The sequence below is a fragment of the Streptomyces sp. Y309 genome (assembly GCF_056712025.1).
Window position 1 is genome coordinate 1,494,310 of sequence record NZ_CM160048.1, and the last position, 57,671, is coordinate 1,551,980.

A 57,671-nucleotide genomic window follows, 5' to 3' on the forward strand; every position below is an offset into this window, starting at 1 on the left:
CGAAGGACCCCGAGCACACGGGCGTACGCATGGTCGAGGGCGTACACGCCGAGACCGAGCTGGACGGGCTCGGGCCCTGGGCGGCGCGGGTGCCGGGGCTGCGCGCGGCGACCGGCGCCGAGTACGCGGGGGCCGGGCTGTGGGCGCGGCTGCCGCTGCTCGACATGCCGGCGCATCTGGCGTGGCTGCGGGAGCGGCTGCTCGCGGCGGGCGGGGCGGTCGAGCAGCGGACGGCGCGGAGCTTGGACGAGGCGCTCAACGAGGCGGCGGGCGTCGTGAACTGCGCGGGCCTCGGCGCCCGGGATCTCGTGCCGGACGACACGGTGCGTCCCGTGCGGGGGCAGCTCGTGCTCGTGGAGAACCCGGGGATCCGTACGTGGTTCACGGCCGCGGACCCCGCGTCGACGGCGACGACGTACTTCCTGCCGCAGCCCGGGCGGCTCGTCCTCGGCGGCACGGCCGACGACGGCGACTGGTCCCTGGAGCCGGATCCGGCGGTGGCGGCGGAGATCGTCGAGCGGTGCGCGCGGGTGCGTCCGGAGATCGGGGCGGCGCGGGTCCTCGGGCACCGGGTGGGGCTGCGGCCCGCCCGCCCGGCGGTGCGCCTGGAACGCGAACTGCGGGACGGCGGCCGGACGCTGGTGCACAACTACGGTCACGGCGGGGCCGGGGTGACCGTGGCGTGGGGCTGCGCGCGGGCGGCGGCGCGGCTCGTGGAGGAGCCCGCCGCCGCCTGACGCGCACGCGTGCGGGACGGCCGGAGCACGGTACCGGTCACGGCGCGGGAGCCGTGGCCGGTACCGGACTTCAGCGGGCCGGGTCGGGGCGCGGCTCGGCGTCCGTGTCCGTCTCCGTGCCCGGGTCGTCGCTCTCGGCCGGGCCGATCTGGAGCTCGAACTCGCCGACGCCGTACTGTTCGTGACCGGCGATGACGGCCTTCTCCACGGCCTCCGTGCCGTGTTCGCCGCGCACGATCAGCGGGTCGTGGCGCAGGTCCCGCATCAGCGACACACACATCCCGATCATCACGAGGGTGAAGGGCGCGGCCACGAGAATCGTCAGATTCTGCAAGCCCGTGAGGGCGTTGGCCTTCCCCTCGCCGATGAGCAGCATGATCGCGGCGACGGCTCCCGTGACACAGCCCCAGAAGATCACGACGAGGCGTCCGGGTTCGAGCGTGCCCTTCTGGGAGAGCGAGCCCATGACGATCGACGCGGCGTCCGCGCCGGACACGAAGAAGATGCCGACGAGGATCATCACGAGCAGGCTGGTGGCCGTCGCGATCGGGTACTCGTGCAGCAGGCCGAACAGCTGCGCCTCCTGGGTGGTGTCGCCCTTGAGGCCGCCGCCCTCCTTGATCTTCATCGCGCTGCCGCCGAAGACGGCGAACCAGATCAGGCTGACCGAGCTCGGCACCAGGATCACGCCGCCGACGAACTGCCGGATCGTGCGCCCGCGGCTGATGCGGGCGATGAACATGCCGACGAACGGCGTCCAGGAGATCCACCAGGCCCAGTAGAAGACCGTCCAGCCGCTCAGCCAGTCCGCGACGCCCTTACCGCTGGAGGCATCCGTACGCCCGATGAGCTGCGGCAGGTCGTCGAGGTACGCGCCGACCGAGGTGGGCATCAGGTCGAGGATGATGACGGTCGGGCCCGCGATGAACACGAACACGACCAGCAGCAGCGCGAGCACCATGTTGATGTTCGACAGCCACTGGATGCCCTTCTCCACACCGGAGACCGCGGAGGCCACGAACGCCACGGTCAGCACGGCGATGATGAGGACGAGCAGCCCCGTGCTCGCCTTGTCCAGCCAGTCGAGCTCCTCGAAACCGCTGCCGATCTGCAGCGCTCCGAGGCCCAGCGAGGCGGCGGAGCCGAAGAGCGTGGCGAAGATCGCGATGATGTCGATGACCCTGCCCCACGCGCCGTGGGCGCGCTTCTCGCCGATGAGCGGCACGAATACGGAGCTGATGGTCTGCCGCCGGTTGCGCCGGAACGTGCTGTAGGCGATGGCGAGGCCCACGACCGCGTAGATCGCCCAGGGGTGCAGCGTCCAGTGGAAGAGCGTCGTCGCCATGGAGGTCTCCATGGCGGCGGCGCTGTCCGCGGGATCGGTGCCGGGCGGCGGCGCGGTGTAGTGCGAGATCGGCTCGTACACCCCGTAGAACATCAGGCCGATGCCCATGCCCGCGCTGAACATCATCGCGACCCAGGACACGGTGCGGAACTCGGGCTCCTCCCCCTCCTTGCCGAGCGTGATCTTGCCGTACCTGCTGACCGCGAGCCACAGAGCGAAGACCACGAAGCCGGACGCCGCCAGCATGAAGGCCCAACCACCGTTGTGGATCAGGCCGTCGAGCATGTCCGACGAGATGTCTTCGAGGCTGTCCGTGGCGGTGGCGCCCCAGACCACGAAGGCCAGGGTGAGCACGGCGGTGACGCCGAACACCACCCGGTCCGTCTGAGCGCCCCGGCCGGCAGAGGGGCCCACCGAGAGCGGCGGGCCTCCTCCGGAGTCCGATTTCTGGGATTCCTGGGTCACAAGTGCACCTTTCGCGGAGTGTTTGATCGACGTGGTGTTTCTCCGCTACCCCCTACCACAAGTGACGTGCGCTCCGATGTCTCAACAGTTGATGTCGGGCTGTCCCGTGACGAGGTGATAGGGCGCGCGTTCGTCCAGGAGCAGCGGTACGAGCGCGCGTGCGGGCTGCCGCAACGGCACGAGCACTCCCCCGTCGTCCCGCTTCACGGTAACGCCGTGGAGGCCGAGTTCATCCTTGACGTCAGCGAACTGTTGAGGTGTCAGCCGGTAGCCGCAGGCCGGGTCCTGGATGATTTCGCCGGGTTCGGCGGGGTCGTTGTCGGCGCCGCCCAGGTAGACGGGTCCGCGGTCGCGCAGCCCGGCGAGACGGGACGCGGTGCTCGCCGCCTCCAGCCGCCACCGGTGCTCGTCGGCGTACGAGAACAGGCCGTCGAGCGCGGAGAGTTGGGAGTGCACGCGGCGCCGGTTGTTCAGGGCCTCGTCGTTCTTCTCGGCGTCGGTGAGGGGATCGACGCGGCTCTCTATCAGCAGCCCGGCGGCGTGCTTGAGGCCGGAGGCGTTGCGCAGGATGCGTTCCTGTCCGTCGCCCGCGACCTGTTTGACGGGCTCGCCGGTGACGGGGTCGGTCCAGATGCCGTACGTGCCCGTGGTGTAGCCGTCGGCCTCGGCGGCGGGCCGGACGTAGTCGCGCGAGAGCGACTTGGCCTCCTCGTGCACCGCGCCGTGGGTGTTCAGGTTGCGCGGCCAGAGGTCGAACAGGTCCTTGTCGTAGTACTTGGGTGTGGCGCCGTACTCGTGCAGGTCGTAGATGGCGTCGGGTTTGCGGTCGCGGATGACGGCGGCCAGCGCGCGGCCCTCGGCGGTCTTGAGGGCGATGTGGTCGCGGTTGATGTCGACGCCGTCGGAGTTGCCGCGGGTGTTCGCGGCGCGCCCGTCGGGGTTGGCGGTGGGCACGACGAGGAGCGTGGTGCGGGACAGGAACCGCCTGGTCTCCTTGTCCTTGGCGTACGCCAGGTCGCGGACGGTGGTCAGGCAGGCCTCGCGGCCCGACGGCTCGTCACCGTGCTGGCTGCACACGAGCAGCACCGTGCTGGCGGTGCGGCGCTCCCCGATCCGTACGAGCTGTACGGGCCGGTCCTGTCCGGTCGTGCCGATGCGGGACACGGACACCCGGTCGGTGGCCTTGTCGACGGTCTTCAGGAGCCGCTGTTCCTCGGGCCCGCTGGTCCAGCGCGCCCCGTTGCTCTCCTCGAAGCCGGTGCGCGGTGGAGCCGGTGACGCCTGTGCGGGTGCCGTGAGCAGGGGCGCGGCGAGGACGGCACAGGCGCCGGCCAGGGCCAGGGCGCGTATTCGGGGTGTCATGAAGTGCGGCCTCCAGGAACGGGGTCGATCGGACGCGGCGGTGCGACACCGTCGAGCCGGGACTCGCGCGGTGCGGTGGAACGCGGGGTGGTGGTGAGGGCCTTGGCGCCGCCGACGAGCGGGACCCGCGCGACGGTGCGGGCGAGGTCGACGGTGAGGCTCGGGGTGTCGGCCGGGGGCCGGATGAGGATCCGGTCGGTGCCGCCGACGATCAGCGCGAGCCGGTGGCCCTTCGGTACGACGTGGTCGCTCGCGGCGAGGTCGAGGGTGATGGTGTAGGGCTTGCCGGGGGTCAGCGGCCGCCCGTGGTGGTCGGAGGCGTGGTTGCCGAGGTCGGCCCAGCCGCGGCTGAAGATGGTGTAGTCGACGCTGGCGGTCCTGGCCTCGGTGTTCTTGAAGCAGGAGCTGTCGCCGGACGTGCTCGCGCCCCAGCAGGAGCGCTCGGGGAGCGTGTTGATGCCCTCGTCGTCGTGGGTGTAGTCGCGGATGGTGTCGGGCCCGAGGTCGACGAGGACGGCGCTCAGGTGGGCCGTGCGGGTCGTGGGCGTCACCGTGACGGTCACCCGCGAGGAGCCGGAGACCCGCAGGTCGCGGGCGAGCGGCTTGGTGGTGAACCCGGCCTTGGCGGGCGTGGACGTGTCGATGGCCGCGGCCCAGTCGGTCTCGCCGAGCCGCCGGTCGTCGGTGAACGTCTCGGTGCCCTTGCCGGGGCGCGGGCCGAGGGTGCCGACGCCGGGCGCGCTGCCCTTGGCGGGGTGCAGCGCCGTGGTGCGGGTGCCGCGGGGCGGCCAGGTGCGGTCGGTGCTCCACCGGTCGGGGGCGCGCTCGATGTCGGCCATCGGTTCGCGGTCGATGCCGTTGCGATATCCGAGGAGTTCGTGGTCGAACCAGCGGTGCAGGGTGCGCACCCAGTCGGCGCGCCGGAAGTCGAAGGGGTCGACGTGTCCGGCCTGGCTCAGCCAGATCTTCCGCTGCACGCCCGCGTCGGCGAGCGCGTCCCACCACTGCCCGAAGTGCTTGGCGCGCACGTTCAGGTCCTGCATGCCGTGCACCACGAAGACGCTCGCCTTCACCTTGCGGGCGTCGGGGACGTGGTCGCGCTCGGTCCACAGCGGGGTCCAGTCGCCGCTGCGGGGCGCCCCGTCGATCAGGCGCTGCTGTACGTGGCCGCAGCGGGCGCGGGCCTCGGGGCTCTCCACGGCGTTGGAGAGGCCGTCGGGGCCGCTGTTGAACAGCGGGGCGCCCTTGGCGAAGTAGTAGTCGTACCAGGACGAGATGGCGCCGATCGGCACGATCGTCTCCAGGCCCTCGACGCCCGTCGCGGCGACGCCGTTGGCGATGGTGCCGTCGTAGCTCTTGCCGATCACGCCGGTGCGGCCGTTGGTCCAGTCGGCGTCGGCACGCTGGTGGCCGGTGCGCGAGGTGTAGCCACGGGCGCGCCCGTTCAGCCAGTCGACGACGGCCTTGGCGGACTTGACGTCGGACCGCCCGCCGACGTCGACGCACCCGGCGGACCGGCTGGTGCCCGCGAGGTCCACGGCGACGAAGGCGTAGCCGCGGGGCACGAAGTAGTTGTCGTAATAGAGCGGGAACTGCACGGGGTTACCGCTCGCGTCGTACGTCTTCTTCTGGCTCTCGTTGCCGCGCCCGCAGCAGGCGTAGTACGGGCTGGCGTCCATGATCACGGGGATCTTCCGGCCCTGCTGTGCGGGTTCGCGGGGGCGGACTATGTCGACGGCGACGCGGTCGGGGGTGCCGTCCGCGTCGCCGTCGAGCCGGATGTCGACCCACACGGACTCGCGTATCGCGTCCGCGTAGGAGTAGACGGGTCTGCTCTCCCCGGCCCGGTCCGCCGTCCCTTGGGCCGCCGGGGCGCGGGGCGCGGAGTGCGCGGCGCCGCCCGGGGACAGGAGCGTGGCCAGCAGGGCGGCCAGGGCCGCCACCAGGAGCGTTCTCCACGTCGTGGTCGTCAGGCGCGTGCGTCGCGCGCGAATCGGCATGGCGCGGAAGGTACACGCGTCAACAGCCGCCGGAAAGAGGGCCGTAGCAGTAACCGAAAGGTCCGTGGGGCGTGTTCGCACATGTCGGCCGAATGGCGATCGTGTGACATATGCGGCCATGGACATGGCCAGGGACGGCGGTACTCAATAGGGTCGACCGCAGCGTGAGATTCAACCCCCCGCACTGCTCGTCGACTTGATGACTTGGAGAATCCCGTGCACCGCAGACTCTTCGCCCCGGGCGCGCTCGCGGCTTCGCTCGTCCTGCTGGCGATCCCGGCATCAGCCGCGGACTTCTCGCCCGGGGCGCCCGGCGCCGGCGACCCCTACTACCCGGACGCCGGCAACGGCGGCTACGACGTCTCGCACTACGACCTGCGCCTGAAGTACCAGCCGAAGACGGACCTGTTGGAGGGCACGGCGACCATACAGGCCACCGCGACGCAGGACCTGTCGCGCTTCAACCTCGACTTCGGCCTGAAGGTCAGCGAGGTCCGCGTGAACGGCAAGAAGGCGGCGTTCGCCAGGACCGGCGAGCAGGAGCTGGAGGTCACGCCGAAGGCGGGCCTGCCCAAGGGCAGTTCGCTGTCCGTCGTCGTGCGGTACGCGGGCAAGCCGTCCGAGGTGAAGATCCACGGCTTCACCGCGTGGCAACGCACCCCCGACGGCGGAGTGGCGGCCCAGGAGCCGGAGTCGTCGGCCTGGTGGTTCCCGGGCAACGACCACCCGCGCGACAAGGCGACGTACGACGTGTCGGTGTCCGTGCCCGACGGCACCCAGGCCATCTCCAACGGCGTGCTCCAGTCGCAGTCGTCCAGGCTCGGCTGGACGCGCTTCAACTGGCGCTCCAACAAGCCGCAGGCCACGTATCTCGCGACGCTCGCCGTCGGCAGGTTCGACATCACGACGGACAAGACCGAGAACGGGCTGCCCGTCCTCAACGCCTACAGCAAGGACCTCGGCGACAACGCGGGCGCCGCACGCGCCAGCATCGAGCGGACCACCGAGGTCGCCGAGTGGCTGGAGTCGGTCTTCGGCACCTACCCCTTCAACGCGCTCGGCGGATACGTCCCGAACGTCCCCGCCAGCTACGCCCTGGAGACCCAGACCCGGCCCTTCTACGGCCCGAAGGCCTTCGCCAACGGCTCGAACGTCTCCATCGTCGTGCACGAACTGGCCCACCAGTGGTACGGCGACAGCGTCTCCGTGGACGGCTGGAAGGACATCTGGGTCAACGAGGGCTTCGCCCGGTACAGCCAGTGGCTGTGGTCCGAGAAGGAGGGCGAGGGCACGGCGCAGGAGCTCGCCGACTACGTGTACGCGAAGAACCCGGCGGACTCCGCCTTCTGGCAGGTCAAGCCCGGTGACCCGGGTCCTGACAACCAGTTCCACCTCGCCGTGTACGACCGCGGGGCGCTGGCCCTGCAGGCGCTGCGCAACGAGATCGGCGACAAGGCGTTCTTCCGGATCCTGAAGGGCTGGCCGAAGGAGCGCGCGTACGGCAACGCCACGGTGCGGGACTTCGTGAGCTACGCCGAGAAGGTCAGCGGCAAGCCGCTCTCCGCCCTCTTCGACACCTGGCTCTACCAGACCGGCAAGCCGGGCACCCCCGCCGCGCGGGACGCCGGGGTCGCCCGGTCCGCGGGCGCGGACGCACCGGCGAAGCCGAAGTCCTGGAAGAAGATCGCGGCGACGAACTCGGTGCACGACCACGAGCACGGGGCCGGACCCGCGAGCAAGCGGGCCGACGGCCACGACGGGCACGACGGCCACTGACGCGTTCCCCCACCCACCCGTTCAGGCGGGTGGGTGGGACCGCCGGGACCGCTGCGCCCGGTGGGGCCGCCGCGCCCGGTAGGCCAGCGGGGCGTAGCGGAGGCGTTCGGGGAGGCGTGGGGCCACCCAGCGGACCACGCGGCCGAAGCGGCGGAGACGGCGCTCCTGCGCGGGCGTCCACGCGAGGCCGATGGCGGCCCGGGCGTCGGCCGGCATCAGCCCCACGGTGAGGAACCGCCGGAACCGGGCGAGGCCGGGCAGCAGCACGGGCCACAGCAGCCGCAGGACGACCCGGAGGGCCCGCGGCCCGCGGTCGGGCGGCGGCACCCACCGGTCGACGGCGACGAGGTCACGTACGACCTCCGTCTCCTCCAGCTCCTCGGCCAGCATCCGCCGGTAGTACGGCCAGAACTCCTCCACGGACTGCGGCATGTCCCGGTCGCGGAGCCCGAGCACGCGGCCCACCTGGAGCCACTCCGCGTACAGCTGCCGCTCCTGCGCGGGCGTGAACGGCCGCCCCACATAGGCCCGGGCGTGCCGGTAGACGGGGAAACCGGTGGCGTGCACCCACGCGTAGTTCGCGGGCGTGAGCGCGTGATAGCGGCGCCCGCGGGTGTCGGTGCCCCGGATGTCCCGGTGCAGGGCGCGCAGCCTGCGCCCCTCCTCGGCGGCGGCCTCGCCCCCGTACACCCAGAGCTGCAGGGACCTGATCGAGCGCTCGCCCCGGCCCCACGGATCCGTGCGGAACACCGAGTGCTCGTCGACGCCCGCCCCGACCGCCGGATGCGCCACCTGCAGGCACATGGCGGCGGGCAGCGCGAGGAGCGTGCGGTACTCACCGGCGATGTCCCACAGGATCCCGCCGGGCGGAGGCGGCGCGGGGTCGGGCGCAGGATCAGGCACAACACCAGTATGCGACGGTATGTCCATCCTGTAACCGGCGCTCGGGCGCACCGCACGGACACCGCGGCGGACACCGCACCGCACGGACACGGCAGCGGGCGGCGCCCCGAAGGGCACCGCCCGCTGCAACCGCCCGCTGCGAAAGCTCCCGCCCCGCGGGAACTACTTGCTGAGCTCCGCCGCCTCCCGCTCGGTGTCGCGGTCGGCCTTGCGGCGGATCGCGTACCAGCCGACGGTGAGCCCGGCCGCCACGATCGGGATGAGGAAGAGCGTCTTGCGGCCCACCTCGGCGTCCTTCCACATCAGGCCGAGCACGGCGAGCAGGAAGGCGATCGTGACGTACTGCGTGACCCCGCTGCCGGGCAGGCGGAAGTTCGGCCTGGTCAGGTGGCCTTCCTTGGCTCGGCGCACAAAGGCGAGGTGGCACACCATGATGCTGATCCAGGTGCCGATGATGCCGAGCGACGCCACGTTCAGGACGATCTCGAACGCCTGGTCCGGCACCACGCGGTTCAGGGCGACGCCGAGCACACCCACCGAGGCGGTGAGCAGGATGCCGCCGTAGGGCACCTGGTTGCGGTTCATCTTCGCCGTGAACTTCGGCGCCGAGCCCGCCATCGCCATGGAGCGCAGGATACGGCCGGTGGAGTACAGACCCGAGTTCAGCGAGGACATGGCCGCGGTGAGGACGACGAAGTTCATCACGTCACCGGCGCCCGAGACACCGATCTTGGAGAGCACGGTGACGAAGGGGCTCTCGTCGGCCGAGTAGACCGAGCCGGGAAGCAGCAGGGCGAGCAGCACGACCGAGCCGACGTAGAACACACCCACGCGCCACATGATCGAGTTCACCGCGCGCGGCACGACCTTCTGCGGGTCCTTGGTCTCACCCGCGGCGACACCGACCAGCTCCAGGGACGCGTACGCGAAGACGACGCCCTGGAGGACGATCACGACCGGCATCAGGCCGTTCGGCAGGAAGCCGCCGTGGTCGGTGATCATGTTCAGGCCGGGCGTCTCGCCGCCCACCTTGTGCTGGGTGGAGACGAGGAAGATGCCGATGAACATGAAGGCCACGAGCGCCGCGACCTTGATGATCGCGAACCAGAACTCCATCTCGCCGAACCACTTCACGGAGATCAGGTTCACGGCGAGGACCACCGCGAGCGCGGCGAGCGCGAGCAGCCACTGCGGGATGTCGGTGAAGAAGCTCCAGTAGTGCGTGTAGAGCGCGATGGCCGTGATGTCGGCGATGCACGTCGTCGACCAGTTGAGGAAGTACATCCAGCCGGCGACGTACGCGCCCTTCTCACCCAGGAACTCACGGGCGTAACTGACGAAGGAGCCGGACGAGGGCCGGTAGAGGACCATCTCGCCGAGGGCACGGACCACGAAGAAGGCGATGATGCCGCACACGAGGTACGCGACGGCGAGGGCGGGGCCCGCCGAGTGGAGGCGGCCGCCCGCCCCGAGGAACAGGCCGGTGCCGATCGCGCCACCGATCGCGATCATGTTGACGTGGCGGCCCTTGAGGTCCTTGCTGTAACCGGCGTCGCCCGCGTCCGCGGGGGCGGCCTGGGACGCAGTGCGGGCGTCCGCGGCCGTGTCTACGGCGTCGTTGCTCACGTGGAAGATCCACTCTGTGGTGCCCGGAAGAGGTTCCGGGGTCCGGATGTGCTGCGGTCCCGCCACACCCCTGACGTGGGCGGACCAACGCGACACCTTCCCTCAGAGGCCCCTCCGGATGCGGTGGCACAGATCACATAGCGGCACTTCTCACATGCTGGGCGCCGCCTGTACACGCCCGCGTCACGCCGTGTACAGGCCCTCGATGACGTCCGCGTACCTGTCCCTGATGACCCTGCGGCGCAGCTTCAGGGACGGCGTCAGCTCCCCGGACTCCGGGCTCCACTCCTGGGTGAGCAGCCGGTACTTCTTGATCTGCTCGGTGCGGTTGAGGCGCGCGTTGGCCGCCTCGACGGCGCGGGCGATCTCGTCCCGCACGGCGGGGTGGCCGGCCAGTCCTGCGGCGGACTCGGCACTGGCCGTGTCGATGCCGTGGGCGGCGGCCCAGGCGGGCGCCATCTCCGGGTCGAGGACGAGCAGCGCCACCAGGTAGGAGCGACCGTCGCCGTGGACCAGGGCCTGGCCGATCAGCGGGTGCTCCTTGAGGGCGTTCTCGACGAGCGCGGGCGCCACGTTCTTGCCCGTGGACGTCACGATGATCTCTTTCTTGCGGTCGGTGATCCACAGATAGCCGTCGTCGTCGAGCCGCCCGATGTCCCCGGTCGCGAACCAGCCGTCGGCGTCGCGTACGCCGTCCACGCCGCCGTCGGCCCGTACATAGCCGTCGCACACGAAGGGGCCGCGCACCAGGATCTCGCCGTCGTCGGCGACGCGTATCTCCATGCCGTCCAGCGGCTTGCCCACGGAGCCGAGCCGGAAGGCGCCGGGGCCGTTGGTGGTGACCACGCCCGTCGTCTCGGTCAGCCCCCACGCGTCCATGACCACCAGGCCGAAGCCCGCCCAGAACCGGGCCACGTCCACCGGCATCGGCGCGGCCGCGCTCGCCGTCCACAGCAGCTGGTCGAATCCGGCGAGCGCGAGCAGCGGGTCGAGGACCTTCTCCTTGGCCTCGCGGTACGCCGCCTCCAGAGCGGCGGGCGGCTCCTCGCCGCGCTCGCGGCAGTCGACGTGGGCGCGTGCCGTCTCGTTCGCGGCCTCGACGGCGCGCCGCCGCTCCTCGGGCAGCCCGGCGAGCGCCGCCTTCACGGCCGCGGCGAGCTTCTCCCACACGCGCGGCACGCCGAAGAACTGGCGGGGGTGCAACTCGCGTGCGGTGGCGGCCACTTGGGTCGGCTCGGCGCACAGGTAGACGTGCGAGGCGCGGAGCAGCGGCAGATAGATCCCGAGCATGCGCTCGGCGATGTGCGCGAACGGCAGGTAAGAGATGTGGCCCACGTGCTGGGGGAAGTCGATCACGGTGTCCAGGGCGATGCCGTTGCCCACGACGCCGCGGTGGGACAGGCGCACGCCCTTCGGTTCGCCGGTGGTGCCCGAGGTGTAGACGACGGTCAGCGGCTCCGTGGCCCGGATCTCGCGCCAGGCCTTCTCGAAGGCGTCGGGGTCGAACAGCCGGGCGCCGCTCGCGTGCAGCGAGCCGTACGTGCGGTGCGGTCCGGCGGCGGCCGGGTCGACGACCACCAGGCGCTCCAGGGGAGCCGTCGCGTCGTCCAGGAGGGGCTCCCAGCGCGGGAGTTCCCGCTCGCCCTCGATGATCGCGAAGCGGGCGCGGCTGTGCCGGACGATGTGCGCGATCTGCTCGGGCGCGGAGCTGCCGTACACGGTGACGGGGACGGCGCCCAGGTGCGTCAGGGCGAGATCGCTCAGCCAGTGCTCGGGGCTGTTGCCCATCATCATCAGGACGTGCTCGCCGCGGCGCACACCGAGCGCCGCGTACCCCGTGGCGAGGACGGCGGTCTTGCGGCGCACCTCGCCCCAGGTGAGCGTGGTCCAGCCGGGGCCCTCGCGCCAGGAGAGCGCGGGCAGTTCGGGGTGGTCCTCGGCGTTGCGCAGCAGCAGGGCGGGGAAGGTGATGTCGGCCGGGTCTGCGGGAAGACGCAGGATCGTGCTCATGAAACCGCCTCCTGGCACCGTCGGTTCGGCTTCGGCTACGTGGTGTGACTGGGCCGGAGGCTTTCACAACAGTGGTGGCACAGCAATACTGTTGCACCGCACAGATGCACAGCCGGGGAGGTGACGCGCCGCCATGACGACGGACACGGAGCAGCGGTCGACGGACACGGACGACGGCTCGACGTTCACGGTCGACGAGCTGGCCGCGCAGGCGGGCGTCACGGTCCGCACGATCCGCTTCTACAGCACCAAGGGCCTGCTGCCGCCGCCGGTGATCGGCCCGCGCCGCGTGGGCCACTACGGCCAGGAGCATCTGTCCCGGCTCGCCCTCATCGAGGAGTTGCAGCACCAGGGCATGACGCTCGCCGCGATCGAGCGGTATCTGGAGCAGTTGCCGCCCGGCCTGAGCGCGCACGACCTGGCCATTCACCGTGCGGTGGTGGCCTCTTGGGCACCGGAGGGCGCGGAGCACATGTCCCGCGCGGAGCTGGAGCGCCGGGCGGGGCGGGCGTTGTCGGGCGAGGACCTGGACCGTCTCGCGGCCATGGGCGTGATCGCGTACGCCGAGACGGACGACCGCTACCGGGTGGACACCGGACTGCTGCGGCTCGGCGTGCAGTTGCTCGGCGTACCGATCGCGCACGAGACGATCCTGGCCGCGCGCACGGTCCTGATGGAGCACACGCGCTCGGCGGCGCACGAGCTGTCCCGGCTGTTCCGGGACGAGGTGTGGGGGCCCTACCGCGAGCGGGAGTCGGACCCGGAGCACGTCGCGGCGATGCGGTCCCTCTCGGCCCATATGCAGCCGCTGGTGGTGCAGGCGCTGGTGACGGCTTTCCAGCGGTCGCTGAAGGAGGAGCTGCGGGAGTGGCTCAAGGAGACCTGAGCCACTCCCCCGGGCGCGTACGGGACTGAGCTCCCCCGCGTGCGCGGGGACCTGAGCCATCCCCGCGCGGCGCGCTCGGCCGGGTCAGCCGTCGCTGAACTTCTCGCCCTTCTCGGCCTTCTCCACGAGCAGCGCGGGCGGCGTGAACCGCTCGCCGTAGCGCTCGGCGAGCTCACGCGCGCGGGCCACGAAGCCCGGCAGCCCGCCTTCGTACCCGTTGATGTACTGGAGCACACCACCCGTCCAGCCCGGGAAGCCGATCCCGAAGATGGAGCCGATGTTGGCGTCGGCGACCGACGTCAGGACGCCCTCCTCCACGAGCCGCACCGTGTCGAGCGCTTCGGAGAACAGCATCCGCTCCTGCATGTCCCGGAACGGAATCTCGTACCCCGGCTTGGCGAAGTGCTCGCGCAGGCCCGGCCACAGCCGCGCGCGCTTGCCGTCCTCGCCGTACTCGTAGAAGCCCGCGCCGCCGCTGCGGCCGGTGCGGCCGAACTCGTCGATCATGCGGTCGATGACGGCCTCGGCGGGGTGCGCGGGCCAGGTGCCGCCCGCCTCCTCGATCGCCCGCTTGCTCTCGTTGCGGATCTTGCGCGGGAGCGTGAGCGTCAGCTCGTCCATGAGGGACAGGACCTTCGCCGGGTAGCCGGCCTGGGCGGCGGCCTGCTCGACCGACGCGGGCTCGACGCCCTCGCCGACCATCGCGACGCCTTCGTTGATGAAGTGCCCGATGACGCGCGAGGTGAAGAAGCCGCGCGAGTCGTTGACGACGATCGGCGTCTTGTTGATCTGGCGTACGAGGTCGAAGGCGCGGGCCAGTGCCTCCTCGCCGGTGCGCTCGCCCTTGATGATCTCCACGAGCGGCATCTTGTCGACCGGCGAGAAGAAGTGCAGGCCGATGAAGTCGACCGGCCGGGACACGCCCTCGGCGAGCGCCGTGATGGGCAGCGTCGAGGTGTTGGAGCACAGCAGCGCGTCCGGGGCGACGACGTCCTGGATCTCCTGGAACACCTTGTGCTTCAGGGCCGGGTCCTCGAAGACCGCCTCGATCACGGCGTCGCAGCCCGCGAGGTCCGCGGGGTCGGCGGTGGGTGTGATGAGGGCGAGCAGCGCGTCCGCCTTCTCCTGCGTCGTACGGCCGCGGGAGACCGCCTTGGCGCACAGCTTCTCCGAGTAGCCCTTGCCCTTCTGCGCGGCCTCGGCGGACACGTCCTTCAGGACGACCTCGATGCCCGCGCGGGCGCAGGAGTAGGCGATGCCCGCGCCCATCATTCCGGCGCCGAGCACGGCGACCTTGCGGACGGTTTTCGGCTCGATGCCCTTGGGCCGGTTTCTGCCTGCGTTGACGGCCTGGAGGTCGAAGAAGAACGCCTGGATCATGTTCTTGGAGACCTGGCCGGTGACCAGCTCGGTGAAGTACCGGGCCTCGATGGTCAGCGCCGTCTCGAAGTCGACCTGCGAGCCCTCGACGGCGGCGGCGAGGATGTTGCGCGGCGCCGGGTAGGGGGCGCCGGCGAGCTGCTTCTTCAGGTTGGCGGGGAACGCGGGCAGGTTGGCGGCGAACTTCGGGTTGGCCGGGGTGCCGCCCGGGATGCGGTAGCCGGGGACGTCCCAGGGCTGCTGCGACTCGGGGTGGGCGTCGATGAAGGCGCGGGCGCCGGCCAGCATCTCCTCCTCCGTCGCCACCACCTCGTGCACGAGGCCGTTCTCCAGGGCCCGCCGCGGGGAGTACTGGGTGCCCTGGAGCAGCACCTTCAGGAGCGCGTCGGCGATGCCCATGAGGCGTACGGTGCGGGTGACGCCGCCGCCCGCCGGGAGCAGTCCGAGGGTGACCTCGGGCAGGCCGATCTTGGAGCCGGGGGCGTCGAGCGCGACGCGGTGGTGGCTGGCGAGCGCGATCTCGTAACCGCCGCCGAGCGCCGCGCCGTTGATGGCGGCGACGACGGGCTTGCCGAGGGTCTCGATGCGGCGCAGCGAGTTCTTGATGCCCGTGCCCGCCTCGAACGCCTGCCGGGCGTTCTCGGGGCCGACCTGGATCATCTCCTTGAGGTCGCCGCCCGCGAAGAACGTCTTCTTGGCGGAGGTGTAGATGAAGCCGCGGATCGCGTCCTTGTCCGCCTGGACGGCGGCCTCGGCGCGGTCGGCGATCGCGGCGATGGAGTCCTTGAACGCCTGGTTCATGGTGTTCGCGGACTGATTGGGATCGTCGAGGACGAGGGTGACGACGCCGGTGTCGTCCTGTTCCCAGCGGATGGTCGTGCTTTCGGTCATGTCGATGTCTCCGTGAAGTCTGTGGCAGGCGGAATCTGGGGAGGGCGGCTGGGGAGTCGTGGCCGTCTGACCGCCGGTGGGGGCTGGTCGCGCCCGCGCGGCGGAGCCGCATGTGTCACGGCCCCGCGCCCCTGAACGGGAAGGCTGCGGCGAAGCCGCATGCCTTCAGGGGCGCGGGGAACTGCGCGACCAGCCACAACGCACCCGCAGTCGGCGACGGACAACAGCCCCACCGGCGCTTAGCCGGAGACCCGTTCCACGATCGTGGCGATGCCCATGCCACCGCCCACGCACAGCGTGGCCAGCCCGTACCGGAGGTCCCTGCGCTCGAGTTCGTCGACGAGCGTGCCCAGGATCATCGCTCCGGTCGCGCCAAGGGGATGTCCCAACGCAATCGCGCCGCCGTTGACGTTGACCTTGTCCAGGGACAGACCCATGTCCTTGACGAAGCGCAGCACGACGGCCGCGAAGGCCTCGTTGATCTCGACGAGGTCGATGTCGTCGATGGTCAGGCCGGCCTTGGCGAGCGCCTTGCGGGTCGCGGGCGCCGGGCCGGTGAGCATGATCAGCGGCTCGGAACCGGACACGGCCGCGGAGACGATCCGCGCGCGGGGGGTGAGGCCGTTGCGCTCGCCGACCTCCTTGGTGCCGATGGCGACCAGCGAGGCGCCGTCGACGATGCCCGAGGAGTTGCCCGCGTGGTGGACGTGGTCGATCTCCTCGACCCAGTGGTACTTCTGCAGCGCGACGGCGTCGAAGCCGCCCATGTCGCCGATGTCCTTGAAGGACGGCTTCAGCTTGGCGAGGGAGTCGGCGGTGGTGCCGGGGCGCAGGTGCTCGTCGTGGTCGAGGACGACCAGGCCGCTGCGGTCCTTGACCGGTACGACGGACTTCGCGAAGCGGCCTTCCTTCCAGGCCGCGGCGGCCCGCTCCTGGGAGAGCGCGGCGTACTCGTCGACATCGCGCCGGCTGAAGCCCTCGATGGTGGCGATCAGGTCGGCGCCGATGCCCTGCGGCGCGAAGCTCGTGTCCCAGTTGGTCATCGGGTCGGCGAACCAGGCGCCGCCGTCGGAGGCCATCGGTACCCGCGACATCGACTCGACGCCGCCCGCGAGCACCAGGTCCTCCCAGCCGGAACGGACCTTCATCGCCGCGAGGTTGACCGCCTCCAGACCCGAGGCACAGAAGCGGTTCTCCTGGACGCCCGCGACCGTGTCCGGCAGTCCGGCGGCGATGGCGGCGATCCGCGCGATGTCGGACCCCTGGTCGCCGACGGGACCGACCACACCGAGCACGATGTCGTCGATGGCGGCCGGGTCGAGGCCGGGGAAGCGGGCCTGGATCTCGTGGATCAGCCCGACGACGAGGTCGATCGGCTTGGTGCCGTGCAGGGCACCATTCGCCTTGCCGCGTCCGCGCGGGGTGCGGATCGCGTCGTATACGTACGCTTCGGTGGTCACGCGTCAAGCCTTTCGGGGGTTTTCGGGGTTATCGGAGGTTACGGGGGCTGGAGAGGTCAGCCGAGGAGGGAACGGCCGATGATCTCCTTCATGATCTCGGTCGTGCCGCCGTAGATGGTCTGGATGCGTCCGTCGGTGAAGGCCTTGGCCACGCGGTACTCGGTCATGTAGCCGTAGCCGCCGTGCAGTTGCAGACAGCGGTCGGCGACGCGCTTCTGCAGCTCGGTGGCCCACCACTTCGCCATCGACGCGTGCACCGCGTCGAGATCCCCGTTCGAGTGATCGACTATGCACCGGTCGAGGAACGTGCGCGTCACGGCGCACTCGGTGGCCATCTCCGCGATCTCGAACCGGATGTGCTGGAGCCTGGCCAGGGGGCGCCCGAACGCCTCGCGCTCCTTGACGTACGCCGTGGTGATCTCCAGCAGATACTCGGCGGCGGCGATCCCGGCGACGGCGATGCCCATGCGTTCCTGCGCGAGGTTCGTCATCAGGTGCACGAACGCGCCGTTGAGCTCGCCGAGCAGGTTCTCCTTGGGCACGCGCACGTCGTTGAAGAACAGTTCGGCGGTGTCCTGGGCCTTCTGGCCGATCTTGTCGAGGTTGCGGCCGCGCTCGAAGCCCGCCATGCCGCGCTCGACGACCAGGAGGGAGAGGCCGTGGGCGCCGCCCTCCGGGGTCGTCTTGGCGACGACGATGACGACGTCCGCGAGGATGCCGTTCGAGATGAACGTCTTGGAGCCGTTGAGCAGCCAGTGGTCGCCCTTGTCCTCGGCCGCGGTGCGGATGCCCTGCAGGTCGGAGCCCGCGCCCGGCTCGGTCATGGCGATCGCCGTGATGGTCTCGCCGGAGCAGAAGCCGGGCAGCCAGCGGCGCTTCTGCTCGTCGGTGGCGAGGCCCGTCAGATACGGCCCGATGATGTCGTTGTGCAGGCCGACGGCCAGGCCCGCGGCGCCCGCGCGCGTGAACTCCTCGGCGAGCACGGCGGCGTAGCGGAAGTCGGTGTTCCCGCCGCCTCCGTACTCCTCGGGCACGGCGAGCCCGAGGAGGCCCTGGCGCCCGGCCGCGAGCCACGCCTCGCGGGAGACGACGCCGTCCTTCTCCCACTGTTCGTAGTGCGGCAGCACCTCCTTGGCGAGGAAGGTGCGGACGGTGTCGCGGAACGCGTCGTGCTCGGGGGCGAAGATCTGCCGCTTCATGTGTGGGTGGCCTCCTCGGCGCCTCTGTGGGTGGCCTCGTCGGCCCTAGAGCCAGTCCTTGACGGTTTCGACGAGCTTGGCCGGGTCGGGTCCGACCGGGATGACGTTGAGCATCGTGACGCCCGCGGCGCGGAACACCTCGACCCGCTCGCGTACGTAACTCGCCGGGCCGCACAGCGACATCAGTTCGCAGAGCTCGTCCGGCACGGCGGCCTCGGCTTCCTTCTTCCGGCCCGCGAGGTACAGCTCCTGGATGCGCGCGGCCTCCTTCTCGTAGCCGTACGCGACCGCCAGGTCGTTGTAGAAGTTCTTGCCCACGGCGCCCATGCCGCCTACGTAGAGGGCGATCTGGGGCCGGGCGAGGTCGCGCGCGGACGCCGCGTCGTCGCCGATGGCGAGCAGTCCGCCCGCGACGACCTGGAGCGGGCCGAGCGCCGGATCGCGCCGGGCGCGGCCCTCGGCGAGGGGCGCGCCCCACACCTCGTGCGCCTTCTCCGGGATGAACAGGGTGGGCAGCCAGCCGTCGGCGATCTCGGCCGTCATCGCCACGTTCGCCGGTCCCAAGGAGGCGATGTACAGCGGGACTTCGGCGCGCACGGGCTTGGTGAGGATCTTCAGGGGCTTGCCGAGCCTGCCGCCCTTCTCCGGGGGCAGCGGCATGTCCGTGATGCCGTGGTGGTCGATGACCTCGCGGCGCAGGATGCGGCGGGTCAGCTCGACCGCCTCGCGGGTGCGGCCGAGCGGCTTGTCGTACGCCTTGCCGTGCCAGCCCTCGACGACCTGCGGTCCGGACGCGCCCAGGCCCATGATCGCGCGGCCGCCGGAGATCGCGTCGAGCCCCGCGGCGGTCTGGGCGATGAGGGCGGGCGTGCGCGAGTAGACGTTGAGGATCCCGGCGCCGATCCGCACGCGCTCGGTGCGGGCGGCCAGATAGCCCATGATCGTGGGCGAGTCGAAGCCGTAGGCCTCCGCGACCCAGACGGCGTCGAGGCCCGCCCGTTCCAGGGCCACGACGGCGTCGACGCCCTCGCGCGGGTCGCCCGCGTAGGCAAGCGGGGTGGAGATCTCCATCAGGCGCCTTCCTGGGTGGGGTCGAGCAGGGCCGATACGTCCCAGTCGCGGGCCACGGCCGCGGTGTCGGCGCCCGGCTGGGCGGGGCCGGTGCGTACGGAGACGGGTGTCGCGGAGAAGCGCGGCGCCGGGGCGGGCTGGGTGATGCCGCCGTGGTCGGTGAACGTGCCGCGGGCGGCGAGGTGCGGGTGGTGCGGGGCCTCCCGCAGCGACAGGACGGGCGCCACGCAGGCGTCGGAGCCCTCGAAGAGGGCCGTCCACTCCGCGCGGGTACGCGTCTTGAAGCGGGCTGCCACGGCGTCCCGCAGCTCGCCCCAGCGCGCGAGGTCCTTACGGGCCGGGGCGATCTCGCGCAGGCCTATGAGCTCGATGAACTCGTCGTAGAACTGCTGCTCAAGAGCCCCGACGGCCATGTACTGCCCGTCCGCCGTCTCATAGGTGCCGTAGAACGGGCAGCCGCCGTCGAGGAGGTTGGCGCCCCTGCGGTCCTGCCAGCCGCCCGCCGCCACCATGCCGTGGATCATCGCGGCCAGATGCGCGGCGCCGTCCACGATGGCGGCGTCCACGACCTGGCCGCTGCCGGTGGCGCGTGCGTGGTGCAGCGCGGCGAGGACGCCGACGACCAGGTACAGCGAGCCGCCCGCGTAGTCCCCGACGAGGTTCGCCGGGACGGCGGGCGGCTCCCCCGGGGCGCCGATCATGCCGAGCGTTCCGGTCACGGCGATGTACGCGATGTCGTGTCCGGCGCGCTGTGCGAGCGGGCCCTGCTGGCCCCAGCCGGTCATCCGGCCGTAGACCAGCTTCGGGTTGCGGGCGTGGCAGCTCTCCGGGCCGACGCCGAGCCGCTCGGCGACTCCTGGGCGAAAGCCCTCGATCAGCACGTCCGCCCGTTCGGCCAGGGCGAGCACGCGGTCCGCGCCTCCGGGTGCCTTGAGGTCGACGACGACGCTGCGCTTGTTGCGGTTGGTGACGTCGTACGCAGGGTCGATCGCGAGGCCCGGCCCGCCGGGGCGATCGACGCGCACCACGTCCGCGCCGAGGTCGGCGAGCAGCATGGCGGCGAACGGGCCGGGCCCGATGCCCGCCAGCTCGACCACGCGCACCCCGGCCAGCGGCCCGTGAACGCCCTTGTCCGGCACTGCCATTGAGCCCCCAGCGCTATGACACAACCGATGTAACACCAGTGATGCCAATGATGCTAAGAACGCGTTCCACTCCGCACAAGCCCCTGACGAGCAAGCGCTTAGCCAGATCTGCCGTCGTCTAGCCGGATCTGTTGTCGTCCAGCTCCGCGACGCGCTTCTTCGGCGCGATCGTCCGGTAGCTCTCCTCCACCCAGTCGTACAGCAGCTCCGCGCTCGGGGCGCCCTTCTCCTCCAGGGGGATCCGGACCCAGCCGGACCTGCCCAGGCCGTAGCCCGCGGGCTCGGCGCCGGGGGCGGTCAGGGCGTGCGTGTGCGTCACCTCGTCCGTGAGCTTGACGGTGACGGCGAGCGGATAGCTGCCGTCGTTCACGCCCAGGAAGACGAACACCTTCTTGTGAATCTTGGCGACCGACTCGCCCCAGGGGAACTCCTCGGTGGCGCCGGGCAGATCGAGGGCGAACACCCGCACCCGCTCCCATTTGGCCAGCGCGGCCCTGGACGGTTTCTTCGGCTTATCCGGTTTCTCCGGCTGCTTCGCCTGCTTCGGCTTCGTCTTCTCCGGCTGCTTCGGCTTCGGTCCCGCCTTGTCCGCGGCGTCCGGCATGGCACCTCCTCGGCACCTTGATGGGCGCCCTTCACGTCGGCGCCCCTTGCCCCACACGCTAGCCTCAGCCACCGACAACGGCGCGGGACACACGACTGAGAGGTGCCATGACCAGTCACGACCAGGACCGTCCGTACGACATCGTGCTCTTCGGAGCCACGAGTTTCGTGGGCGCGCTGACCGCCGAGTACCTCTCCGAGCACGCGCCCGACACCCTGCGGTGGGCGATCGCCGGACGCGACGCGGGCAAGCTGCGGCGGCTGCGCGAGCGCCTCGCGGCGGACCGTCCGGGCTGCGCGGAGCTGCCCGTCGTGCACGCGGACGCCGCGGACCCGGCCTCGCTGCGCGAGATGGCCGCGCGGACCCGCGTCGTGGCCACCACCGTCGGCCCGTACCTCAGCTACGGCCAGGACCTGGTGGCCGCCTGCGCGGAGGCCGGCACGGACTACGCCGACCTGTCCGGCGAGCCCGAGTTCGTGGACCTCATGTACGTGCGGCACGACGCCCGCGCGCGGGAGACCGGCGCGCGCCTGGTGCACGCGTGCGGCTTCGACTCCGTGCCGCACGACCTGGGCGCGTACTTCACCGTGCGGCAGCTGCCCGAGGACGTGCCGCTGCGCGTGGACGGCTTCATCACCGCCGGCGCGCGCCTCTCCGGCGGTACGTTCGCGTCCGCGCTGCAGCAGTTCGCGCGCGGCCGGCAGATGCTCGCCGCGGCCCGCGACCGGCGGCGGCACGAGCCACGGCTCGTGGACCGCAAGGCGTACGCCCCGCCGAGCGCCCCGCGCTACGCGCCCGAGGTCGGCGCCTGGGCCCTCCCCCTGCCGACCATCGACCCGCAGGTGGTGCAGCGGTCCGCGCGGGCGCTGCCCCGCTACGGCCCCGACTTCCGCTACCGCTACTACGCCGCCGTGAAGTCGCTGCCCGTCGCCCTCGGCGGGGTGGCCGCCGCGGGCGCGCTGTTCGCCGCGGCGCAGGTGCCGCCCGCGCGGCGCCGCCTTTCCGGCCTGCTCAAGCCCGGCGAGGGGCCCGACGCGGCCCGGCGGGCGGCCAGTTGGTTCTCCCTGCGCTTCGTCGGCGAGGGCGGCGGGCAGCGGGTGTTCACCGAGGTGCGGGGCGGCGACCCCGGATACGGCGAGACCGCGAAGATCTTCGCGGAGGCCGCGATGTCGCTGGCCCTGGACGAACTGCCCGACGTCGCGGGGCAGGTGACCCCGGTCGTGGCGATGGGCGACGCGCTGACCGCGCGGCTCACGGACGCGGGGATCGGGTTCCGGGTGGCGGCGGTGCGGCCAGCGGTCGCTGCGTAAGCGCTCCGCTGGATGTGCCGAACCAGGCCGTCGTGTGCCTGCGGGCCCGTCTGGGCTGGTCGCGCAGTTCCCCGCGCCCCTTCAGGGCGCCACCGAACCGCAGCCCACCACTTAGCCCGCTGTCGCCTCGCGCAGGGCCGACCTGCACAGCGCGTCGGCCCTGCGGGTGGTCTCCGGCAGGCGGTAGCGCGGGGTGAGGTGCAGGGTGTGGGCGCGGGCGTCGGCGAGGGTCACGCGGTGGCCCACCGAGACGAACACCGGCTTCACGCCCTCGCGCGTCCGCAGCGCGCTGCCGACCTCCTCAGCACCGTCGAGGAGCGGCGCCGCGCTGCCGCGCGCGGCACCCGGCGCCTCGTACGAGAACGTGAAGGGGTTCTTGGCGACGCCGATCGTGGGCCGGCCGGTGAGCACGCCGAGGTGGCTCGCGAGCCCGAAGCGGCGTGGGTGCGCGATGCCGTACCCGTCGCACACGACGAGGCCCGGGTCGGCCTCGAGGGCGTCCAGGGCGGCGAGCACCGCCGGGATCTCGCGGAACGCCAACAGGCCCGGAACGTACGGGAAGGCGACCCGGCCGACCGCCGTCGCCTCCTCCACCACGTCGAGGCTCGCCCCGTCCAGGACCACGACCGCCGCGGCGACCACGTCGCGCTCGTCGTCGTACGCCACGTCGACGCCCGTGACGTGTCCGGTCCCCGGGCGCGGCCCCGGCTCGTCGCGCACGACCCGCTCGCGCAGGCCGTCCTGGACGGCACGCGCCGCGGACTCGTCCGCGGGCCAGTCGGCGGGCAGGGGAGGAATCGTCACGGTGGGCGTGTTCATGGTGTGCCGAGCCTAAGGGGTGGGCTCACCCGCGACGGCGGAAGGCTGTGGCGCCGGAACGGAGACAGTGGGCCAGAACAGCCGAATGGCGAGGAACTCGTCCCCGCCATGCTCAAGGTATAGCGCACCAGGGGGCTTGCGGCAAGGCCCGGGGGGTGCCGCAGAATCATCGGCCTAAGCCATGACCTGCGGAAATGGATGAGGTTCGTAATGATCGACGTGATCGTCGTCGGTGGTGGGCCGACCGGCTTGATGCTGGCCGCCGAACTCCGGCTGCACGGAGTGCACGTGGTCGTGCTGGAGAAGCTCACCGAGCCGACCAAGGAGTCCCGCGGGCAGGGCCTGCACACGCGCAGCGTCGAGGTGATGGACCAGCGCGGCATGCTGGACCGGTTCCTCGCGGTCAGCGAGAAGTTCCAGGTCGGCGGCCTCTTCGGCGGCATCATGAAGCCGTGGCCGGAGCAGTTGGACACGGCGCACCCGTTCGGCGTGGCCACGCCGCAGCCGGTCACCGAGCGGCTGCTCAACGAGCGTGCCCTCGAACTCGGCACCGAGGTCCGGCGCGGCTGCGAAGTGGTCGGGCTGAGTCAGACCGAAGACGGTGAGACCGAAGACAATGACGAGGCCGGGGCCGGGGTGACCGTCGAGCTGGCGGACGGCACGCGGCTGCGCTCGCGCTACCTCGTCGGGTGCGACGGCGGCCGCAGTGCGGTGCGCAAGCTGGCCGGCATCGGGTTCCCCGGCGAGCCCGCCACGGTCGAGACGCTGCTCGGGGACATGGAGATGACCGAGGATCCGGCGACGGTCACCGCAGTCGTCGAGGAGGTCCGCAAGACCCAACTGCGGTTCGGCGTGGTCCCCGGCCAGGACGGCGTGTACCGCGTCATCGTGCCCGCCGACGGCGTGGCCGAGGACCGTGCGATGCCGACCCTCGAGGAGTTCAAGCAGCAGCTGCGGGCGGTCGCGGGCACCGACTTCGGCGTGCACTCGCCGCGCTGGCTGTCCCGGTTCGGCGACGCCACCCGACAGGCCGAGCGCTACCGGGCGGGCCGTGTGCTGCTGGCCGGCGACGCGGCGCACATCCACCCGCCGACCGGCGGGCAGGGGCTCAACCTCGGCGTGCAGGACGCGTTCAACCTCGGCTGGAAGCTGGCCGCCGCGGTCAACGGCTGGGCGCCGGACGACCTGTTGGACACCTACCACGCCGAACGGCACCCGGTGGGCGCCCGCGTCCTGGACAACACCCGCGCGCAGATCACGCTCCTGGGGACCGAGCCGGGTCCGACCGCCCTGCGGAAGCTGCTCTCGAAGCTGATGGACATCGAGGAGGTGAACCGGTACGTGACCGCGATGGTCACCGCGGTCGACGTCCGCTACGACTTCGGCGAGGGCCACGACCTGCTCGGCCGGCGGATGCGGGACCTGCCGCTGAAGCAAGGGCGCCTCTACGACCTGATGCACGGCTGCCGCGGACTGCTGCTCGACCCGGCCGGACGGCTCTCGGTGACGGGGTGGGCGGACCGGGTCGACCACGTCGTCGACGGCAGCGCGGAACTGGAGGAACTGGACGTGCCCGCGGTGCTGCTGCGCCCGGACGGCCACGTGGCGTGGGTGGGTGCGGACCAGGCGGGACTGCTGGGCGAGCTGCGCAGGTGGTTCGGCGCGGCCGGGACGGATGCTGCCGGAACGGGCGGCGCCGGGACGAGTGCCGCTGGTTCGAGGGCCGCCGGGACGAGTGCCGCCGGTTCGGGTGCAGCTGGTACGGGTGTCATCGCGTCAGCCGCGTCGGAGTAGCCTGACGATCATGTTCGTGATGGAGCTGACCTACACCGCCCCGGTCGACCGCGTCGACGCCCTTCTCGCCGACCATGTCGCCTGGCTGGACGCGCAGTACGCGGCCGGCGTCTTCATCGCGTCGGGGCGCAAGAACCCGCGCGACGGCGGCGTCATCATCGCCGTGGGCGACAGCCGTGCGGAGATCGAGAAGCTGGCGGCGAGCGACCCGTTCACGGTCGGCGGCGTGTGCTCGTACCGGATCACCGAGTTCCTCGCGACGAAGACGGCGGCCGAACTGGCGCCGTACCGGCAGGAGTTGCCCGCCTGATCCCGGCTGTCCCCGCTATCCCGGCCGTCCCGGTTCCAGCCGTGCCACCCGTCCCTTCTCCCCCGCCGCCCAGCAGCCCAGGTCGCGGGCGCAGTCGACGGTGTCGTACGAACCGGTGTCCACCGTGCGCCAGGTGCGGCCGCCGTCCCTCGTGAGGTCCGTGCCCGTGGGGCCGACCGCGAGGGCCGTGCGGCGGGTGTGCGGGATCCAGGCGACGCCCGAGCGGTAGGCGGGGACGGGCCGCGCGGCGGCTTCCCAGGTGCGGCCGCCGTCGCGGCTCACGGCGGCCGCCTTCGGCGACTGCTCGCCGGGGCGGTAGTCGCCGCCGACCGCGATGCCGTGCGTACGGTCGCGGAAGGCCACGCCGAAGACGCCGCGGGCCGGGTCGCCCGCCGGAATGGGGGCGTCCGTGGCCGTCCACGTCAGGCCGCGGTCGGCCGAGTGCAGCACCCGCGCGCGGGCCGCGCCGCCCGTCGCGAGCCACACGTCGCGCGGGCCCGAACTCACCAGGCACTGGCCGCTCGCGGCGAAGCCCGACTCGCCCTGCTGTGCCACGGGCATGCCCTTGTCCGGCAGGACCTTCCAGGAGCGGCCGCCGTCCGCGGTCGACAGGATGCGGTACTTGCCGTCCACCGGGTCGCTCATCGCCAGGCCGTGGCGCCGGTCGAAGAACGTCATGCAGTCGTAGAACGCCCGCGGGTCGGTGTTGCGGAAGGACTCCGTCCAGGTGGCGCCGCCGTCGGTGGTGCGGAAGACGCGTGACGCCTCGCCCTCACCGATCGCGAGGACGACCGCGCGCCGCCCGTCGAACGCCTCGACGTCCCGGAATTCCAGGGCCGTCTCGCCGGGCGCCACGGGCGGCGACACGTTCCGCCAGCTCGCGCCGCCGTCCGTCGTGCGGAGCACGGTGCCCTTCGAGCCTGCCACCCACGCGGTGCCGCGGCTGACGGCCGCGAGGCCCCGGAAGCGGGAGTCCGTGCCGGTGGTCTTGAGCGACCAGGCAGGGGGCCGGGACGTGGCCGAGGGGGCCGGATCCGGTGCGTGGCCCGCGGGCTGGACCGCCGCGACCGACGTCAGCGCGAGCGCCGCCGCGCCCAGTCCGGCCCACACACCGCGTCTCGTACGCCCGGTGCTGATCGGCCGCTCCCGTCCGGCCCGCTCCTTCGTACGTACCTCCGTACGCTCCGTACGCCTCGTCCGCATCGCACGCCCCTCCCGGTCCACCGGCCCCGTGCCTGTCGTGGCGGGGCGAAGCTAGCCCACGCCCGGGGCCCCGTCCAGATGGCCGACAGACGGCCGAACTGGGCCTTTCGAGGGTCGCCCGGGCAGCGGCCCCCGGGCACCGGACGCGGTCGGGCGTTGTCGCGGTGACAGAGGTCACTCGCTCCGGAGGGGTCCTCGCGTGCACGGATCTTCCGTTTCCAACGTCTATTCAAGTGACCGACCCCGGTCGTGCACACCCCGGTCGTCCAGCAGTCAGAGTTGAGGGAGCAGGCGTTGTCCACTGTCATCGAGCAAGCCGTTGAGGCCCGCCTGGTCGCCGCCGCGCCACGGATGCCGACCATTCCCGCGACGCTCCACTACGACCAGCGCGACCCGTTCGCCGTCCGGATGAGCTTCCCGGCCCCGGCGACGCTGGAAGGCGTCGAGGTCTACTGGACGTTCGCCCGCGAACTGCTCACGCACGGCGTGGAGACCGCCGTGGGCGACGGCGACGTGCGGGTCAGGCCGTACGGCTACGACCGCACGGTCCTGGAGTTCCACGCCCCCGAGGGCACGGCCATCGTGCACATCCGCACCGGCGAACTGCGCCGCTTCCTGCACCGCACGGCCGCCCTGGTGCCGGCCGGCCAGGAGCACCTGCACGTCGACCTGGACCACGACCTGGCCGAGCTGATGCGCGACGCCTGCTGAGCGACGAGGCCTGCTGACCGACGCCTGCTGACCGACGCCTGCTGAGCCCCGGCTCGCCGCCGCGCCCCCGCGACCCCGCGCCCCAGCGACCCCACGGCCCTGCGGCCCAGCCCGCCTCACCTGCCGAGCAGTTCGTTCAGCTCCCCGTAGTCGAGCCCGCCCGCCAGCGTCCCGTACGTCCCCTCGGCCAGCAGTTCCCGCGCGGCCCCGCGGACCAGCGCATGCGCCGCCTGCGCGATGCCCGCGCCGACGCTGACGCGTGCGACGCCGAGACCGGCGAGGTCCGCCACCGGCGGCGCGCCCGGTCCCACCATCACGTTGACCGGCCCGTCGACGCCCTCGACCAGCGCCTTCACCGTCGCCGGATCGACCGCTCCGGGCACGAACACCCCGTCCGCGCCCGCGGCGAGGAACGCGGCGGCCCGCTCCAGGGTCAGCGCGAGCCGGGCGTCCGGCCGCTCGCCCACACTCCGCAGATAGGTGTCGATGCGCGCGTTCACGAACAGCGGCACACCGGCCGCGTCGGCGGCACCGCGCGCGGCCGCGATCCGCTCGGCCTGCTCGGCGGCCGACCGCAGCGGCCGGTCCGTCCCGTACAGGCCGTCCTCGATGTTCACGCCGACGACGCCCGCCGCCAGCGCGGCGCGCACGGTGTCGGCGACGCCCGCCGCGTCCGTCGCGTAGCCGCTCTCGATGTCGGCGGTCACCGGTACGTCGACGGCCGCGGCGATCCCGGCGACGGCGGCGAGCGCGCGGTCACGGGTCAGGCGGTCGCCGTCGGCTGCGCCGAGGGCCCAGGCGAGGCCTGCGCTGGTGGTGGCGACGGCGGGGGCTCCGGCCGCCTCGACGATACGGGCGCTGGCGATGTCCCAGGCGTTGGGCAGGACGAGCGGGGTACCGGGGGTGTGCAGGGCGCGGAAGGCGGTCGCGGTGACGTGCTGGTGCTGGTTCGTCATGAGCAGCACCCAAGCAGGGCCGCGGGGGCGGGTCTGGCGAGAATCCGACATCTACGCCGGGCCGCCCCCAGCCCTGCTCCCGCTCCCGCCGCCCCCGTGCCCGCCCTCGCCCCCGCCCTCGCCTCCGGGCAGCCGCCCCTCCTCCGCCGCGGCCACCGCCGACGCCAGTGCCTTCCGCAGTTCCCACATCAGCGCGCGCAGTTCCGGTGAGCGGGCCCCGGCGCGGTCGGTGAGGGCCTCCAGGCGCTCCCGGTACCGCCGCCGGTCCCCCGCTCCCACGACGGCGCGCAGTTTTCCGGTGGCCGCGCAGACCACGAGGGCCGCGTCGTCCTCGGGGACCTCCGCGACGGGCACGGGGCCGCGCAGGACCGCCAGGCACTCGGCGCGCAGCGCGTCGGCATACGCGGTGCCCTCCAGGACGTACCGCCGGGAGGGGAAGACGCCGAGGACCCGGGTGCGCTCGGCGCGCAGCTGACCGTCCCTGACCAACTGGTCCTTCAGCTCTCGGAGTTGGTGGCGGGAGCGGCGCGTCATCCAGGCTCGCCAGCTGCGCGGCCGGGACTCCTCGACGAGTTCCATGAGCGCGTCGAGGGCGTCGTCGCCGGTGCGGCCGCCGAGTACGGGTGTGACGATGCCGCCGTCGTCGGACAGCAGCCCGCGCCGGGCGAGGTCGGCGAGCGCGGCGGCCCGCACCGTCAGATGAAGGTCGGGGGCGGACGCGCCCGTGCCGTCGTCGGCGCGCCAGGAGAGCAGCAGGACACGGGCGGGCAGCGAGAGGGAGCCGTGGGCCCCAAAGGACAGCGACACGGAAAAACTCCTTTGCGCGACCGCGGGCCGGCCCGGCACGCTGGTGCCGGGCGTCACGCCCGGCCCGCGCCTTCCGGGGCACGGTAACCCGTTGACAGGAACCCGCACCCCCTTTACGGTGTATAGCGCTTCTGTTGCCGTCGATCGGAGAAGGACGTTGCTCGTCTGAGGTCTTGAGACACCGCGTCACAGCCTTCCTGAACTCTTCGCTGTTCCATGAGTTCATCGAATTCCTCGCTGTGCACGTCGGGTGCGACCTCGGCACAAGAGCCGTCCGTTCCGGCGCAGGGCCTTTCTCCATCTCCCGGCCTCCGGTCTTTGGCATCCGGCTGCCCCGGCGCACACGACCCTCGCGGTGTCCCGCACGCGTTGCCCCTCACCCGCGCACCACCAAGCAACCGCGAGGCCTGTATGTCTATGTCGCCGTCCCCCACCACGTCCATCACCTGCAAGTCGCTCGCCTTCGCCTGGCCCGACGGCACCACCGTCTTCGACGGCCTGCAGGCCGCGTTCGGCCCCGGCAGGACCGGCCTGATCGGCCGCAACGGATCCGGCAAGTCGACGCTCCTGAAGCTGATCGCCGGCGAACTCACCCCGGGCGAGGGCACCGTACGCACCGCGGGCGACGTCGGCTATCTGCCGCAGAACATCACCCTCGACACCGCCCTGCGCGTCGACGAGGTGCTCGGCATCGCCGGCACCCGCGCCGCGCTGCACGCCATCGAGGCGGGCGACCCGAGCGAGGAGCACTTCACGGCCGTCGGCGACGACTGGGACGTCGAGGAGCGCGCCACGGCGACCCTCGCCCAGCTCGGCCTCGGCCACATCGGCCTCGACCGCACCACCGGCGAGGTCTCCGGCGGCGAGTCGGTGCTCCTTCGCCTCGCCGCGCTGTTGCTGAAGCGGCCCGGCGTCCTGTTGCTCGACGAGCCGACCAACAACCTGGACCTGCACGCCCGGCGGCGCCTGTACGCGGCCGTCGAGGCGTGGTCCGGAGTGCTCGTCGTGGTCAGCCACGACCGGGAGCTCCTGGACCGCGTCGACCAGATCGCTGACCTCCGGGACGGCGAAGTGGCCTGGTACGGCGGCAACTTCAGCGCGTACGAGGAAGCGCTCGCCGTCGAGCAGGAGGCGGCGGAGCGCATGGTGCGGGCCGCCGAGTCCGACCTGCGCAAGCAGAAGCGCGAACTCGTCGAGGCCCAGGTCAAATTGGCCCGCCGCAAGCGGTACGGCCAGAAGATGTGGGACCAGAAGCGTGAGCCGAAGATCGTCATGGGAGCGCGCAAGCGGGCCGCCCAGGAGTCCGCGGGCAAGCACCGCATCATGCACGAGGGGAAGCTGGCCGAGGCCAAGGAGCGCCTGGACGACGCCGTCGAGGCGGTGCGCGACGACGACGAGATCCGCGTCGATCTGCCGCACACCGCGGTCCCGCCGGGCCGCACCGTCCTGACGCTGCAGGAGCTGACACTCCGTTACGGCTCCCGCGTGAGCGGCCGGTTCGAGCTGCGCGGGCCCGAGCGGATCGCGCTGGTCGGCCGCAACGGCGCGGGCAAGACGACGCTGCTCAGGACCATCAGCGGCGAGCTCGACCCGCTCGGCGGGGAGGCGGAGGCGCACGTCCCGCTGCGTTTCCTGCCGCAGCGTCTCGACGTACTCGACGAAGAGCGGACCGTCGCCGAGAACGTCGCGCGGTTCGCGCCCGACGCCACGAACAACCGGATCCGGGCGCGCCTCGCCCGCTTCCTGTTCAAGGGCGCGAAGGCCGACCAGCGGGCGGACACGCTCTCCGGCGGCGAACGGTTCCGGGCGGCGCTCGCGGCGCTGCTGCTCGCCGAGCCCGCGCCGCAGCTCCTGATGCTCGACGAGCCGACGAACAACCTCGACATGGCGAGCGTCCGCCAGCTCGCGACGGCCCTGGAGAGCTACGAGGGCGCGCTGATCGTCGCCAGCCACGACCTGCCGTTCCTGGAGTCGATCGGCATCACGCGCTGGCTGGTGCTCGACGGCGAGCTCAAGGAGGTCTCCGGACCCGACGAGATCACCCTGGAGAACACCGTGGAGAACACCTCGGAAAACAGGACAGAAGTTGTCGGGTATCCCGGCTAGCTTCGCGTCCATGCGAGATGTCAGCCACCCACCGCACACCTGGTCGGACCACCAGCACATCACCCTCACCGGGGCCCGGGAGAACAATCTGAAGGAGGTGAGCCTGCGCATCCCGAAGGGCCGTCTGACGGTCTTCACCGGGGTGTCGGGCTCGGGAAAGTCGTCGGTCGTCTTCGACACCATCGCCGTCGAGTCGCAGCGCCAGCTCAACGAGACGTTCACGTGGTTCATCCGCAACCGGCTGCCGAAGTACGAGCGGCCGCACGCGGACGCCATCGAGGACCTCGCGCCCGCCATCGTCGTCGACCAGAAGCCGATCGGCGGCCACTCCCGCTCCACCGTCGGCACCATGACGGACATCTACTCGGTGATCCGGGTGCTGTTCTCCCGGCACGGCACGCCGAGCGCGGGCCCGGCCACCGCGTACTCGTTCAACGATCCGAGCGGGATGTGCCCCGAGTGCGCCGGGCTCGGCCGCACGGTGCGGCCCGACTACGACCGCATCCTGGATCCCGCCAAGTCCCTGGCGGGCGGCGCGATCCTGTTCCCGCCGTTCGCCGTCGGGACCTGGCAGGGCCAGACGTACACGAACACCACCGACCTCGACACGCACAAGCCGGTCGGTGAATTCACCGCCGCGGAACGGCAGTTCCTCATGCGCGGCGGCGGGCGCGGCAAGAAGGCCGCCACGGCCCACAAGGTCAGCGTCGACAACACCGGCGGCGCCCGCGACATCGACTACGAAGGGCTCGCCGACCGCTTCGAGCGGCTGTACCTGAACCGCGATCTGTCGGCGCTCTCCCAGAAGACCCGCGACATGGTGCAGCCCTTCCTCGTCGAGGACCACTGCCCGGCGTGCGACGGCGCCCGCCTCAACCCGGCCGCTCTCGCCACCCGCGTCGCGGGCCTGAGCATCACCGACTGCACGCGCATGGAGGTCACCGACCTGATCGCGGCGCTCGGCCGCGTCGACGGGCCGGTGGCGGGACCGATCGCCGGGGCGGCCGTCGCCGCGCTCGAACGGATCGAGGCCATCGGGCTCGGCTATCTGAGCCTCGACCGCGAGACGTCCACGCTCTCCGGCGGCGAGGGCCAGCGACTGAAGATGGTGCGGCACCTCGGCTCCAGCCTCACCGGCATGACGTACATCTTCGACGAGCCGAGCGTCGGCCTGCACCCGCGCGACGTGGGCCGCCTCAACGACCTGCTGCTCCGCCTGCGCGACAAGGGCAACACCGTGCTCGTCGTCGAGCACGACCCGGACGTGATCGCCGTCGCCGACCACGTCGTCGACATGGGCCCGGCCGCGGGCACCGACGGCGGCCTGGTCGTGTTCGAGGGCACCCCCGAGGAGCTGCGCGCCGCCGACACCCTCACGGGCCGCTGCCTGCGCCGCACCAGCGGCGTCAAGGAACACCCGCGCGAGCCCGTCGGCGGCGAGTGGATCAAGGGCGCCGACCTGTACAACCTCAAGGACGTGAGCGTACGGGTGCCCACCGGCGTCCTCACGGCCGTCACCGGCGTCGCGGGCTCCGGGAAGAGCACCCTGATCTCCCGGGCCTTCATCGAGCAGCACCCCGACGCCGTGGCCGTCGACCAGTCGTCCATCGGCATCTCGGCGCGCTCCACCCCGGCGACGTATCTGGGGATCATGGACCGGGTCCGCTCTCTCTTCGCCAAGCGGACCGGCACCGAGCCGGGCCTCTTCAGCTTCAACTCCCATGGGGCCTGCGAGAGTTGCCAGGGCCGCGGGATCATCTACAGCGACCTGGCCTTCATGGATCCGGTCACGACGACGTGCGAGGCGTGCGCGGGGCGGCGCTTCAAGGACGAGGTGCTGCGCCTGACGGTGGGCGGGCGCTCGATCGTCGACGTCCTCGACATGACCGCCGAGCGGGCCCTGGCCTTCTTCGCGGACTTCCCCGACGCGGCGGTACGCCGCCGGCTCGGCGCCCTGCGTGACGTCGGCCTGACCTACCTCACCCTCGGCCAGCCGCTGTCCACACTGTCCGGCGGAGAGCGGCAGCGCATCAAGCTCGCCACCCAGCTGCATCGGACGGGGACCACGTACGTCCTCGACGAACCGACCACCGGCCTGCACATGGCGGACGTCGACGGGCTGCTCGCCATGCTGGACCGGCTCGTCGACGCCGGGAACACCGTGCTCGTCGTCGAACACAACCTGGACGTCGTCAAGCACGCGGACTGGGTCATCGACCTGGGGCCCGACGGGGGCAAGCACGGCGGCCGGGTCGTCTTCGAAGGGACGCCGCGGGAGCTGCTCGGGGCGCGGGGGTCGTTCACGGCGGAGCATCTGCGGCGGGCGGTGGGCTGAGCCCGGCTTCGGGGCCCTGTCCCACCCCGCGCAGGGGCCCCCTGCGCCGGACCCGGTTCCGGGGCTGTTCCGACCTGGTTCCGGGGCTGTTCACCGACCCGGTTTCGGGGCTCTTTACGGAGGGCTTAACCTACGGGTACGTAACCTACGATGGCGTAGGTACATACCGCTCGCGGCTCCGTGCTACCCCCGGCGCCGCATCCCCACCCCTCCCGTCCCCAGGAGACCCCGTGACGATCACCTCCCCCCATCTCGGCAGCCCGGACACATGGACCGACGCCCGGCTTCTGTACGCCTTGGAGGAAGTGGTCGAGAAGGAGCTCAACCGGCATCTCGCCGTGGCCAAGGACTGGATGCCGCACGAGTACGTGCCGTTCTCCGACGCCCGGAACTTCCCCGGCATCTTCGAGGACGGCGAGGCCTGGGACAAGGGGCAGTCGCCGGTCACCGACATCGGCCGCGTCGCCCTCGTGGTGAACCTCCTCACCGAGGACAACCTCCCCAGCTACCACCACGAGATCGCCTCCCTCTTCGGGCGCGACGGCGCCTGGGGCACATGGGTGCACCGCTGGACCGCGGAGGAAGGCCGGCACGGCATCGTCATGCGCGACTACCTCCTCGCGTCCCGGGCCGTCGACCCCGACCAGCTCGAGCAGTTCCGCATGGCGCACATGAGCGAGGGCTTCGAGTCCGACAACCGGCACTCGATGCTGCACTCCGTCGCGTACGTCGCCTTCCAGGAGCTGGCGACGCGGATCTCCCACCGCAACACCGGCCACCAGTCCGGGGACCCCGTCTGCGACCGGATGCTGGCGCGCATCGCGACCGACGAGAACCTGCACATGGTCTTCTACCGCAACCTCCTGAAGGCCGCCTTCGAGCTCGCCCCCGACCTCACGATGTGCGCCGTGCGGGACGTCGTCGTCGGCTTCCGCATGCCCGGCCACGGCATGCCCGGCTTCGAGCGGGCCGCCGCCCAGATGGCCATCGGCGGGGTCTACAACCTGCGCATCCACCACGACGACGTGCTGCAGCCCGTGCTGCGCTTCCTCAAGGTCATGGAAATCTCCGGGCTCGGCCCCGAGGGCGCGAAGGCCCAGGAGGAGCTGGGCTTCTTCATGGACGGGCTCGACGCGGAGGCGTCGAAGTTCGACGAGCGCCTGGCCGCGCGGCGCGCTCGGGCGGCCGCGCGGGGCGCCGCGCCGAGCTGAGCCGACCGCGCCCCTCAGGCACGTCCTTGCCGCAGGCTCTGCCGTTCCTTCTCGGAGAGCCCGCCCCAGACGCCGAACCGCTCGTCGTTGTCGAGGGCGTATGCCAGGCAGGTCTGGCGCATCTCGCACAGGCGGCAGATGCGCTTGGCCTCGCGCACCGAGCTGCCGGGCTCGGGGAAGAAGAAGTCGGGCCCGGTCTGCGCGCACAGCGCCTGCTCCTGCCAGGCGAGTTCGGGCTCGGTCAAAGCGGTGTCATTGTGCATGCCGTGATCCTCGAGGACGGCGCGAAACAAGCGATCAACGTTCGCTCAACGCGGCGCGCCGGGCGTTGCGGACCACGGCAGCGGGGCCCTTCGCCGGGGCCCCGCCCATGGGCCTCGACTCGGCGGGGCCCCACCTCGGCGGCCCCTCCCCGTCGACTCGGCCCTGCCGCTCAACCCTGCTGCGGCTCCGGCTGCATCAGCGCGAACCGCGCGCCGTACGGATCGGCGAGCTTCGCGAACGCGCCCACACCGGCGAGGTCCATGCGCTCGGCCCGGACCGTGCCGCCGGTCGTGCGCGCCTTCTCCACCACCGCGTCGATGTCGGTCACCTGGAAATACGGCATCCAGTAGACACCGGCTTCCTGCTCGACCGGGTCCTGGTCGAGGGGCCACAGGCCGCCGAACATGTCGTCCGGCGTGCCTTCGCGCGGATACACCATGGTGTACGACCCGCCCTCGAAGGGCTGGGTGATGGTCTTCCAGCCGAACACGGCGTCGTAGAACGCGGCGCCCGCCTCGATGTCCGGGGTGTACAGCTCGGTCCAGATCAGGCCACCCGGCTCGTTCACCAGCTCCAGGCCCTTGTTCCGGCCCGGCTGCCACACGGAGAAGGCGACGCCCGCCGCGTCGGCGAAGCCCGCCATGCGGCCGAGGTCCAGGACGTCCATCGGCTCGAAGAGGGTGCGGCCGCCCGCCTGCTCGACCTGCTTGGCGGTGGCGTCCGCGTCCGGCGTGCAGAAATACAGCGACCAGGTGGGGGCGCTCATCTCGGGCGTGACCGTCATCCCGCCGGCGGCCACCTTGCCGTCGAGCTGGAACGTGCCGTAGCCACCGACTTCCTCGCCGCCCTTCTCGAAGTCCCAGCCGAAGACACCGCGGTAGAAGGCCGCGGCGCCGTCCATGTCCGTGGTGCCCAGATCGACCCAGACCGGGGCGCCGGTGAGCGTGAGATCACTGAGCATGATCGACTCCTTTGTCGTGCTTTCGCCTCACGGGTACGTCAGTTCCGAGTCTTCCACCGGGCACTGACAATCCGCGCGCGCTGACCCCGGCCCGGCAAGGACCGCCACCGCCCACCCGGGCCGACCCCCACCTTCCGTCACTCTCCGCGTCCGACCTTCATCACCTTGTGAACCCGGAACAGATTCTGAGAGCGCTCTCAGCCCTAACTCTTGACGACGCGTTTTCCCCGCCGCAACAGTGGGGGCACGTCGACGCACCACCGCGCACCCGGGCCGCACTCCTGCCCAACTCCCCCCACATTCCCGCCAGGAGAGACATACCGTGATATCGCGCAGAGCGTTCCTGACGTCGTCCGCGGTCGCCGCGGGCGCCCTCACCTACCCCGCCTGGGGCGGCGCGTTCAGCCCGGACGCCGCCGCCGCGCCCGCGACCTGTGAACTCGCGCTGCAGAACAAGTCGCTGCCGGGCCAGGTCCGCGCGTACGTCACCGGCCACGAGCCCGGCACGGACCGCTGGGTGCTGCTCAAGCCGGACGGCGGCGTCTACCGCCCCGAATCGCCGTCGGCCCCGCAGACGCCGCTGCCCGTGGACTGCGCCATCCCGCTGGGCGCCGCGGGCTCCGCCCCCAAGGTGCTGACGCTGCCTCACATGTTCGGCGCCCGCGTCTACTTCGTCCGCGACGGCAAGCTGGACTTCTTCCTCAATCCAGGTCCCTCCCTCGTCGAGCCCGCCTTCGCCACCAAGGAGGACCCGAACTACGGCCGCACGTGGTCGTTCTGCGAGTTCACCTTCAACAGCACCCAGCTGTACGCCAACATCAGCTACGTCGACCTGGTGACCGCACTGCCCATCGGCCTCACCCTGGAGGGCGACGCCAAGCACACGGTCGCGCCGCTGCCCGAGGGGGCCGTGGACAAGATCGCCGCCGATCTGGTGGCGCAGGCGGGCCGGGACGGGCAGCCCTGGGACAAGCTGGTGATCCGCGGCGACGGCGGCGTGCTGCGCGTCATCTCGCCGCAGAACCTGATGGCCCCGCACTTCGGCGACCCGAGCAAGATGCCGTTCCGCGACTACTGGAACGGCTACATCGACCAGGTCTGGGACAAGTACCGCGGAGCCGACCTGCGCATCGACCTCCAGGGCGGCCGAGGCGTGCGCGTCGGCCGGGTCTCCGGCGACACCCTCAGCTTCGAGGGCGGACACACCTTCGCCAAGCCCACCTCGAAGGACATCTTCACCTGCAACCACGGCCCGTTCACCAACAACCCGAACGACTCCGACGACAAGAAGGGCCTGCTCGCCCGGCTCGCCGCCGGGTTCAACCGCAGCATCATGCTCACCCACCCGTCCCAGCCGAACGGCACGACGGCCGGCGACTACTACCGCGGCGACGTCACCAACCACTGGTCCCGGGTGGTGCACGCCAACTCGCCCATCGGGTACGCCTTCCCGTACGACGACGTACGCCCGGACGGACAGCCGGACGTGTCCGGCGCGGCGCACGACGGCAACCCGCGCCGGTTCACGGTGTCCGTCGGGTCGTGACCCCGGGGGCGCTCCGGAGGAGTCCCCCATGAACTCGCGCCCCGGTCCGGCAGTGGACCGGGGCGCGACCGTGTTGTTGCCGAACGCGACCCCGTTGACGCCGAACAAGTGCCGGAAGGAGGACCGCTAGGCGGACTCCCGCCGGACGAGATCCGTGGACAGCACCACGCGCGAGCCCTCCTCGGCGTCCGCCTCGGCATCCGTCTCGCCGTACGCCGTGTCGATCTCCTCGCCCTTCCCCGCGGCCCCGTCCTGCCCCTGCCCCTGCCCGCGCAGCAGCATCGCCGCCATCAGCCGGCCCATCCCCTCGATGTCCTGCCGCACCGTCGTCAGCGGCGGATCGGTCTGCTCGGCCACGGGCAGCATGTCGTCGAAGCCGACGACCGCCACGTCCCCCGGCACGCGCCGCCCGCACGCGCGCAGCGCGCGCAGCGCACCGGACGCGGACAGGTCGTTCGCGGCGAAGACGGCGTCGATGTCCGGGCGGCGGTCCAGGAGCAGACGCATGGCGCGCTCACCGCCGGCGAGGGTGAAGTCGCCCTCCGCGATCAGATCCGGGTCGGCACCCGGCACCACGTCGCGGTATCCGTCGAGGCGGTCGACGGCGGACGTCTGGTCGAGGGGGCCGGTGATGTGGGCGACGCGCCCGCGGCCGAGTCCGACGAGGTGCCGTACGGCCTGGTGGGCGCCGCCGCGGTTGTCGCAGTCCACGTACCGGACGCTGCCCGCGCCGCCCGCCCAGCCCGGCCGGCCGCCGAACACCGTGGGCACCCCGGCGCCGTGGATGATGCCGGGCAGCGGGTCGTCCAGGTGCAGCGAGAAGACGAGCGCGCCGTCCACGTGGCCGCCCGCGAGATAGCGCCCGACCCGCTCGTGGTCGGCCCGGCCCTCCATCAGGAGCAGCACCAGCTGGACGTCACGTGCCGTCAGTTCCTTGCTGATGCCGCGGAGTTGGAGTGCGAAGAACGGGTCGCCGAACACCCTGGTCTCGGGCTCGGCGATGACCACGGCGACGGCGTCGTGGCGCCGGGTGACGAGGCTGCGGGCGGCGCGGTTGGGAACGTAACCGAGCTCCTGCACGGCCCGTCTGACCTTCGCCGCGAGCGCTTCCCGCACCCCGGCCTCGCCGTTCACGACGCGCGAGACCGTCGCCCGCGACACCCCCGCCCGCTCGGCCACTGCCTCCAGCGTGGGACGCGATGCTGCCTGCGGCACCTCGGGACTCCTCGTCGACGGTTGCCGCACAGGATAGCCCCGGCCCGCGCGCCCGCAGCGCGGCCCCTCGGGCGCCGACGGGCCGCGGCTCCACGCTCCGGCACTAGGGCGTGTCCGATGGGTCCGGTCGGCTGTGTTCCGGGTGCGTGTTTGTGGGGTCGAGCGGTGTCTGGTGCGTGTGGCTGCAAGGCGGAGGAGGGCGTCGACGCAGTGGGGCCTCCCCTGCTCGAGCGCAGTCGAGAGCTTGGGGAACGTCGGCAACCGACGACAACGCCGCAGACGCGCGTGCCAGGCGCCGCGACGCCGACGGGACCCATCGGACACGCCCTAGGTACCGTTGCCCCATGCATGGTGAGTACAAGGTCCCCGGCGGCAAGCTCGTGGTCGTCGATCTGGACGTCGAGAACGACACCCTGAAGAACGTCCGCGTATCGGGCGACTTCTTCCTGGAACCCGACGAGGCCCTCCTCGCCATCGACCGGTCCCTCGAAGGCGCCCCCGCCGACACCGACACCGCGGGCCTGACCGCCCGGATCGACGCCGCGCTGCCCGAGTCGGCCGTCCTGTTCGGCCTGACCACGGAGAGCGTGGCTGTCGCGGTGCGCCGCGCCCTGGCCCAGGCGAGCAACTGGAGCGACTACGACTGGCAGCTCATCCACGAGGCGCCCCAGCCCCCGGCGCTCCACATGGCCCTGGACGAGGTGATCACCGCCGAGGTCGCGGCCGGCCGGCGCCCGCCCACGCTGCGCGTCTGGGAGTGGGACGCCCCCGCGGTGATCATCGGCAGCTTCCAGTCGCTGCGCAACGAAGTGGACCCCGAGGGCGTCGCCCGGCACGGAGTGACCGTCGTACGCCGCATCTCCGGCGGCGGCGCCATGTTCGCCGAGCCGCAGAGCACCATCACCTACTCCCTCGCCGTGCCCGAGTCCCTCGTCTCCGGCCTGTCCTTCGCCGACAGCTACGCCTACCTCGACGACTGGGTCCTCGGCGCGCTCGGCGACATGGGCATCAAGGCGTGGTATCAGCCCCTGAACGACATCGCCACCGAGGTCGGCAAGGTCGCGGGCGCCGCGCAGAAGCGGATGGTCGGCCCCGACGGCGGGCCCGGCGCGGTCCTGCACCACGTGACGATGTCGTACGACATCGACGCCGACAAGATGCTCGAGGTGCTCCGCATCGGCAAGGAGAAGCTCTCCGACAAGGGCACCAAGAGCGCCAAGAAGCGCGTCGACCCGCTGCGCCGCCAGACCGGCCTGCCGCGCGAGACCGTCATCGAGCGGATGATCGACTCCTTCCGCTCCCGCTACGGCCTCACGTCGGCCGAGGTCACCGACAAGGAACTGGCCCGCGCGCAGGAGCTGGTCCACACGAAGTTCGGCGCGGCGGAGTGGACGGCCCGCGTGCCCTAGGGCGCGTCAAGCGGCCGCCGGACGGCAGCCCGCTAATGCTGCGCGTGCCCCGACCCCCCGTCGGCCGCCGGCTTCTTCTCCGGCTTCTCCGACGTCGCGTGCGGATGGTGCGGCTCGTAGTCGGGGATGGTGCCGTCCGGCTTCTTCACCAGGAACAGGCCCACCATCCCCATGTCGGAGTGGCTCTGTACGTGGCAGTGGTACATCCACGCGCCCGCGCCGACGCCCTCGCCCGCGATCACCTGGAAGCCGAAGGAGTCCCCGGGGCCCGTGATCTTGTCGTCGAGGACCTGGCTGGGGTCGTCGGGGCCGGTGAGCAGGCCCGTGCGGTTGTCGGCCCAGCGGTGACCGTGGATGTGGAACGTGTGGTAGTACTCGCCGTGGGTGATCGACACGAACTCGACCCGGTCGCCCACCGTGGCCTCGAAGTGGGGGCCGGAGTGCGCGGGCTTGTTGTTGATCAGCATGTCGTTGAAGACGATGACGCAGGTCTGGTCCGGCAGGATGTCGCCCTTGCGGCGCACGATCACCGCGCCGTACAAGCCTTTTCGCAGGCCGCCCGTGCCGTGCTCCGTGCCGACCACGTGGTCGTGGTAGTGCCAGTAACCGGCGGTGCCGGGGCGCCAGGTGCCGTCCTTGCGGCGGCCCGGGGCGTGCGTGCGCCAGGTGTAGGTGCGCTTGCCGCCGGGCGCCACATGGGACTTGGTGTGCTTCGTGCCGTCGCTGGAGATCTCGTAGTCCATGCCGTGCACGTGCAGGCTGACGTCGGCGTCCGTGGTGTTCTCGAACTCGATGTGCAGGGTGTCCCCTTCGTTGAGTTCGAGCAGCGGCCCGGGGATGGAGGCCTTGCCCTTCTCCAGGCCGTAGCCCAGCTGCCCGTCGGGAAGCTTCTCCGCGTACATCTTGATGCGGCGCACCTCGCCGCCCGCGGGCGCCGTCTTCGGCGGGTCCGCCACTGCGCGCGGGGCGTCGGCCGCGGAGTCCGACGCCATGGCCGACAACGATGTCACCCCGGCCGTGGCAACCGCTCCCCCGACCAGCATCCGGCGGTTGAAGCTCCGTCTGTCCATGGCGAACTCCCCACTGAAGTACGGAAACTGACGCTGCGTACGGACCTGGACCGGGGCGCACGAGGCACCGGATTCCGGCCACACGCTAGCGGCAGGGCCCCGGTTTATCCACACGCAGGACAAAGGTCGTACGAAGTGCTGTCGTAGCTCTTGGCTAGCCGTCAAAAGAGGGCTAGCTTCGTCGGCGCCAGCGTCAAAGGAAGGCTGGCTTCTTCGGCGCTGTTGATGTATCCGCCATAGCCGTGACCGACGATGGGTGGGTGTACTCATGCGGCTGACACCGCATCAAACGCCCCCAACCGTACGATGGTTGGGCAGAACCAGACACAGATCCACGCGCCGCGCCTGGGCGGCCGCCCTGGCCGCCGGAGCCGTCGCCGCCGGCCTCCTCACGGGCCCCGCCGCGACCGCGCGCCCCTTCCCGGAACCGCCCCCCGACCCGGAGGCGGTGAAGACAACGATGTCACGCGCGCTGCCCGCTCCCCCGGGCGGCGCGAACGTGCGTGTGCTCGCCTTCTACGGCTCGGCGGCGGGCGGCGACGAGTCGCCGGTCGTCGACGCCGCGATCGCCGCCATCGAGAAGATCGGCCAGTCGGGCCCGGCCGAGCAGCGGTTCACGGTGACGGCCACGGACGACCCGGCGGTGTTCACCGACGCCAAGAGGCTCGGCAGGTTCAACGCGGTCACCTTCGTGACCGGCGGCGGCGATGTCCTGGACGCCGAGCAGGAGGCGGGCCTCGAGGCCTACATGGAGGCCGGCGGCGGCTTCCTCGGCCTGCACGACGCGGCCCGAGCGGAGCCGTACTCGTCCTGGTTCACCGGCCTGATCGGCGCCCGCCCCAAGGACGCGAGCCCCGCCGCCGTCCAGCGCGCCACCGTCGAGGTCGGCGACCGCGAGAATCCGGCCACCAAGGGCCTGCCCCTGGAGTGGAAGCGTCCCGACAAGTGGCTCAACTGGGAGACGAATCCGTCGGGTTCCGTGCACACCGTGGCCCGGGTGCGCGAGGCGACGTACAAGCCGGGCGAGGGCGCGAACGGCTGGGACCACCCGGTGTCCTGGTGCCGCGACTACGACGGCGGCCGGTCCTTCTACACGGGCATGGGCGGCACGGCCGACGCCTACGACGAGACGGACTTCCGCGGCCATCTGCGCGGCGCCCTGCTGTGGACGACCCGCATCGCGCGCGCCGACTGCAAGGCGACCATCAACGCGAACTACCAGGCCGAGCGCCTGACCCAGCCCAACAAGCCCGGTCAGAACGACCAGATCGGCGAGCCGCACGGCCTGGTCACGGCGCCCGACGGCCGGGTGTTCTACATCGGCCGCGGCGGCGCCGACTCCTCGCAGCCCGTCGTCACCGACTGGAACAGCCCCGACATCGGCAAGGGCAAGGGCGAGATCCACGTCTACGACCCGAATACCAAGCAGGTCACCCTCGCCGGGGCGCTCACCGTCTTCGGCAACAAGGGCGGCGGCGGTGAGCTGATCAAGGTCGAGGAGGGCCTGCTCGGCATCGAGCTGGACCCGAAGTTCGAGGAGAACGGCTGGGTCTATCTGCACTACACACCGCACTCGCAGCTCAACCGCGACACACACATGGCCGAGCGATACGTCTCCCGCTTCACGCTCGACCAGGCCACCAACAAGCTGGACATGGGCAGCGAGAAGGTACTGCTCAAGTGGCCGGTGCAGGTGCACAGTTGCTGCCACTCCGGCGGCGGGATGTCCTGGGACTCCAAGGGCAACCTGTACATCGCGACCGGTGACAACAACTCCTCCGGCTTCAGCGACGGCTACTCGGGCAACAACCCGCAGCCCAGCTTCAAGGGTGTCTCCTTCGCCGACGCCCGCCGCACCGCGGGCAACACCAACAACCTCAACGGCAAGATCCTGCGCATCCACCCGGAGCCCGACGGCACGTACACCCTGCCCGAGGGCAACCTCTTCACCGGCAAGGAACCGGACGAGGGCGGCGGCAAGACGCGCGGCGAGATCTATGTGATGGGCGTGCGCAACCCGGCGCGCATCTTCGTCGACAAGAAGACCGACACCCTGTACGCGGGCTGGGTCGGCCCCGACGCCGGTCAGCCGTCGACGACCTGGGGCCCGGCGAAGTACGACACGTTCGCCGCCATCACGCACGCCTCCAACCGCGGCTGGCCGTACTGCATGGGCAACAACCAGCCCTACCGCGACCGCAATCTGCCCGATCCGAGCAAGCCGCTCGGCTGGTACGACTGCAAGAACCTGCGCAACGAGTCGCCGAACAACGACGGCCTGGTGAAGATCCCGCCGGCCGAGCCCAACACCATCTGGTACTCGCCGCAGGGCGGCGGCATCGACTACCCGCGCGACGCGAACGGCGTCCCCAGCTACAAGCAGGAGGAGCAGAAGCAGCTCCTGCCGTGGCTCAAGGGCGGCGGCCAGGCCACCATGAACGGCCCGGTCTACCGCTACGACGCGGCGAGCGGAAGCGCGGACAAGTGGCCGTCGTACTGGGACGGCAAGTGGTTCGTCGGGGACTTCTACGACGGCGACCAGCCGCGGCACGCGGTGCTCACCGACCCGAAGACGGTCGGCAAGGGCGGCCTGCCGGTGCACGCCGAATCCCTGCGCAAGATCATCCCGGTGGGCAACGACCACATCAAGAACCTCATGGACTGGAAGTTCGCCCCGGACGGCTCGCTGTACGTCCTCGACTACGGGCGCGGCTTCTTCACCTCGGACGCCAAGTCGGCGCTGTGGCGCGTGACGTACAAGGGCGGCGCGGCCACTCCGGCCGCGGCGGACCTGGCGAGGAAGGCGGGACGATGAGATCCGCTCACCGCGGCGGGATCCGGACGGCTCCGAGATCCGCTCACCGCGGCAGGCTCCGGACGGCTCCGCGCCGCGGCAAGGTCTGGACGGCGCTGCTCGCCGCGCTCCTCATGGCGGTCGGCCTGACGTCGGCGGCGAGCGCGCGCCCCGACAACACCGGGCTCGCCGCGCAGCAGCAGACGCTGACCTGGACCGCCGACAACGACATCTCCAAGTACAAGTCCGCGCCGGCGACGGCGGTCGCGGGCAAGACGACGATCGTCTTCGAGAACAGCGTGGCCACCGGCAACACCACCGGCATGCCGCACACGCTGACGTTCGACGTCTCCGACCCCGAGTACAACAACGACGTCCCGCTGAACATCCTCGCCAACCCGGGCGACGACCAGGGCGGCAAGCACACGGCCGAGGTCACCCTCAAGCCGGGCCGCTACCGCTACTACTGCACCATCCCCGGCCACGGGGCGATGCAGGGCATCCTGGTCGTGACCGAGGGCGGCGGCGAGGACACCACGGCCCCGGAGACGAAGGCGCAGGTGGACGGGGCGACCAACTCCGATGGCGCGTACGTCGGTTCGGCGGCGGTCACGGTGACGGCGACCGACGAGAGCGGCGGCTCGGGCGTCGACAAGGTCGAGTACGCGGTCGGGGCCGACGGCGCCTGGCAGCCGTACACCGCGCCCGTGGTCGTGAACACGGTCGGCACGCACAAGATCCGCTATCGGGCCTCCGACAAGGCGGGCAATGTGGCGGCGGAGAAGGCGGTCGACTTCAAGGTCGTCCCGCCGCCGACCGACGACAAGACGCCGCCGGAGACGTCCGCGACGGTCACCGGCGAGCAGAACGGCCAGGGCCAGTACCTGGGCATGGCGACGGTCACGGTGACGGCGTCCGACGCGGGCTCGGGCCTCAACAAGGTCGAGTACGCGCTCGGCGACGGCGCCTGGCAGCCGTACACGACTCCGGTGATGGTCCACGAGGCCGGCAGCCACAAGGTCCGCTACCGCGCCTCCGACAAGGCGGGCAACGTCGCTCCGGAGAAGTCGGTGGAGTTCACGGTGGTCGCGCCGCCGGCCGAGGACAAGACGCCGCCGGAGACGTCGGCGAAGGTCACCGGTGACAAGAACTCCGACGGCGCCTACATCGGCAGGGCCACGGTGACGGTCACCGCGAGGGACGCGGACTCGGGCGTGGACAAGGTCGAGTACTCCCTGGACGGCGGCCCGTACGTGGCGTACGCCGCGCCGGTGGTCGTCGACCGCGTCGGGCGGCACACCGTGGCGTACCGGGCGAGCGACAAGGCGGGCAACACCGCGCCCGCGAAGTCGGTGGCGTTCACGGTCGACGAGGGCGGCGGGGTCCCCGGGCCCAACTGCCCCGAGTACGACGAGCGGTTGACGGTCTTCGTCGGCACCGTCGACACGGGCATCCCCAACCGGGTCACCGACAACCGGTGCCGGATCGGCGAGCTGATCGAGGACGAGAAGGACTGGTCGTCGCACGCGCTGTTCCTCAAGCACGTGAAGACCGTCACGGACCGCCTCAAGAAGTCGGGAGAGATCGACCAGCGCGAGTACAACAAGATCAACAAGGCGGCGAAGCAGTCGGGCATCGGCAAGCCGGGCCAGACCGAGGGCTACCGTCACCTCTTCGACGGCACGCAGAAGTCCTTCGCCAAGTGGCAGCACGTGGGCGGCGGTTCGTTCGGCCTGAACGCCGACGGGTCGATGACCTCGGGCACCACGAAGAACGGCCTCGGCATGCTGTGGTTCCCCGAGCGCAAGTACGGCGACTTCTCGCTGAAGCTCCAGTGGCGCGACGACGCCCCGGCCGCCGGGAACGCCAACTCCGGCGTGTTCGTGCGCTTCCCGCAGGTCCACGACCACCCGGAGGAGCCACGCCCGGAGTGGGTCGCCATCAAGTACGGCCATGAGATACAGGTGTTGGACCGTCCCGACGGCGACATGTACAAGACCGGCTCGGTCTACGGCTTCGACCGCGTCGGGCTCGCGGGCGCGGGCGTGACGCCCAAGGGCACGTGGAACGACTACGAGATCCGCGTGGTCGACCAGCACTACTCGGTCTACCGCAACGGCGTCCTGCTCAACGAGTTCGACAACACCGGCGGCCAGGTCTTCGAGCCGCCGCGCGGCGACGACCCCGGCACGGACGGCCGCCGCTTCGCGTCCGGCTATGTGGGGCTCCAGGTTCACGGGGTCACGGACGTGGTGTCGTACCGGGACATCCGGATCAAGGAGTTGTAGCAACCGGCCCTGAACAGGAGCGGGTTCAGTCGTCGTGCTTCGCGCGGCTCGGCTGGACCCGCTTCGGCTCTCCGGGCATCTTCGGGTACTCGGGCGGGTAGGGCATGTCGCCGAGCCCGTGGTCGCGCTCGTCGCGGTCGGCCTGTTCGAGGAGCCCCTCCAGCGAGAAGGCGTGCTCGTCCATGTCCTTGTGTACGTCGCCGACCTCGGCGAAGCGTCCGGGCATGGTGCCGATGTCGAAGTCGGTGGGCACGGCGTCGTCGAGCTCGTCCCAGCGCAGCGGAGCGGAGACGGGGGCGTGCGGGCGGGCACGCACCGAGTAGGCGGAGGCCATCGTGCGGTCGCGGGCGGTCTGGTTGAAGTCGACGAAGACGCGCCCGCCGCGCTCCTCTTTCCACCACGCGGTCGTCACCACGTCCGGCATGCGCCGCTCCAGTTCGCGGCCGCAGGCGATGGCGGCGCGCCGCACCTCGACAAAGGTCCACCGGGGCGCGATGGGCACGAAGACGTGGATGCCGCGCCCGCCGGAGGTCTTGGGCCAGCCGCGAAGACCGAAGTCGTCCAGGACGGCCCTGAGTCCATGGGCGGCACGGACGGCGTCGGCGTAGTCGGTGCCGGGGACGGAGTCTCCCGAAGGGTCGAGGTCGATGCGCAGTTCGTCGGGGTGGTCGGGGTGGGTGCGGCGGACCGGCCAGGGGTGGAAGGTGAACGTGCCGAACTGGGCGGCCCAGACGACCGCGGCGACCTCGGTGGGGCAGATCTCGTCGGCGGTGCGGCCGCTGGGGAAGGTGATGGTGCCGGTGGGGATCCAGTCGGGCAGGTTCTTCGGGGCCCGCTTCTGGTAGAAGTGCTCGCCGTCGATGCCCTCCGGATACCGCTCCAGGGTCGTGGGCCGCTCGCGCAGGGCCCGCAGGATGCCGTCGCCGACGGCGATGAAGTACTCGGCGAGGTCCCGCTTGGTGAAGCCGCGGGCGGGGAACAGCACGCGGTCGGGGCTGGAGAGCCGCACCTTCCGCTCTCCAGCCGTCAGCTCCACCGCCGCTCCGGCGCCCATGGGTGCCACGGTAGACGCGTACGGCAAATGCCGCATACCGGGCAATATGGTGCGGCCGACCGCAGAATCGGACCATGGATCTCCCGGTGATGCCGCCCGTGAAGCCCATGCTCGCCAAGTCCGTGGCGCGGATTCCGCCCGGCATGCAGTACGAGGCGAAGTGGGACGGGTTCCGGGCCGTCGTCTTCCGGGACGGCCCGGAGATCGAGATCGGCAGCCGCGGCACGAAGTCGCTGACCCGGTACTTTCCCGAGCTCGTCGAGGCGCTGCGGGAGCGGTTGCCCGAGCGGTGCGTGATCGACGGTGAGATCGTCATCGCGCGCGACGGGCGGCTCGACTTCGACGCCCTCACCGAGCGTATCCACCCGGCGGAGTCCCGGGTGCGGACGCTCGCCGAGCGGACCCCGGCGTCGTTCGTCGCCTTCGACCTGCTCGCCCTCTTCGACGAGTCGCTCCTGGACGTACCGCTGAGCGACCGCAGGCAGCTCCTGACCCGGGCGCTCGACGGCGTGAGCGCGCCCGTGCACCTGGCGCCCGCGACGCTGGACCGGGCGGTGGCCGAGCGCTGGTTCGAGCAGTACGAGGGCGCCGGGCTCGACGGGGTGATCGCCAAGCCGGTGGACCTGCCGTACCGGCAGAACGAGCGCCTCATGTTCAAGATCAAGCACGAGCGGACGGCGGACTGCGTCGTCGCGGGCTTCCGCTTCCACAAGAGCGGGCCGGTGCTGGGTTCGCTGCTGCTCGGTCTGTACGACGACGGGGGGACGTTGCAGCACGTCGGGGTGTGCGCGGCGTTCCCGATGAAGCGGCGCGCGGAGCTGGTGGCGGAGCTGGAGCCGCTGCGGATGGAGTCCGTGGCGGGGCATCCGTGGGCGGCGTGGACGGAGGAGTCTGCGCACGAGGGGGCCCGGTTGCCGGGGGCGGTGAGCCGGTGGACCGGCAAGAAGGATCTTTCCTGGGTGCCGTTGCGGCCCGAGCGGGTGTGTGAGGTCGCCTACGACCACATGGAGAACGGGGTGCGGTTCCGGCACACGGCGCAGTTTCGGGCGTGGCGCCTTGACCGGACTCCCGAGTCCTGCACGTACGCCCAGCTGGAGGAGCCTGCCGGGTACGACCTGGCCACGGTTCTGGGGTCGCCGCCGGCCTGAGTGCCCCTTGCCGGGGGGAGCCGTCGGACTGCGGCACCGTAGCTGCTGCCGTGCTCCGCCGCTCCGCGGCGGTTTCCCCCACCCACCCACCCGTGACCCTCGTCCCAGTCGCACCGCCGCTGCCCAGCCACCCCGCCGTGACCCTGGTCCCAGTCGCACCCCCGGCTGCCCAGCCACCCCGCCGCTCCGCGGCGGTGTCTCCCACCCGCCCGCCCGTGACCCTTGGCCCAGTCGCACCGCCGCTGCCCAGCCCCGCCCACCCGTGGCTCTTGTCCCAGTCGCACCCCCGACCACCCCCGGTCCACCCCACGGACCGCAGTAAACGGGTGGGCGGGTGGGAGCAATCCCGCCGCGACAGCGGCGGGCAACCGCCCGCCCACCCGCAGACGAAAACACGCCAACAAGCAACGCACCCGCTTCCGGCGCCCCGCCAGTAACCGTAAGATCCGCCCCCGACACCTGAGTTACCACCGGTAAGGGGGACGACACGTGGGGCACGCGCACGCACACGCACGCACGTCAGGCAGCACCCGCAGAACCTTCGTCACGCGTACGGCGACCGTCGGCGGCGCGGCCGCGCTGGGCCTCGGCGCACTGGCGGGCCCGGCACGCGCCGCCGACCCCGCATCCCGGGCCGCGCAGACGGTCGCCGTACTCGGCGGCGGCGTCGCGGGCCTGACCGCCGCCCACGAACTGGCGGAACGCGGCTTCGCCGTGACGGTGTACGAGCGCCGCGCGCTGGGCGGCAAGGCCCGCAGCATGGACGTACCGAACAGCGCGAAGGGCAACCGCAGGCCGCTCCCGGGCGAGCACGGCTTCCGCTTCATCCCGGGCATCTATCACAACCTGCCGGACACCATGCGCCGCATACCCTTCCCGGGGAACACGAACGGCGTCTGGGACAACCTGGTCAGCCCGCCCGAGATGAGCTTCGCCCGGGCCGGCGGCCGCGAGGACATCCGGCTGCCGATCCCGCAGCACACGGGCGACCCGGCCCGCCTCACCAAGGACGACATCGCCCGCGCGCTGACCGCCCTCCTGGACACGGCCACCAGCATCCCCGGCCACGAGGTCGCGTACTTCGTGAACCGCGCCCTGGTCTTCCTGACGAGCTGCGACGAGCGCCGCGACGACGACTGGGAGTCGACGCCGTGGTGGAAGTTCGTGCGCGCGGAGCAGATGTCGAAGGACTACCAGCGCATCCTCGCCATCGGCGTGACCCGCAACATCGTGGCGACGAAGGCCGAGGTGGCCAGCACCCGCACGGTCGGCTCGCTCGGCGAGGCGTTCGTGTTCAACGCGCTCGGGCGCGGCGCGGACGGCCCGCCCGACCGCATCCTGAACGCGCCGACCAACGAGGCCTGGATCGACCCGTGGGTGACACACCTGAAGTCGCTGGGCGTCACGTTCCGCATCGGCTGGACGGTGCGCGAGCTCGCCTACGGAGACGGCCGGATCACCAAGACGGTCGTCGAGAACCCCGACGGCAAGCGCGAGGACATCGTCGCCGACCACTACGTACAGGCCATGCCGGTCGAACACGCCCGCAAGACCTGGAGCCGTGAACTCAGGGCGGCGGACCCGCAGTTGGCGCGCTGCGACAAGCTCGAGACGGACTGGATGACCGGCATCCAGTTCTACCTCACGGAGCGCCCGGGAACCGTCGAGGGCCACTTCAACTGCATCGACTCGCCCTGGTCGCTCACCGGCATCGCGCAGGCCGCGCACTGGAAGGGCCGCGACTTCCCCGCGGACTACGGCGACGGCACGGCGGTGGACTGTCTGTCGGTGGACATCTCCGAGTGGGACAAGCCGGGGATGCTGTACGGCAAGACGGCCAAGCAGTGCACGCGCGACGAGGTGGCGCGCGAGGTGTGGGCGCAGCTGAAGGCGTCCCTGAACGACACCGGCAAGCAGGTCCTGAGCGACGCGAAGCTGCACTCGTGGTTCCTCGACCCGGGCGTCGACGGCATCGGCGGCCCGAACCCGACCAACGACGACGAGCTCCTGATCCACCCGGTGGGCACCCTGCACAACCGCCCGTCGGCCGACACGAAGATCCCCAATCTCTATCTCGCGGGCGACTATGTGTCCGTCGACATCGACCTGGCCACCATGGAGGGCGCCAACGCCGCGGCCCGCCAGGCGGTGAACGCCCTGCTCGACCGCGTGGGCTCGGACCAGAAGAGGTGCGAGGTGACACCCATGTACCGCGCCCCGGAAATCGAGGGCCTCAGGCGCCACGACCGCGTCCGGTACCGGCTCGGCCTGCCCAATGTGCTCGATCTGGGCTGAGGAATCCCCGGTCCGCGCTGAGAAGTCCCCGGTTCGGGGTAGATCCCCGACATGAGAGAGAAAGCACGGGGGCGAGCGCGGGGGCCGGTACGGGCGTGGCGTGCGAAGACGGTGGTGTCGGCGGTGGCGGCGCTCGGCGCCGCCGCCGTCCTCGCCTCGGGCTGCACCCTGGAGACGGAGCGGGACGGCGACGCGAAGGGGTCCGGCTCCGGCGGCGACGTACTCGCCGTGAAGATCGACAACGTGGGCCCGGCCCGCCCGCAGACCGGCCTGGACGCGGCGGACGTCGTGTACGCCGAGCAGGTCGAGGCGGGCCTGAGCCGGCTGATGGCGGTGTACGCGACCAAGCCGCCGCCCGTCGTCGGCCCGGTGCGCAGCGCCCGCGAGACGGACCTGGACCTGCTGCGGCAGTTCGACCGTCCCGTGCTCGCGTTCTCCGGCGCGCAGGGCAAGCTCCTTCCGCTGATCGACGCGGCCCCGCTGCGCCCGCTGCCGCCGGGCGAGGCCCCCGCCAGGGCGTACTACCGCGACAGCGGCAGGCCCGCCCCGCACAACCTCTACCTGCGGCCCGCCGCGCTGGGCGCCCGGCCCAAGGCGAGCGGCCTGGACAGCACCGGCTTCACGTTCGGCCCGCGCCCGGCCGGCGGCACACCCGAGACCCGGCGCACGGTCCACTTCCCGTCGGCGCGCTTCACCTTCACCTGGGTCGAGTACGAGGGCCGCTGGCACATCGCGATGGACGGCACCCCGGCCCGCACCCCGGCCGGCAAGGCGCTGAGCGCCGCGACGGTGGTGGTCCAGCGCGTCGACATCCGCGACTCCCGCTTCCACGACCGCTCGGGCAACACCTCGCCGCTGACGCGCACGGTGGGCTCGGGCACGGCCCAGGTGCTGCGCGACGGCCGCTCCTACGAGGCGCGGTGGGAGCGCGGGTCCGCGGACGACGGGACGGAGTTCAGCACACCCGGCGGCAAGCCGCTGGACTTCGCGAAGGGCCCGGTGTGGGTGGTGTTCACGAAGGGGTGACGGTTTCGGCCTCGGGGTCGCGCAGCCGCTCCGCCGCGTCGGCGACCCGCTGGAGCAGGCCGAGGAACACCGCCCGCTCGTCGTCGGCCAGCGGCGCGAGGAAGACCTCGTTCATCCGCGCCGTACGCACCGTCAGCCTGCGGTGGGCCCGCTTGCCCTTGGCCGTGGGGCGGAGCAGGGCGCGGCGGCCGTCCTGCGGGTCGCGGACCTTGTCGAGCAGGCCCCGGCCGGTGAGCCTGCTGACGACGTCGGCGACGGTGGAGCGGTCGAGGCGCACGCGCTCGCCGACGCCGCGCTGGTCGAGTCCCGGCTCGGCGACGAGGGCGTTGAGGACCGCGAACTGCGGTGAGGTGATCTCTTCGGAGACCATCGCGTTCCACAGCAGGTGGTGCGCCTGCTGCAGGCGCCGGGCGAGGTGCCCGGGGTGGGTGGTCAGGTCCACCGCGGCCATGGCTGCTCCTCACACGTGCCGGTGCGTCCCGCGCCGTCGGGCCGCGGATATTCGTCGGTGCACTGAACGATAGCTGGAACTCGCTTGGTTCAAGGGCGTCTTGACGGCTTCATACGGCGGTGGCAGCGTGAGTCGGGGTCCACAGAAATAGTCAGTGTGCTGATGAAGTCCCGGTATTGATGAAGTCCCTGCTCCGGCGGGAGAGACGAGGCCGGCCCGGATGGACAAGGTGGTCGCGACGGCCGCGGACGCGGTGGCCGACGTACAGGACGGCGCTTCCCTCGCCGTCGGCGGATTCGGGCTCGGCGGCGTGCCGAACGTCCTCATCGGGGCCCTGCACGCCCGGGGCGTCCGGGACTTGAGCGTGGTCTCCAACAACTGCGGCGCCCTGGACACGGGGCTTGCCGTGCTCCTCGCGGCGCGCCGCATCGCGCGCGTGACGGGCTCGTACATCGGCGCCAACAAGGAGTTCGCGCGCCAGTACCTGTCCGGTGAGCTGGAGGTGGAGCTGATCCCCCAGGGCACGCTCGCCGAGCGGCTGCGGGCCGGGGGCTGCGGCATCCCCGCCTTCTACACGCCGGCCGGTGTCGGCACGCAGGTCGCGGAGGGCGGGCTGCCGCTGCGGTACGACGGCCGGGGCGGGGTCGCGGTGGCCTCGCCGCCCAAGGAGGTCCGGGAGTTCGACGGCGTCCCACACGTCCTGGAGCACGCCATCCGCACCGACTTCGCGCTGGTGCGGGCGGCCCGCGGCGACCGGCACGGGAACCTGGTGTTCGCCGGGTCGAGCCGGAACTTCAACCCCCTTGCCGCGATGGCCGGAAGGGTCACGGTCGCGGAGGTGGAGGAGCTGGTGGAGCCCGGCGTCATCGATCCGGACGCGGTGCATCTGCCCGGTGTCTTCGTGCGGCGCGTGGTGGCGCTGAGCCCGGCCGAGGCGGCCGACAAGCGCGTCGAGAACCGGACGGTGAGCGCCTGATGGCCTGGACCCGTGAGCAGATGGCGGCCCGCGCGGCCCGCGAGCTGCGCGACGGCCAGTACGTGAACCTCGGCATCGGCCTGCCCACGCTCATCCCGGGCCATCTCCCGCCCGGCGTCGAGGTGGTCGTGCAGTCCGAGAACGGCATCCTCGGGGTCGGCCCGTATCCGGCGGCGGACGCGGTGGATCCCGACCTGATCAACGCGAGCAAGGAGACGGTGACGGTGCGGCCGGGCGCCGCGTTCTTCGACTCCGCGCTGTCCTTCGGGATGATCCGCGGCGGCCACATCGACGTGGCCGTGCTCGGCGCGATGCAGGTCTCCGCGCGCGGGGACCTCGCCAACTGGGCGGTGCCCGGCCGGCTCGTCACCGGCATCGGCGGCGCGATGGATCTGGTGCACGGCGCCCGGACGGTGATCGTGACGATGACGCACACCGCCAAGGATGGCTCCCCGAAGCTCGTCGAGGAGTGCGACCTGCCGCTGACCGGCCGGGCCTGCGTGCACCGCGTCATCACGGACCTCGCGGTCCTGGACGTCACCGCCGACGGACTCGAACTGACCGAGTGCGCGCCCGGTGTCGGCGTCGACGAGGTCCTCGCCAGGACGGCGGCCGAGGTGCGCGCGCGCACCCCCGGAGCACGCGCCGCCCCACGCCGGCCTCCGGCCCCGCACATCCCTCACCCCTCAGGGAGGAGCACCCGCACATGACCCCCTCTCCCCCGCCCTACCGCAGCCTCAAGCTCCGCACCCCGCACGGCCCGCCCGTCCCGGTCCGCGACCCCGAGGCCGTGGAGCTGACCGGCCCCGTCTTCGGCATCACCGACGTCACCCCGCTCGACGGCGACCTCACCCGGCAGCACACGGGCGATCCGATCGGTGAGCGGATCACGGTCACCGGGCGGGTCCGGGACCGTCGAGGGCGGCCGGTGCGCGGCCAGTTGGTCGAGCTGTGGCAGGCGAACGCGGCAGGCAGGTACGCCCACCGCCGCGACCAGCACCCGGCGCCCCTCGACCCGAACTTCACGGGCTGCGGCCGCTGCCTCACCGACGACGACGGAACGTACACCTTCACCACCATCAGGCCGGGCGCCTACGCGTGGCGCAACCACGACAACGCGTGGCGCCCCGCGCACCTGCACTTCTCCTTCTTCGGCACGGCGTTCACGCAGCGCCTGGTGACGCAGATGTACTTCCCCGGAGACCCGCTCCTCGCCCTCGACCCGGTGCTGCACTCGGTCACCGACGAGGCGGCGCGGGCCCGGCTGGTGGCCGCGTACGACCACGGCCTCTCGGTGCCGGAGTGGTCGCTCGGCTACCGCTGGGACGTCGTCCTGGACGGCCCGTCCGCCACGCTCTTCGAGGAGGGCGAGACCCGGTGACGACACCCCACGGTCCCCACGCCCCCACCCCCTCCCAGACCATCGGCCCCTTCTACGGCCACGCGCTGCCCTCCACGGGCGGCGCCGAAATCGCACCCGTCAGCCGTCCCGACACGATCACCCTCCACGGATACGTGTACGACGGCGCCGGGGAACCTGTCCCCGACGCCCTCCTGGAGATCTGGCAGCCCGCACCGGACGGCTCCCGCACGGGCGCGCCCGGCTCCCTGCGCCGCGACCCCGTGACCGGCCGCCCGGCGGGCCGCGACGGCGTCACGTTCACGGGTTTCGGCCGCGTGCCCACGGACGCGGACGGCCACTGGGCGATACACACCCTCCTGCCCGGCGGCGCCCCCTACCTCTCGATCGCCCTCTTCGCACGCGGCCTCCTGGACCACCTGTACACGCGCGCGTACCTACGCGACGAGCCCGGCGACGCGCTGCTCGCGACCCTGGACGCGGGGCGCCGCGCGACGCTCCTCGCCCGGCCGGGGCCGTACCGCGCGTACCGCTTCGACATACGCCTCCAAGGGGAGGGCGAGACGGTGTTCTTGGAGTTCGAGTGAGCGGTGGAAGGGGCCACCCCGCCGAGCCCGGTCACGCCGCCGACACCGGTCACGCTGCCGGTCCCGGTCACCCCTCCGATCCCGATCACGCCGCCGACCCAGGCCTCGACGTCGGCCTGCTGGCCCCAGGGCGTGCGGGCTCGCCCGCGGAGCGTACGACGGGCGACCAGGCCTTCCTGCAGGCCATGCTGGACGCGGAGGCGGCGCTCACACGGGCGCAGGCGGCGCTGGGCGTGGCACCGGCCTCGGCGGCGGCCGCGGTCACCGAGGCGGCCGCCGACGCCGCCCGCTTCGACGCGCGGGACATCGCGGTACGCGCCCGGGGCGGCGGCAACCCGGTGATCCCGCTGGTGGCGGACCTGAGGGCGGCGGTGCCCGAGGAGGCGGCCGCGTACGTCCACCGGGGCGCGACCAGCCAGGACGTCCTGGACACGGCGGCGATGCTGGTGGCGGCCCGGACGCTGGACGTCCTCCTGCCGGATCTGGCCCGCCTGGAACGGGAGTTGGCCCGCCTCGCCCGGGCCCACCGCGACACCGCGATGCCCGGCCGCACCCTGACCCAGCACGCGGCGCCGACGACGTTCGGCCTCAAGGCGGCGGGCTGGCGCTCCCTGGCCCTGGACGCGCGGGACCGGCTCGCGGGGGTGCGGGGCACGCTGCCGGCGCAGTGGGGCGGGGCGGTGGGGACGCTGGCGGTGGTGGAGGCCTGGGGCGGCCCCGGGCCCGGCCTTGTCACCGCCTACGCCCGGGAGTTGGGGCTCGCCGAGCCCGCCCTGGCCTGGCACACGCTCCGTACGCCCGTCGCGGACCTCGCCGCCGCGCTGGCGTTCACCGCCGGGGCGCTCGGCAAACTCGCCGCCGACGTCCTCACGCTCTCCCGCACGGAGATCGGCGAACTCTCCGAAGGCACCGGGGGCACGTCCTCCGCGATGCCGCACAAGGCCAACCCGGTCCGCGCCACGCTGATCGCCGCCGCGGCCCACCGCGCCCCCGCCCTCGCGGCCACCCTGCTCGCGTCCCTGACCGCGGCCGACGAGCGCCCTCCGGGCGCGTGGCACGCCGAATGGGAGCCCCTGCGGGACCTGTTGCGGCTGGTGGGCGGGGCGACCCGGGACGCCGCCGACCTGTGCGGGGGCCTCCAGGTCCACCCCGACAGGATGCGCGCCAACCTCGACCTCACCGGCGGTTCGATCACCTCCGAACGCCTCGTCGTGGCACTGACACCGACGCTCGGCCGGGAACGGGCGGCCGCGCTGGTGGCCTCGGCGGCGAGACGGTCCCGGGAGCGGGGCGAAACGCTGGCGGCCGCACTGGCCGCCGAACTGTCCGCGCCGCCCCGGGGCACCGGCCCCGCTCCCCACTCCCCGCTCACCAAAGCGGAGTTGGCCGCCCTGACGGACCCCACCCACTGGACGGGCTGCGCGGGCACCCTCACAGACCGCGCCTTGAAGCGCCGCTGAACATCCCCACCCGCCCGCCCTCCTGGGGCTCCGCCCCAGACCCCGCTCCTCAAACGCCGGAGGGGCTATCTTTCCCACCCGCCCGCCCTAACCAGCCCTTACGGGACCTCGTCGGCACGCTCCGGCACCTGTCAGCCCGTCCGGCGTTTGAGGACGAGGCCGTTCAGGCCGATAGCGGGGGTCCGGGGGCGGTAGCCTCCGGTTCGGGAAGGGGCGGGCTTGGGGCCCCGCAGGGCGTGAGACGCCGCACATTGTCACCGTCAAGTCACCCCCGTGACACATCTGTAGCCTAAGTTTCCACTTGACCATGGAACTTCGTGTACGGAGGTGAGCACGTGCCCCGACCGGCCGGACGGCGAGGCCACCACTGGGTGCCCACCGCCCTGGCCACCGTGCTCCTGGTCGTCCTCCAGTGCCTCGGCCCGTCCCCCGCCGCCCACGCGGTCACGGGGACCGGCGAACCGGTCGCGTACACGGCGTGCGGCGACCCGACGGGCGCTGAGGGAGCGCCCGAGCACATGCGGACCCGGGCACGCCCGCACGCCTGCCCCGTGACCGACGGCCACGTGACCCCGCCCGCCCCCATGGCGCAGGACATACCCGCACCACCGTGCCACCCGCGCGTCGTCGCGTACGAAGAGAGCAGACCCGCGGGCGGCGAACTGCCGCCCCTGCTCCAGGTCTTCCGCTGCTGATCGGCGCCCGTCGCCGGCGCACGCGCCCCCAGAGAGCCCGCCCTCGCGGCCTCTCCGCGTCGCCGTGACGACGACCTGCGCCGATCCATGTCACACCGAGCACCGACACGCCCCCCGTGGCGCTCAGGAGTCATCCCCCATGCAGCATTTTCTCGACCGTTCCCGTCACCGTGCCCGATCGCTGTTGAAGGTCTCCGGAGACCGCCGGCACGATCTCACGGCCTCCGTAGTGGTCTTTCTCGTCGCACTCCCCCTGTGCGTGGGTGTCGCCGTCGCCTCCGGCGTGCCCGCCGAACTGGGGCTGATCACCGGCATCGTCGGCGGTCTCGTCACCGGACTGCTGCCCGGCAGCAGTCTCCAGGTCAGCGGCCCCGCGGCCGGTATGACGGTCCTTGTGTACGAGGCCGTACGGGAGTTCGGCCTCTCGGCGCTCGGCGCGCTGGTCCTTGCCGCGGGACTGCTCCAGCTCGTCATGGGCGCGCTGCGGCTCGGCCGGTTCTTCCGCGCCATTTCCGTCGCCGTCGTCGAGGGCATGCTCGCCGGGATCGGGCTCGTCCTGATCGCCGGGCAGCTGTACGCGATGGCGGACCAGGAGGCACCGGCCAGCGGGCTCGCGAAGATCGGGGGCCTGCCGGAGCTGCTGGCCGACA

Annotated in this window: 46 protein-coding genes (2 of these 46 only partly in view); 24 read left to right on the top strand and 22 right to left on the bottom strand. The window is 71.9% G+C overall.

The window, feature by feature from the left end; all coding sequences use genetic code 11:
• Window positions 1-737: the 3' portion of an FAD-dependent oxidoreductase gene (locus AC0KTA_RS05225; protein ID WP_481053916.1), read on the top strand. Its footprint begins 232 nt before the window's first position; only the last 737 of its 969 coding nucleotides appear in the window; the start codon falls outside the window, past its left edge; its stop codon occupies window positions 735-737.
• A 70-nt stretch (window positions 738-807) separates the two neighbouring features.
• Here AC0KTA_RS05225 and AC0KTA_RS05230 read toward each other — a convergent pair whose 3' ends face one another.
• From AC0KTA_RS05230 to AC0KTA_RS05240, 3 genes are all read right to left on the bottom strand, one after another.
• Window positions 808-2,547 (bottom strand): BCCT family transporter, encoded by a 1,740-nt coding sequence (locus tag AC0KTA_RS05230; protein ID WP_481053917.1) that lies wholly within the window; start codon window positions 2,545-2,547, stop codon window positions 808-810.
• Window positions 2,548-2,628: 81 nt separating this feature from the next.
• Complete coding sequence (locus AC0KTA_RS05235) at window positions 2,629-3,909, bottom strand: M14 family metallopeptidase (RefSeq protein WP_481053918.1); 1,281 nt, start codon at window positions 3,907-3,909, stop codon at window positions 2,629-2,631.
• Window positions 3,906-5,909 (bottom strand): Xaa-Pro dipeptidyl-peptidase, encoded by a 2,004-nt coding sequence (locus AC0KTA_RS05240; RefSeq protein ID WP_481053919.1) that lies wholly within the window; start codon window positions 5,907-5,909, stop codon window positions 3,906-3,908. The genes AC0KTA_RS05235 and AC0KTA_RS05240 overlap by 4 nt, the downstream gene beginning before the upstream one ends.
• Before the next feature lie 216 nt (window positions 5,910-6,125).
• On the opposite strand from AC0KTA_RS05240, the gene AC0KTA_RS05245 reads away from it, so the two are divergent.
• Window positions 6,126-7,685 (top strand): M1 family metallopeptidase, encoded by a 1,560-nt coding sequence (locus AC0KTA_RS05245; RefSeq protein WP_481053920.1) that lies wholly within the window; start codon window positions 6,126-6,128, stop codon window positions 7,683-7,685.
• Between the two features lie 21 nt (window positions 7,686-7,706).
• Here AC0KTA_RS05245 and AC0KTA_RS05250 read toward each other — a convergent pair whose 3' ends face one another.
• From AC0KTA_RS05250 to AC0KTA_RS05260, 3 genes are all read right to left on the bottom strand, one after another.
• Window positions 7,707-8,615, bottom strand: coding sequence for an oxygenase MpaB family protein (locus AC0KTA_RS05250; protein WP_481053921.1), 909 nt, complete (start codon window positions 8,613-8,615; stop codon window positions 7,707-7,709).
• Between the two features lie 135 nt (window positions 8,616-8,750).
• Window positions 8,751-10,214: an amino acid permease gene (locus AC0KTA_RS05255; protein ID WP_481053922.1), complete on the bottom strand. Its 1,464-nt coding sequence runs from the start codon at window positions 10,212-10,214 to the stop codon at window positions 8,751-8,753.
• A gap of 183 nt (window positions 10,215-10,397) precedes the next feature.
• Window positions 10,398-12,224, bottom strand: a complete 1,827-nt coding sequence (locus tag AC0KTA_RS05260; RefSeq protein WP_481053923.1) for an AMP-dependent synthetase/ligase — start codon at window positions 12,222-12,224, stop codon at window positions 10,398-10,400.
• A 133-nt stretch (window positions 12,225-12,357) separates the two neighbouring features.
• Here AC0KTA_RS05260 and AC0KTA_RS05265 point away from each other — a divergent pair, with 133 nt between their 5' ends.
• Window positions 12,358-13,110, top strand: a complete 753-nt coding sequence (locus tag AC0KTA_RS05265; RefSeq protein ID WP_481053924.1) for a MerR family transcriptional regulator — start codon at window positions 12,358-12,360, stop codon at window positions 13,108-13,110.
• Window positions 13,111-13,194: 84 nt separating this feature from the next.
• Here AC0KTA_RS05265 and AC0KTA_RS05270 read toward each other — a convergent pair whose 3' ends face one another.
• From AC0KTA_RS05270 to AC0KTA_RS05295, 6 genes are all read right to left on the bottom strand, one after another.
• On the bottom strand, window positions 13,195-15,381 hold the full coding sequence (locus AC0KTA_RS05270; protein WP_481053925.1) for a 3-hydroxyacyl-CoA dehydrogenase NAD-binding domain-containing protein: 2,187 nt from the start codon (window positions 15,379-15,381) through the stop codon (window positions 13,195-13,197).
• A 239-nt stretch (window positions 15,382-15,620) separates the two neighbouring features.
• Complete coding sequence (locus tag AC0KTA_RS05275) at window positions 15,621-16,841, bottom strand: acetyl-CoA C-acetyltransferase (RefSeq protein WP_481053926.1); 1,221 nt, start codon at window positions 16,839-16,841, stop codon at window positions 15,621-15,623.
• Window positions 16,842-16,897: 56 nt separating this feature from the next.
• On the bottom strand, window positions 16,898-18,040 hold the full coding sequence (locus AC0KTA_RS05280) for an acyl-CoA dehydrogenase family protein (protein ID WP_481053927.1): 1,143 nt from the start codon (window positions 18,038-18,040) through the stop codon (window positions 16,898-16,900).
• Between the two features lie 45 nt (window positions 18,041-18,085).
• Window positions 18,086-19,111, bottom strand: coding sequence for an LLM class F420-dependent oxidoreductase (locus AC0KTA_RS05285; RefSeq protein ID WP_481053928.1), 1,026 nt, complete (start codon window positions 19,109-19,111; stop codon window positions 18,086-18,088).
• Entirely contained in the window at window positions 19,111-20,256 is a 1,146-nt protein-coding gene (locus AC0KTA_RS05290) for a CaiB/BaiF CoA transferase family protein (protein WP_481053929.1), read from the bottom strand. The genes AC0KTA_RS05285 and AC0KTA_RS05290 overlap by 1 nt, the downstream gene beginning before the upstream one ends.
• Window positions 20,257-20,374: 118 nt before the next feature.
• Window positions 20,375-20,860: an MmcQ/YjbR family DNA-binding protein gene (locus AC0KTA_RS05295; protein WP_481053930.1), complete on the bottom strand. Its 486-nt coding sequence runs from the start codon at window positions 20,858-20,860 to the stop codon at window positions 20,375-20,377.
• A 107-nt stretch (window positions 20,861-20,967) separates the two neighbouring features.
• Between AC0KTA_RS05295 and AC0KTA_RS05300 the strand changes: the two genes are divergently transcribed.
• Window positions 20,968-22,170, top strand: a complete 1,203-nt coding sequence (locus tag AC0KTA_RS05300; RefSeq protein WP_481053931.1) for a saccharopine dehydrogenase family protein — start codon at window positions 20,968-20,970, stop codon at window positions 22,168-22,170.
• 111 nt (window positions 22,171-22,281) lie between these two features.
• On the opposite strand, the gene AC0KTA_RS05305 is transcribed toward AC0KTA_RS05300, so the two are convergent.
• Complete coding sequence (locus tag AC0KTA_RS05305) at window positions 22,282-22,989, bottom strand: endonuclease V (RefSeq protein WP_481053932.1); 708 nt, start codon at window positions 22,987-22,989, stop codon at window positions 22,282-22,284.
• 210 nt (window positions 22,990-23,199) lie between these two features.
• Here AC0KTA_RS05305 and rox point away from each other — a divergent pair, with 210 nt between their 5' ends.
• Complete coding sequence (gene rox / locus AC0KTA_RS05310) at window positions 23,200-24,783, top strand: rifampin monooxygenase (RefSeq protein ID WP_481053933.1); 1,584 nt, start codon at window positions 23,200-23,202, stop codon at window positions 24,781-24,783.
• 10 nt (window positions 24,784-24,793) lie between these two features.
• Window positions 24,794-25,093, top strand: a complete 300-nt coding sequence (locus AC0KTA_RS05315; RefSeq protein WP_481053934.1) for a YciI family protein — start codon at window positions 24,794-24,796, stop codon at window positions 25,091-25,093.
• Window positions 25,094-25,108: 15 nt separating this feature from the next.
• Here the strand turns inward: AC0KTA_RS05315 and AC0KTA_RS05320 are convergent, their stop codons facing one another.
• On the bottom strand, window positions 25,109-26,296 hold the full coding sequence (locus tag AC0KTA_RS05320; protein ID WP_481053935.1) for a WD40/YVTN/BNR-like repeat-containing protein: 1,188 nt from the start codon (window positions 26,294-26,296) through the stop codon (window positions 25,109-25,111).
• 294 nt (window positions 26,297-26,590) lie between these two features.
• Between AC0KTA_RS05320 and ssgD the strand changes: the two genes are divergently transcribed.
• The gene (gene ssgD, locus AC0KTA_RS05325; protein WP_481053936.1) at window positions 26,591-27,007 is read left to right on the top strand and encodes a spore wall synthesis regulator SsgD; all 417 of its coding nucleotides are present in this window, start codon (window positions 26,591-26,593) and stop codon (window positions 27,005-27,007) included.
• A 116-nt stretch (window positions 27,008-27,123) separates the two neighbouring features.
• Here the strand turns inward: ssgD and AC0KTA_RS05330 are convergent, their stop codons facing one another.
• A complete protein-coding gene (locus AC0KTA_RS05330) occupies window positions 27,124-27,963 on the bottom strand; it encodes an isocitrate lyase/PEP mutase family protein (RefSeq protein WP_481053937.1) in 840 nt (279 codons plus the stop codon).
• Between the two features lie 51 nt (window positions 27,964-28,014).
• On the bottom strand, window positions 28,015-28,770 hold the full coding sequence (locus tag AC0KTA_RS05335) for a GOLPH3/VPS74 family protein (protein ID WP_481053938.1): 756 nt from the start codon (window positions 28,768-28,770) through the stop codon (window positions 28,015-28,017).
• A gap of 411 nt (window positions 28,771-29,181) precedes the next feature.
• Between AC0KTA_RS05335 and AC0KTA_RS05340 the strand changes: the two genes are divergently transcribed.
• The 3 genes from AC0KTA_RS05340 to AC0KTA_RS05350 all read left to right on the top strand — a co-directional run bounded on the left by AC0KTA_RS05340 (window position 29,182) and on the right by AC0KTA_RS05350 (window position 34,422).
• On the top strand, window positions 29,182-30,876 hold the full coding sequence (locus AC0KTA_RS05340; RefSeq protein ID WP_481053939.1) for an ABC-F family ATP-binding cassette domain-containing protein: 1,695 nt from the start codon (window positions 29,182-29,184) through the stop codon (window positions 30,874-30,876).
• A 10-nt stretch (window positions 30,877-30,886) separates the two neighbouring features.
• Window positions 30,887-33,211, top strand: a complete 2,325-nt coding sequence (locus AC0KTA_RS05345; protein ID WP_481053940.1) for an ATP-binding cassette domain-containing protein — start codon at window positions 30,887-30,889, stop codon at window positions 33,209-33,211.
• Between the two features lie 230 nt (window positions 33,212-33,441).
• Window positions 33,442-34,422, top strand: a complete 981-nt coding sequence (locus tag AC0KTA_RS05350; RefSeq protein ID WP_481053941.1) for an acyl-ACP desaturase — start codon at window positions 33,442-33,444, stop codon at window positions 34,420-34,422.
• A gap of 14 nt (window positions 34,423-34,436) precedes the next feature.
• On the opposite strand, the gene AC0KTA_RS05355 is transcribed toward AC0KTA_RS05350, so the two are convergent.
• The gene (locus AC0KTA_RS05355; RefSeq protein ID WP_481053942.1) at window positions 34,437-34,685 is read right to left on the bottom strand and encodes a WhiB family transcriptional regulator; all 249 of its coding nucleotides are present in this window, start codon (window positions 34,683-34,685) and stop codon (window positions 34,437-34,439) included.
• A 170-nt stretch (window positions 34,686-34,855) separates the two neighbouring features.
• Complete coding sequence (locus AC0KTA_RS05360) at window positions 34,856-35,647, bottom strand: VOC family protein (RefSeq protein ID WP_481053943.1); 792 nt, start codon at window positions 35,645-35,647, stop codon at window positions 34,856-34,858.
• A gap of 322 nt (window positions 35,648-35,969) precedes the next feature.
• Here AC0KTA_RS05360 and AC0KTA_RS05365 point away from each other — a divergent pair, with 322 nt between their 5' ends.
• Window positions 35,970-37,193 carry a glycoside hydrolase family 64 protein gene (locus tag AC0KTA_RS05365; RefSeq protein ID WP_481053944.1) on the top strand — a complete coding sequence of 408 codons (1,224 nt, stop codon included), beginning with the start codon at window positions 35,970-35,972 and terminating at the stop codon, window positions 37,191-37,193.
• 126 nt (window positions 37,194-37,319) lie between these two features.
• On the opposite strand, the gene AC0KTA_RS05370 is transcribed toward AC0KTA_RS05365, so the two are convergent.
• Window positions 37,320-38,408 carry a LacI family DNA-binding transcriptional regulator gene (locus AC0KTA_RS05370; RefSeq protein WP_481053945.1) on the bottom strand — a complete coding sequence of 363 codons (1,089 nt, stop codon included), beginning with the start codon at window positions 38,406-38,408 and terminating at the stop codon, window positions 37,320-37,322.
• Between the two features lie 344 nt (window positions 38,409-38,752).
• Here AC0KTA_RS05370 and lplAB point away from each other — a divergent pair, with 344 nt between their 5' ends.
• Window positions 38,753-39,817 carry a lipoate-protein ligase LplAB gene (gene lplAB / locus AC0KTA_RS05375; protein ID WP_481053946.1) on the top strand — a complete coding sequence of 355 codons (1,065 nt, stop codon included), beginning with the start codon at window positions 38,753-38,755 and terminating at the stop codon, window positions 39,815-39,817.
• Between the two features lie 32 nt (window positions 39,818-39,849).
• Here lplAB and AC0KTA_RS05380 read toward each other — a convergent pair whose 3' ends face one another.
• Entirely contained in the window at window positions 39,850-40,887 is a 1,038-nt protein-coding gene (locus AC0KTA_RS05380; protein ID WP_481053947.1) for a multicopper oxidase domain-containing protein, read from the bottom strand.
• A gap of 268 nt (window positions 40,888-41,155) precedes the next feature.
• Between AC0KTA_RS05380 and AC0KTA_RS05385 the strand changes: the two genes are divergently transcribed.
• Window positions 41,156-43,702, top strand: a complete 2,547-nt coding sequence (locus tag AC0KTA_RS05385; protein WP_481053948.1) for a ThuA domain-containing protein — start codon at window positions 41,156-41,158, stop codon at window positions 43,700-43,702.
• Between the two features lie 113 nt (window positions 43,703-43,815).
• Window positions 43,816-45,969, top strand: coding sequence for an OmpL47-type beta-barrel domain-containing protein (locus AC0KTA_RS05390; protein ID WP_481056313.1), 2,154 nt, complete (start codon window positions 43,816-43,818; stop codon window positions 45,967-45,969).
• A 25-nt stretch (window positions 45,970-45,994) separates the two neighbouring features.
• On the opposite strand, the gene ligD is transcribed toward AC0KTA_RS05390, so the two are convergent.
• The gene (gene ligD, locus AC0KTA_RS05395; protein ID WP_481053949.1) at window positions 45,995-47,023 is read right to left on the bottom strand and encodes a non-homologous end-joining DNA ligase; all 1,029 of its coding nucleotides are present in this window, start codon (window positions 47,021-47,023) and stop codon (window positions 45,995-45,997) included.
• Window positions 47,024-47,097: 74 nt separating this feature from the next.
• Between ligD and AC0KTA_RS05400 the strand changes: the two genes are divergently transcribed.
• From AC0KTA_RS05400 to AC0KTA_RS05410, 3 genes are all read left to right on the top strand, one after another.
• The gene (locus AC0KTA_RS05400; RefSeq protein WP_481053950.1) at window positions 47,098-48,171 is read left to right on the top strand and encodes an ATP-dependent DNA ligase; all 1,074 of its coding nucleotides are present in this window, start codon (window positions 47,098-47,100) and stop codon (window positions 48,169-48,171) included.
• 489 nt (window positions 48,172-48,660) lie between these two features.
• Window positions 48,661-50,466: a hydroxysqualene dehydroxylase gene (locus AC0KTA_RS05405; RefSeq protein WP_481053951.1), complete on the top strand. Its 1,806-nt coding sequence runs from the start codon at window positions 48,661-48,663 to the stop codon at window positions 50,464-50,466.
• Window positions 50,467-50,517: 51 nt separating this feature from the next.
• Window positions 50,518-51,492 carry a DUF3048 domain-containing protein gene (locus tag AC0KTA_RS05410; protein ID WP_481053952.1) on the top strand — a complete coding sequence of 325 codons (975 nt, stop codon included), beginning with the start codon at window positions 50,518-50,520 and terminating at the stop codon, window positions 51,490-51,492.
• Here AC0KTA_RS05410 and AC0KTA_RS05415 read toward each other — a convergent pair.
• A complete protein-coding gene (locus AC0KTA_RS05415) occupies window positions 51,479-51,943 on the bottom strand; it encodes a MarR family winged helix-turn-helix transcriptional regulator (protein ID WP_481053953.1) in 465 nt (154 codons plus the stop codon). The two genes, AC0KTA_RS05410 and AC0KTA_RS05415, sit on opposite strands and share 14 nt — an antisense overlap.
• A 220-nt stretch (window positions 51,944-52,163) precedes the next feature.
• Here AC0KTA_RS05415 and AC0KTA_RS05420 point away from each other — a divergent pair, with 220 nt between their 5' ends.
• The 7 genes from AC0KTA_RS05420 to AC0KTA_RS05450 all read left to right on the top strand — a co-directional run.
• A complete protein-coding gene (locus tag AC0KTA_RS05420) occupies window positions 52,164-52,919 on the top strand; it encodes a CoA transferase subunit A (RefSeq protein WP_481053954.1) in 756 nt (251 codons plus the stop codon).
• Entirely contained in the window at window positions 52,919-53,629 is a 711-nt protein-coding gene (locus AC0KTA_RS05425; RefSeq protein ID WP_481053955.1) for a CoA transferase subunit B, read from the top strand. Before AC0KTA_RS05420 ends, AC0KTA_RS05425 begins: the two co-directional genes overlap by 1 nt.
• Entirely contained in the window at window positions 53,626-54,300 is a 675-nt protein-coding gene (gene pcaH, locus AC0KTA_RS05430; protein ID WP_481053956.1) for a protocatechuate 3,4-dioxygenase subunit beta, read from the top strand. The genes AC0KTA_RS05425 and pcaH overlap by 4 nt, the downstream gene beginning before the upstream one ends.
• Window positions 54,297-54,866: a protocatechuate 3,4-dioxygenase subunit alpha gene (gene pcaG / locus AC0KTA_RS05435; protein WP_481053957.1), complete on the top strand. Its 570-nt coding sequence runs from the start codon at window positions 54,297-54,299 to the stop codon at window positions 54,864-54,866. The genes pcaH and pcaG overlap by 4 nt, the downstream gene beginning before the upstream one ends.
• A 116-nt stretch (window positions 54,867-54,982) precedes the next feature.
• Window positions 54,983-56,326, top strand: a complete 1,344-nt coding sequence (gene pcaB / locus AC0KTA_RS05440) for a 3-carboxy-cis,cis-muconate cycloisomerase (protein ID WP_481056314.1) — start codon at window positions 54,983-54,985, stop codon at window positions 56,324-56,326.
• Between the two features lie 335 nt (window positions 56,327-56,661).
• The gene (locus AC0KTA_RS05445; RefSeq protein ID WP_481053958.1) at window positions 56,662-57,021 is read left to right on the top strand and encodes a hypothetical protein; all 360 of its coding nucleotides are present in this window, start codon (window positions 56,662-56,664) and stop codon (window positions 57,019-57,021) included.
• 139 nt (window positions 57,022-57,160) lie between these two features.
• On the top strand, window positions 57,161-57,671 hold the start of the coding sequence (locus AC0KTA_RS05450) for a SulP family inorganic anion transporter (RefSeq protein ID WP_481053959.1). 992 nt of this gene lie beyond the right edge of the window; the window shows 511 of its 1,503 coding nt (coding positions 1-511); the start codon lies at window positions 57,161-57,163; its stop codon lies beyond the right edge, outside the window.

Coding starts and splice junctions, on each gene's coding strand:
- AC0KTA_RS05235 (WP_481053918.1), bottom strand. CDS start 3,909: ATGACACCCCGAATACGCGCCCTGGCCCTGGCCGGCGCCTGTGCCGTC.
- AC0KTA_RS05240 (WP_481053919.1), bottom strand. CDS start 5,909: ATGCCGATTCGCGCGCGACGCACGCGCCTGACGACCACGACGTGGAGA.
- AC0KTA_RS05250 (WP_481053921.1), bottom strand. CDS start 8,615: ATGGACATACCGTCGCATACTGGTGTTGTGCCTGATCCTGCGCCCGAC.
- AC0KTA_RS05260 (WP_481053923.1), bottom strand. CDS start 12,224: ATGAGCACGATCCTGCGTCTTCCCGCAGACCCGGCCGACATCACCTTC.
- AC0KTA_RS05265 (WP_481053924.1), top strand. CDS start 12,358: ATGACGACGGACACGGAGCAGCGGTCGACGGACACGGACGACGGCTCG.
- AC0KTA_RS05270 (WP_481053925.1), bottom strand. CDS start 15,381: ATGACCGAAAGCACGACCATCCGCTGGGAACAGGACGACACCGGCGTC.
- AC0KTA_RS05280 (WP_481053927.1), bottom strand. CDS start 18,040: ATGAAGCGGCAGATCTTCGCCCCCGAGCACGACGCGTTCCGCGACACC.
- AC0KTA_RS05285 (WP_481053928.1), bottom strand. CDS start 19,111: ATGGAGATCTCCACCCCGCTTGCCTACGCGGGCGACCCGCGCGAGGGC.
- AC0KTA_RS05290 (WP_481053929.1), bottom strand. CDS start 20,256: ATGGCAGTGCCGGACAAGGGCGTTCACGGGCCGCTGGCCGGGGTGCGC.
- AC0KTA_RS05295 (WP_481053930.1), bottom strand. CDS start 20,860: ATGCCGGACGCCGCGGACAAGGCGGGACCGAAGCCGAAGCAGCCGGAG.
- AC0KTA_RS05300 (WP_481053931.1), top strand. CDS start 20,968: ATGACCAGTCACGACCAGGACCGTCCGTACGACATCGTGCTCTTCGGA.
- AC0KTA_RS05305 (WP_481053932.1), bottom strand. CDS start 22,989: ATGAACACGCCCACCGTGACGATTCCTCCCCTGCCCGCCGACTGGCCC.
- rox (WP_481053933.1), top strand. CDS start 23,200: ATGATCGACGTGATCGTCGTCGGTGGTGGGCCGACCGGCTTGATGCTG.
- AC0KTA_RS05315 (WP_481053934.1), top strand. CDS start 24,794: ATGTTCGTGATGGAGCTGACCTACACCGCCCCGGTCGACCGCGTCGAC.
- AC0KTA_RS05320 (WP_481053935.1), bottom strand. CDS start 26,296: ATGCGGACGAGGCGTACGGAGCGTACGGAGGTACGTACGAAGGAGCGG.
- AC0KTA_RS05330 (WP_481053937.1), bottom strand. CDS start 27,963: ATGACGAACCAGCACCAGCACGTCACCGCGACCGCCTTCCGCGCCCTG.
- AC0KTA_RS05340 (WP_481053939.1), top strand. CDS start 29,182: ATGTCTATGTCGCCGTCCCCCACCACGTCCATCACCTGCAAGTCGCTC.
- AC0KTA_RS05345 (WP_481053940.1), top strand. CDS start 30,887: ATGCGAGATGTCAGCCACCCACCGCACACCTGGTCGGACCACCAGCAC.
- AC0KTA_RS05355 (WP_481053942.1), bottom strand. CDS start 34,685: ATGCACAATGACACCGCTTTGACCGAGCCCGAACTCGCCTGGCAGGAG.
- AC0KTA_RS05360 (WP_481053943.1), bottom strand. CDS start 35,647: ATGCTCAGTGATCTCACGCTCACCGGCGCCCCGGTCTGGGTCGATCTG.
- lplAB (WP_481053946.1), top strand. CDS start 38,753: ATGCATGGTGAGTACAAGGTCCCCGGCGGCAAGCTCGTGGTCGTCGAT.
- AC0KTA_RS05380 (WP_481053947.1), bottom strand. CDS start 40,887: ATGGACAGACGGAGCTTCAACCGCCGGATGCTGGTCGGGGGAGCGGTT.
- AC0KTA_RS05385 (WP_481053948.1), top strand. CDS start 41,156: ATGCGGCTGACACCGCATCAAACGCCCCCAACCGTACGATGGTTGGGC.
- AC0KTA_RS05390 (WP_481056313.1), top strand. CDS start 43,816: ATGGCGGTCGGCCTGACGTCGGCGGCGAGCGCGCGCCCCGACAACACC.
- ligD (WP_481053949.1), bottom strand. CDS start 47,023: ATGGGCGCCGGAGCGGCGGTGGAGCTGACGGCTGGAGAGCGGAAGGTG.
- AC0KTA_RS05400 (WP_481053950.1), top strand. CDS start 47,098: ATGGATCTCCCGGTGATGCCGCCCGTGAAGCCCATGCTCGCCAAGTCC.
- AC0KTA_RS05410 (WP_481053952.1), top strand. CDS start 50,518: ATGAGAGAGAAAGCACGGGGGCGAGCGCGGGGGCCGGTACGGGCGTGG.
- AC0KTA_RS05415 (WP_481053953.1), bottom strand. CDS start 51,943: ATGGCCGCGGTGGACCTGACCACCCACCCCGGGCACCTCGCCCGGCGC.
- AC0KTA_RS05420 (WP_481053954.1), top strand. CDS start 52,164: ATGGACAAGGTGGTCGCGACGGCCGCGGACGCGGTGGCCGACGTACAG.
- AC0KTA_RS05425 (WP_481053955.1), top strand. CDS start 52,919: ATGGCCTGGACCCGTGAGCAGATGGCGGCCCGCGCGGCCCGCGAGCTG.
- pcaH (WP_481053956.1), top strand. CDS start 53,626: ATGACCCCCTCTCCCCCGCCCTACCGCAGCCTCAAGCTCCGCACCCCG.